Here is a 57,671-nt window from a genome sequence, read left to right on the forward strand (position 1 = left end):
CAGATCCGTTATTTCTTTTTTGGCCCTGATTACATCAATATCAATCAGCCGTTCACAAACTTCCGCACGGAAAACAATATTTGCCATAGCTTGTGCTGGTCCATCATGAATTTCTCGAGATACTCTACGTCGTTCTTCTTCCTGGGCCTTAATTATCTTGGCCCCAAAGACTTGGCTTTGTTGTAAAGATTCAATCTTCATTACAACATTACCCATCTCATCTCCCAAGTATCCGAGCACCGCTCCGACCTGGGTTGTTAATCCCTCTGCCTTCGCCACTGTATTTTTTAAAGAGCGTAATCTAACTTCCAGTTCATCTCGTTGACGCCGCAGATTTTGTTCTTGCGCTCTGGCTACAGCCAGCTGAATTTGATAGTTTTTAGCATCATCATATACCGCTTTAATATCTTCTTCAGTAAATACGCTAAAATTACGACTTACCTCCATTAACTTAAGTCTAGAACGCCGTTCCTTTTTTTCTAAATCATCGACTGTAAATATAATGCTAACTGTTTCTTGCTTGATACGTTCTACGTCCTTTTTTATATTTTCAACTTCATTGCGAGCAGCTTCGTAAATATCATAGATCTGCGTTTTTCCATTCTCGACAGCGGCAATTGTATTTTTAACAATTTTATCAAGAGTGTTCATGTCCATCTTTTCAATACATCCACCTTATCGATTCATTCCTATTTCCAAATTCGACATTTTTTTTAGTTTAACCTTTTATTACTAATTCTGCAATAAAAAAAATATAAAAGGGACGCCGAAGGCATCCCCGATTTTCATTTTGATTTACGCTTTATCCTGGATTTCTTCCCACACTAGAATAGGAGTTTTGGAAAAACCATTAAAAACGGTCGCTGATGCGGAGGTATATGCCCCACAATTGGGCACTAAAATCAAATCGTCAATGGCTAGCGGAGGCGTCATTTTGTCCTGGAACATAATGTCTAAAGAATCACAACTCGGTCCTGCAAAGGTAGCAGGTATATTCTCATCCTTTTTAAATGTCTCTAATTCAAAATCCCAATGATCAAAAATAACACCAGAAAATGTGCCATACAACCCATCATCTAAAAAGTACCACTGTTTACCATTACGTTTTTGTGTGCCAATAACACGAGTAATCAAATTAGCTACCGTACCACATATAAAACGCCCTGGCTCCGCCCATATTTCCGTATCAGGAAAATATTTCTCAAGTCCATCCCGTATGGCTTGTAGCATGGCAATAATATCAGTAGTCTCATTAATTGCTGGAATTGGGAATCCACCGCCAATATCCAGAATTCGCAGTGCAAAACCAGCTTCCTTCGCTTTATCGAACAGGTCACGGAAAATTTCTAAAGCTTCCATATAAGCATCAGCACTAGAAGATTGACTGCCTACATGAAAACACAAACCAGCAACATCAAGCCCTTGCTGACGAGCTAATTCTAAAAGTGGCAATACATCTTCAGGATGGGCACCAAATTTTTTATTTAAATCTACCAAGGCATTGGGATTGTCCACTCTAACTCTAAGTAATACAGTACCGCCAGGTATCGCCTTGGCCATTTTGCTAATTTCGCTTTCACTATCAAAAGTAAATTTATATACACCGGTATCTTTGGCTACCTTAAGCCCATTGGCTGTTTTCACAGGATTGGCATATACCATACGTTCTGACGTTATGCCCATCTCTGTTAGAAATTGCATCTCGCCATCTGAGGCCACATCAAAATAGGAGCCTAGTTCAGCCAGTTTCCGGATAATTGCTTCATGAGGATTGGCTTTTACCGCATAATGTAACTTAACCCCCGGTAAATAATTCGCCAAAAAAGAATAATTACGTTCTACTTGCTCTGATGATACTACCAATAAAGGAGTATCGTATTGCTGTGCCAATTTTTCTACAGCTACTTTTGTTAATTTGAATGAACTATTCATATCCCTCTCCCATCCTGTTTGTTATTTTTTGCATTTTTTTGCTCCTATTTAGATAGCAAAAAAAGCACCGATTTGATTGTATCATACACTAGCAAAAGTGCAATAAAAAATTTATTAAAAACAATAAAAAACTCCCACAAAACTGTGAAAGCTTCTTATTTACCAAACTTCACTCAATAGAAGGTATTTAGCCCGTAATTAAAGAAGTAGGGCTGAGCTAGCTTTTCTTTTATCTTGCGTCTTATTTGCTCAATCTATACCCTATGAAATAAGTATCTTGTGATATGATATATCTATACTATTTTTGAGGTGATACCGTGAATATACTGCAATGTAATAATGTCCAACTCATTCTAAATAAGCAAGTCATCTTACATAATATCTCCTTTTCGGTACAAAAAGGAGAGCGGGTTGGTCTTATTGGGCCGTCAGGATCAGGCAAATCTTCTCTCTTTCGCCTTTTAAACTTACTTTTTAGTCCAATACAAGGTGAGGTATTATATAAAAACAAAAATATTCAAGACTATGCCCCTACAGAGCTACGACGCAGCATTAGCTATATTTTACAAAAACCATATTTATTTGGTACATCTGTACAAGAAAATTTATTTTATCCTTATCAATTACTTAATCAAGAACCTAACCTAGATGAGATATTCAACTATTTATCGAAAGCAAATTTGCCCAAAAATATCCTAGAAAAAAAGAACACCGCCCTATCAGGCGGTGAGCAGCAACGTATTGCGTTGATTCGTTCCTTATTAATGAAACCGGAAATTATATTATTAGATGAAATAACAGCGGCCCTGGATGAGGAAAACACTCTGCTCATTGAAAAGCTACTCATTCATGAACAACAGGCTCACAATACAACCCTATTATTTATTACCCACAATATTTCGCAAGCAAAGCGTTTAGCACAAAAGATTCTCTATCTTGAAGCAGGTACTATTCGTTTTTTTGGTGCCAGTATTGATTTTTTTTCACAAAAAGGAGAAGCTTATGAATAATCTATCTCTTATTCTAACCTTTAGCTTAGTACTTCTATCTCTCGCTTTATCTTATAAAGAGAAACTTGGGTTAGAAAAGGACATGCTCATTGGCAGTCTACGTGCAGTAGTACAACTAACTCTTATCGGTTTTGTTTTAAAATTTATTTTTGCCCTTGATAATTTATTCTTTACAACTATTATTCTAGTGATCATGGTCTATAATGCTTCTACAGTTGCTGCGAAACGAGGCGCAGGTATTGAACAGGCCACGTTGATCTCCTTCGCCGCTATCTTTACTGGTCTGGTCATCACCCTGGGCGGATTAGTTAGTTTTAAGGCCATTCCCTACGAGCCTAGCCAAGTCATCCCCATTAGTGGCATGGTCGTAGGTAATTCAATGGTAGCCACTAGCCTATTATTTAAAAGTCTCCTGACGAATTTTCAAACGAAACGAGAAGAGGTGGAAGTCAAACTCTGCCTAGGGGCTCCACCGAAAGAAGCTTCCCTCTCCCTGATAAGAGACAGTATTAGAACCGCTATGTTGCCCACCTTTGATTCTATGAAAACCTTAGGAATTGTCCAGCTCCCAGGGATGATGACAGGTCTGATTTTAGCAGGAGTTGCTCCAGAAACAGCCATCAAATATCAAATTATGGTTGCCTTTATGCTTGCCGGTGCTGTAAGCATCTCTTCTTTTGTCGCCAGTTATTGGGCTTATCGCAGTTTTTTCAACAAACTTGCTCAACTGAAAGAAATCTAGCTTCTTATACTAATTTTTTGAACCACAAAGACACAATGCCCCTATCGTGGCACACAAAGAAGAACACAACAAACCCTTCACTGATGAAAATTCTTTGTGTCCTTTGTGTCTTTGTGGTTCAATTATCTTTGTCTATTATCTCTGGCGTTTGAAAAGAGCATTTCCCTATCTATGCCACAAAACTTCTGGCCCAATATCCTTGATGCTTTTACAGCCTGTCAAAATCATTGCGGCTTTTAACTCGCTGGTATATTTTTCAATAATAGTTTTAACGCCCTCTGTACCGCCGCCATAAGCACCAACAATCAGCGGACGACCAAGCAAGACTCCATCTGCACCTAGTGCCAAGAGTTTTAATACATCGGCTCCAGAACGTACACCACCATCAGCCAAAATGGTTATCTTTCCTTTTACGGCTTTAGCAATTTGAGGTAACACATCTGCTGCACCAGGGGTATGATCTAACACTCGACCTCCATGATTAGATACTACAATCGCCTTAGCTCCCACTTCTACGCATTTGATCGCTTCTTCTGCCGTCATGATGCCTTTAACAATGAAAGGCAATTTAGTAGACTGTATTAATTCAGTAAGTTCCTTTTTGGTTTTCGGTCCAACAGGTTGTCCTTTTAAAGCCATCGTGATGAGTCCAGCTCCATCGAGGTCTACTCCTAAAGCGATCGCTCCAGCATTCTCAGCTAGTTTGAAAAGTTCTTTAATTTCTTTTAGATCAAGACGTGGCTTGATAATTGCAACTCCTTGTCCTGCTAGACGAATTGATTCCAGACCGTCTTCGTACAGGCTAGGATTTGCAGGATCACCTATCCATCCTATACTTCCAGCCGAGTTACTACCTTCTACAATAGCAGAAACCATTTGCAGCTCATTTAATGCATCCCCGGCATTAATCACTGCTCCAGTAATTGGCGCACCCATGATTGGGGTTTTAAACTGCTGATTAAACATCTTCACGCTGGTATCAGGCTCTAATGCACTATGTATCGTTCGCATATTCAATTTCACCCTGGCAAGAGCCTTTACGTTCTCTGCGAAAGCCTCTCCTGTCCCAGCCCCCCCCATGCCAGGGACTTCTCCTGCGCAAACTTTTCCATTACAAATAGGACATACTCGGCATTTTCCAGCCATTTTTCCCTTTGCGGTTTCTTTGATTGTTTTTATATCCACAATATATCCCCCTATTAAGTAAAAATTTCACTTTTATTCCTAGTACTATAGTACATCAAAGTATCCATAAAATTCAATTAGTAAACTTTCAAAAAACTTTATAGAAACCTTTTCTTTTTTAAATAAAAAAACTTGATGCAAATGGGTTTTTAACCCACCTGCATCAAGTCTTATCTATTAAAGCAACCCTGTGCTTATACAAACCCCGTATGCAACAAACGCTGCAAGGAATGGACCAAAGATAGGCACCCAAACATATCCCCAATCAGAGCTGCCCTTTGTAGAAATCGGTAAAATTGCATGAATGATACGAGGACCAAGGTCACGAGCTGGATTCAAGGCATATCCACTGGGTCCGCCTAAACTTAAGCCTAAAGCCCAGATGCACATAGCAGCTAAATAATTGCCAAAACCAGGTGTCATGCCAGTTCCTGTTACTAATTTACTGCCAAAAGCAGTAAGACAAATAAATAAGAATGTAGTTGCTATTACTTCACATAGAAAAGCGGCCATATCATTTTTTATCATTGCTCCAGTAGCAAACGTCCCCAAAATAGCTCCTTTATCTTCCGTAACTTCCCAGTGAGGAAGATAGGCCAACCAAACCATAGCAGCACCAAGCATAGCACCAACTACTTCAGCAATCATAATAGGAATCGCCACTGGAACCGTATAGGCACCGGCAAGTACCTTAAATAAAACAAGCGCTGGATTTAATTCCCCCGCACCACCCAGCGCATTACTAACAAATGCGCCGAGCATTACCGCGAATGCCCATCCTGCTGTGATCGTAATCCATCCGCCACCTAATACGCTAACATTCGCTCTTGATCGATTTAAATTGACATTCGCACAAACACCGCATCCAAAGGTAGTCAGGACTGTCGTGCCCATAAATTCCGCTAATATGAGTGACATAAACTTAACTCCTCCTTATACTCATTTCTCTTATGCCTTTACCTAGATAGTAACAAATGCCTCCTTTCTCTTTAAGTTAATTTGTTACTAACAGTTACTACTATCAATTGCAAGTTATATGCCAAGGTTTAATAAAAAACTAAAACCCATGTGACTTTTCCTTCCCGCTAAGCTTGCCGCGCACTTTTTAAGGATTACACCGTATATTATTTCAATCGACAAATTAGGTACACTCAATTTTTCACAAGCATTTTAGGAATTAATTCCCCGCAACAGGGAATTTTGCTCCAATACTACGTAAAGATAAATCCCTCTATCAAATTTGTTAGAGGGATTTATCTTTATTATCCATTTTCAATATTCTTATCGATACCATATTTTTGTGCCTTCGCGGCAACCGTTTTATGTGTTATACCAAGGACTTTACCTGCTGCAGTATAACTACCATATTTTTGTAACGCGGCTTTAATAACTTGTTTTTCATATTCCTCTAGAAGGAATATATCCCCTTGCACTAGAGAAGTAAACATTGGTTCTACTTTATTATCAATTTTACTTTTTGTATTTTGGAGAATTGACGGATTTAAATCGCTTAATTCAATGTACTGATTATCTGCTAGAGCAACCACTCTTTCAATTGTATTTTTTAACTCCCTCACATTTCCTGGCCAGTCATAGCTTATTAACGCATCCATAGTAGTTTTTTTAATTCCTAATATTCCTCTACCAAAATCTTTATTAAATTTTTTCAGAAAGAAATCTACTAATAAAGGGATATCATCTTTTCGATCTTTTAAAGGTGGCAAAGATACAGGAATAACATTCAAACGATAATAAAGATCTTCCCTAAAACGCCCTTCCTTTACCATAACCTCTAAATTTTGGTTAGTGGCAGCTAGAATCCTAACGTTAACCATTATCGTTTCTTCTCCACCAACTCGTTCAAAACTACTGGTTTGTAAAATCCTTAGCAATTTCGTCTGCATACTCATTTCCATTTCACCAATTTCATCTAAAAACAAAGTTCCACCATCTGCCAACTCAAATTTTCCTAGCTTTCGCTTTATTGCTCCTGTAAAAGCACCCTTTTCATGCCCAAATAATTCACTTTCCAATAAAGCCCCTGGAATGGCAGCACAATTAATCTTTATAAAAGGTTGTTTTGCTCTTGGGCTAGCTAAATGAATCCCTTCAGCGACTACTTCCTTGCCCGTTCCACTTTTCCCAGTAATTAAAACCGTAGATTGAACTTTAGCTGCTTTAGCTGCCAGTGCTATGGCATTCAAAACTTGTTCATTCATACCAATAAATTTTTCAAATGCCGGATCCATTTTAATCTTTTTAATAAAATTTTTCTCCGAGGATTGCCCTATATACTGATAGGGATGCCAGTTTGCTTCTTTCTCTTTTGCTAGCTGCTTTTCCATATTTTCCGCTTTCAATTTGAGTATTTTATTTTTTTCTTTTAAACAATTCACTTCTCGATCATCTTTAATTAAGATAATATAACCTATCTCTACGTCGTCAGCAAGAATTGGTCTTATTACATATTGCAAGGGAACTATAGCAGGAGCGCTAGACTTTGATAGATCCCGATTTTCCCATACATTAGAAGCCACTTCACTTATGTGCTTCCCCTGTAAATCTTCGCTTAATCGCTGTACTAAACTTGAAAAAACAGCATTCACAAAAACTATGTATCCTTTTTTGTCTAGCAAACTAATTCCATCCGAAATTAGTCCTAAAATACTATTAAACCTTCTACTTAAATCACAAACCTGTTCCTCTTTATTTTCTAAAAATCTAACCATTTCTTGAACTGCATCACTAGAAAAATTTTCTTTACTGGAAATAAGGACCTCGTCATCTTTCCTTACTTGTAACCCAACAAGCAAACCAAAATCTGTGCTTGCTATTTCTTTATAATCCTTGTAATGTATCGATAATTTTGTTTTATATTTTAGCTGCAGCCGATATGCTTCCTGTACAACTAGGACAGTAAAATCGGCATTCAATCCATTTGTGTATCCTATAATTGCCCTTTGCATATAGTTCCTCCCACAAATCATATTCAACACCTACACTCCCATTATATGGATTATCATCTGCTATAATGTTCTCCATTGTCCTATTTTTTCCTGTTAATTATCTTTTTCCTCTCTAATATTGGATGCTATCTACCCAATAAAAAAAGCTGTCACCCTCAGATGACAGCAAGCCTAGTTATATCTTATTTACTGATTCCGATTTCCTCATCTGTTAAATAACAAGCTGGATCTGACTCCCAGAAATTACCAGTAGCAGCTTCAGCACGGGCGCGGAAATTACCATTACAAACCGTTAACCACTTACAGATACCGCAACGGCCTTGTAATAAAGACTTGCGCTCCTTTAAACCCGCTAATATCGGGTTTGACTCATCTTTCCATATATCCCCAATAGAACGATCACGAACATTGCCAAAAGTGTAATTTTGCGTAAATTGATCGGAATGAACATTACCCAATGGATCAACATTACCAAAGGCAATACCAGAACGATTGCCACCATTACGCATCATTAACTCCCATATTTTTTCCGCACGCACAGGATCTTTTTTTAGAGATTGTAAATACAAGTATACAATATCAGCATGATTATCAACTGTCAGGATTTCACAAGTTTTATCTAATTCTAATGCCTTACTCATGATGAGATCCATCGCCTGACGCGACTCCTCATGAGTAACATCATGTTCCATCATTTGCGAAGCTCTACCCGAATACACTAGGTGATAAAAACAGACTCGAGGAATCTTTTCTTCTTTAATAAGCCGAAAGATGTTCTCTAGATCATGGAAGTTATAGCGGTTAATGGTAAAACGCAATCCGACGCGCTGCCCAACTTCTAGGCAGTTTCGAATACCTTCTAACGCCTTATCAAAAGCTCCTGCCTTACCACGAAACTTATCATTAGCCTCACCTAATCCGTCAAGACTAATGCCAACATAGCCTACATTTAATGCTTTAATATCTTTTGCTAACTGTTTATCAATTAAAGTACCATTCGTAGAAAAAGTAACACGTATATTATGTTTATTCGCATGTTCTACTAATTCAAATACATCAGGACGGATTAAAGGTTCCCCTCCTGATAATAACAATACTGGCACCTTAAAATCAGCACAGTCATCAATAAATTTTTTGGCTTCTTTTGTTGTTAATTCGCCTTCATACTTTTTGCCGTCGGAATCAGAGTAGCAGTGTACGCACTTTAAATTACAGGTTCTAGTAATATTCCAAGAAAGCACAGGCCCCATACCATGAGCAGCACCATGCCGTTGTCCATGAACACCCGGAGCATAACGTAGTTTATCCCCAAAATTTTCTGTATCACAAAGCAATTTGCTTACACCTATCATATCTTCACTTCTTTTCTTAAATATTTTTATTATTAAATGATTTATACTATCTTATCATATTTGATCCTTGCATTATTGTAACAGTCTTATATAGCAAATGTCTACACCCAGTATTTTATAAAACTCTAACACTATATTACAAAAGTACTCAGTACCACTTTACAGCTAAAATTCCTACATACTCTTTTAGCGCTAAACTGATATCTAAAAGGGCACTTGCTGAAGGCCATAATTGATGAGGCTGAAATTTTCGTTCTACATTGGTCTGATAATCTGTTGGATAAGGCGTAACAGCTACATTAACTTTTCTAAACTGCAGTACGGACCTCTCCATATGAAACGCCGATGTCACGAGAATAGGCTGTCTAAAACCATACTGTTCTACTAATTCCTTCGTAAATTTGGCATTTTCTGTGGTATTTAAGCTTTTATTCTCTACAATTACTTTCTCCGCGGGAACACCGAGGCCGATTAAAATCACTTTAGAAATGTCGGCTTCACTACCCGTTGTCTCTAGTACCTTTCCCCCTGACACAATAATGGGAATATGAAGCTTTTGATAGAGCTGGGCGCAAGTTAAAAGACGGTTGGCAGCAAAGCCGGATAAATGACCTAAACCATATACATTCGGTGTATCTAGAGTTGCACCGCCCCCCAGCATGATAATCACATCCCCATTTATAATCCGAGGAGGTTGATATGCACTTTCTAAAGAACCGATAATTCGATCACTTACATAGGGAATGGTGCTTAAATAAAATAGGAAAGTCAGTAGCACAGCCCCTTTTGTAAATACAGATTTTTGACGATATAATAAAAGACAGAATAAGCAAAATCCGACAATAAAAATCCCTGGGGGGAACAAAAATGTACTATATAGAAATTTAATAAAATATATCAATTTTCTTTTCCTCCGTGTTTACTCAATTTTTACCCTCTAATTGCCATTATAACTCTCATTCTGTAACTTGCAAAAGGAGAACCATAAAATAAGTTTACTATTCTGCCTAATTTACTTTGGTAATTTCGGTTAAGCATGTATAATAATACATATACTTCAAAATTAGTCCCTAATATTACATTTTTAGACTTAAAATGATCGCTATAATTTTAGAGGAGTTGATTCCTATCGCTAACAAAATGATTTCAGTAAACGATTTAACACCAGGCTTAATTCTTAGTGATGCCGTCATTACTCCTAACGGAAAAACTCTGTTGGGCAAGGGAAGTACAATAAGCCAGCGGACAATCTCATTATTAAGTATGTGGGACGTAAATTACGTCTTCATTAATATAGAGGATGATCAAGATCCGCCAACGCAAGAGGCAGCCCAGCCGAAGGCAGCGCCTTCCTCATTTTTTGTTTCTCCAGAATGTATTCAGTTTTTACAAGAATACGACTCTATTACAACTTCAGCAGAAAATTCCTTTGATTTTGTACGTAGCAAAAATAAAGTACCAATTTTATCTCTTAAAGATACTTCTTTTGCTATTTATTCTTCAATCTTAACAACGGGACCTGCTCTTATGGATTATCTGTTAATTAATGACTTCCAACTTGCTACCAAAATATCCCATCATACCGTAATGGTATCCTATATTTGCGGCATAATTGGCCGACAATTGCATTTTAATGAAGAAGAAATGAAAGCGTTAACCTTAGCTGGATTGCTTCATGATATTGGCAGAATGGTAGTTAGCTCCGATAATCTCCCTGAGCCTCAATCTCATACGATTAATGGTGCAAAGCTACTCAGAAGTGTAAAAGGTATTCCCGATGAAATTATCCTCAGCGTACTACAACACCACGAATACTTAGATGGGACAGGAGCTCCTATGGGCGTTGACGGTTCCAAAATTCATAAATATGCTAAGATCATTGCCATTGCGAATATTTTTCATAATAACTCCTATCGGGAAGAGTATTGTAACCCATTTACTGCTCTTAACATCTTATCTAACGAAATGTTTGGCAAATTAGATCCTTCCATTTGTCAATTATTTACGCAGCAAGTTCGTGATTCTCTTGTCAATTGTAACGTTATGCTCAGTGATAACCGAGAGGCAACCATCATTTTCTTCCCTGCGTCTAACTCTAATACTCCAATTGTACGTACCACCGACGAAAAGCTTATTGATCTTTCCACAGAGAAGGATATTACTATCCTCCGCATGTGCACCCCAGATTATGTACCTATGATCTAAAACTATAACATATCTCTTTGAAGGGTATCTTTTATCCGATGACTAAACCGCTCTAAGACTCCCATCTTCATCTCGTTAACAGTCTGTAATTCCCTGCCCTTGACGGTCAGGGAAACAGGCTGTAAACTCGAAATAAGTTCGCTCTAAGGGTCTCCGGACCCAAGGCTCACTTATATAAGTGGGAGTTAAGAGCGGCTAAGTCCCTGGATAAGAAGGGCTAAGATTCAGATGGAGTTAAAACTCCATCTGAATCAAGTCTTCTTTATCCTAGAAGGGCAAAAAACAGGCATTGTGACAATGCCTGTTTTTTTGCTGCCCTCTAGGTCTAGGATTTTATCTTCTTAACTTTAAGGCAGCACATTCTTAATCATGTTTTTAACATTGTCTGGCATATCAATAGAAGTTGTAAAATTTACAAACCCTTTTTGCGGTGCTGCTTCCGTAATAATCATAGCGTCTAGTGGCTTATAACCTAGTATATCGACACCACCAAGTGAAGAATTATATAAGGCTTGATGAAAATCAAGGGTTACCTCGTTGCCAGTAATTTTCACTGCTAAGCCTTGTCCCGGATTTACATTACCTACTAGCTTAGTTACCATAGCCAAACTTACTTTAGAAAAAATCCAGGATACAATCGGCTTATCAGGCAGTTTTTTATCTAAAATTTTCAGCTTCATTACAGAATAATCCTTATTATGTTCAAACTGTTCCACACGGCATATAAAAATAATGTGCCCTGCTGTTTTTGTTAATGCTGTAATCTTTATCTTTTTATCGTCTAATGATGTAATCGACAATTCCTTTACCTGGTCATTACCCTCTAACGTGGCTGCCAGCGATTGATTTATTACATCATCAGGAACTGCGACCTTTCCCTGCTCTAAGTTGGTAAAGGTCTGTAGATCCCAAGTCTCTTTTAAAACAGCAATTACAGAAGACATATCCGGTATTTTTATATCAGTGCTCCATCCCTTTATATTATCGATTACAGTGTTTGAAATGATGGCTGGCATATCTATCATCTTATAACCCCCTATGAACCCACATGTTTCCAATTCATTATATATAAATCATATCATCTATGCAATCATGATTATAAATAAGAAAAACGCTACGCGTCCTTTTTGAACCACAAAGACACAAAGGTCACAAAGGGGTTCTATCCATTTCATTCCCATCTTCTTTGTGTGCCGCGATAGCGGCATTGTGTCTTTGTGGTTCAATCTTTTTAACTAGAAACTTATAAATTCTGATACCATAAGAAAAGACTTGGCTTGTGCCAAGTCCTCGGACGCAGGCAGAGAAAGTGTTATGCTTCTGATTCCGCAAAAAAGAAGCTCCAACTCGCGGAGCTTCTTTTCTTAACCTTTTTTAATTGACTCTAACTAAGAATTGTCTTAGGTTTTGCTGATTCGCTATAATCAGGTGGAATCGTTCGTGATAGCTTTACCCAGCGGATAACTGAGTCAACAAGAACAACGATTACCAAAACAAACATTACACCACTTACGCCAGCCAGAAGATAATTCTTCGCTGGCAAATATGTATTGAAAATGTTCATATAATCTGCAGTAAACGTGACAGTTGCCAAGAAAATCATTGGCATGATTGTGATCCAGGCGTATCGCCCGCGTCCCATACGAAAGAGCATTGTCGTACCAATTGCAAGAGTCAGAGTACCTAATAATTGATTTGAAACACCAAATAAGGGCCAAATCGTGGAAATATTACCTTGCAGTACTAGATAGCCCCAAGCAAAACAAATCAAGGCGCTTGTAAAGATAATGCCAGGCCACCAGTGAGTATTTTTGAGTGGTTTATAGATTACTCCGCCCATCTCCTGTAATAAATAACGACCAACGCGAGTACCGGCATCAATCAGTGTTAAAATAAACAATGCTTCAAACATGATGCAAAAGTGATACCAGAAGGACATTAACGATTCCATACCAGGTATTTTCGAGAAAATATGAGCCATACCAACCGCCAAAGAAACGGCACCACCCGGACGGCCTGTTATATTTTCACCAACCATTTCGGACAGGTGAGGCAATTGATCAACTACTAATCCCAATTTGGCAAAAGCCGCAGGAGTCGAGTTGATCGCAAAATAGTCAGCAGGATTTAGGCTGGTAGCAGCAATTAATGCCATTAAGGCAACAAAGCTTTCTACTAGCATAGCGCCATAACCGATAGGAAGAATTTCTCTTTCATTTGTCAGCATCTTAGGTGTTGTACCAGTACTGATTAAAGAGTGAAACCCGGATAACGCACCACAGGCAATGGTAATAAAAACGAAGGGCCAAGCTGGACCACCAATAACAGGTCCACCGCCATTCACAAATTGACTAAATGCAGGCATTTGGATGTCTGGTCTAACTACAATAATACCAATTGTCAAAGCTGCGATTGTACCAATTTTCATATAAGTACTCAGATAATCTCGAGGCGCTAACAACAGCCATACGGGCAACGCAGCAGCGAAAAATCCATAAAAGGCTAGCATAATAGATAATTGCCTTACATCAAATGTAAAATATGGTGCCAAGGAAGAATGTTGTATCCAAGGACCGATAAAAACGGCCGCCAAAACCAACAAAACGCCAATGACAGAAGCTTCTTGAATTTTACCAGGGCGCAACCAGCGCAAATAAATACCAATAAAAATTGCAATAGGAATCGTCGCAGCAACGGTAAATGTACCCCAAGGACTGTTGTACAAGGCATTCGCTACAACTACAGCCATACCAGCAAGAGTAATAATTAGCAAAAATAAGACCGCAATCGAAGTACAAAAACCGGATATATTACTTACTTCTTTTTTTGCGATTTGTGCTACTGATAGACCATTGTGGCGGACTGAGGCAAACAAAATAACCATATCATGGACAGCACCAGCGAAAACTGCACCAATTAATAACCATAAAGTTCCTGGCAGATAGCCAAATTGTGCAGCAATAACTGGACCGACCAAAGGTCCAGCACCTGCTATAGCCGCAAAATGATGACCAAAAGTAACCCATTTGTTTGTTGGAACATAATCCCGGCCATCGTCCATACGTACTGCCGGTGTAGCCCGCTCTGCGTCTAGAGTAAGTACTTTAGCGGCAATGAAAGAACCATAAATACGATAAGCTAATGTCAGCCAAAGTGCAGCAATAATGACAAGATAAATACCGTTCACAATAAACCTCCTCCTGTTTTTTCAAATATATATAAAATCTATTTCATATATAACATACCTTAACTATTACTGTGGGGAAACAAAAACACGCCCACTGGAATAATTCGGTTGATAATTGGAGGAAAATGAGGGTTAACTAGAAACGATATATTTATATCTAAGGCTGTATGAGATCTATCTTGTGACGAAAAGAAAATAGTAACAAACAGTTTTCTCCTGCCCGTTACTATTTATATTATTGCCGGGTAATAATACGTACTACTCGTTCGTAAACAAGATAATCCCACATCCATTTTACAAAGACAACTGCCCGATTACGGAAATCAATTAGGCGTAAAATATGAACAAAAGACCAAATTGCCCAAGCAATGAAACCATGAGTCTTAAATTTACCCATGTGTACGACAGCAGCATTACGACCAATCGTAGCCATATTACCCATCTCTTTATAGACAAATTTCTTAAGTTCTTTGCCTCTAATTATGTTTCTTATATTTTTAGCGGTAGCATCTGCTTGCTGCATAGCAACAGGAGCCACCATCGGCAATGGACGTTCACCTTGCATACAATGTGCTGCATCACCGATAATGAAGACTTCTGGACGAGTAGGTAGCTGCAAGTATTCATTAACAATCGCTCTGCGCATGCTAGCTTGTTCTACGTCTAGGGTATCTATTAAATTGTTAGCTTTTACCCCAGCAGCCCAAATCACAGTGTAAGTCGGAATGACTTCGCCGCCTTTTAGGCTCATACGTTCACCATCATACTCTGTAACTTGAACACACATCCGTACTTCTACATGTTTGCGGATTAAGGTTTCTACTGTAATGTCTCGTAATTCTTCTGGCATAGTTGCTAATAGCTTATCGGAAGCCTCGACTAACATAATACGTACTTCTTTGAAATTCATATTATGGTATTCCTTAACCATTACATGATAAATCAGCTCGGAAAGGGCACCCGCTGACTCTACACCAGTAGGACCGCCACCAACAATAACAAAAGTTAGTAAAGCACGACGTTTATCTGCATCTTTCTCATGAGCGGCTAATTCAAACATACGTAACACGTGATTACGAATCTCAACAGACTCATCAAGAGTTTTCATGCCAAAGCCATTTTTCTCCATCGAAGCCATACCAAAATAGTTTGTCATACCGCCTGCTGCTACCACTAGATAATCATAACTAATTTGGCCCGTGTTCATCGTAACAACTTTAGTTTCAAAATCTACATTTGATACTTCCGCTAGACGAAAATCTACATTCTTTTGATCTCTAAAAATAGCACGAACGGGATAAGCAATATCATCCACAGATAATCCAGCAGTAGCGACTTGATACAACAGGGGTTGAAATAAATGATAATTATACTTATCAATAAGAGTAATTTTTACATCATTTTTTGCTAAAGCCCTTGCTGTGCGGATTCCACCAAAACCAGCACCAACAATAACAACATGAGGCTTTTTTACCGCCGTTTCATTTTGCATATATATGCACCTCCATCTTCTTAGTATAACAATAACATATTCATAAATAAGATTCACTAGTACTCACGGTGAATCTTATTGCTATTTTGTCGTTTTTCCTCACCCAATCTCACTTTTACTCACTTTTTCACTATAGCAAAAAGCTATATTAGTTATAGTTTTTTGCAATGAAATCTGTTTATTTTTTCACATGTCAAATAAATTTTATTTATTTATTTATTTTTATAGGTATTTATATATAGGGGGACTTCCGTTGTTTTCTAAAAGGAATCCCCCCCCTCACTACTTGTTATGACCTTTTTTCCATTCTCTTTTTAATGATTCTAGCTACATATACACCACTGGCACTGGCTTGAGACAGCCCTCTCGTTACGCCAGCTCCGTCTCCAATACCAAACATATTGGGAATCTGTGTTTCTAGCTCCTCTGTTAATTTCAAACGAGAACTATAAAACTTCACTTCTACACCATAGAGTAGTGTATCATCGTTTGCCATACCTGGGGCAATTTTATCTAAGGCGTAAATCATTTCAATTAGATTATCCAAATGACGTTTAGGCAGAACTAAGCTTAAATCTCCAGGCGTTGCAGCAAGTGTCGGTTTAGTAAAACTCTGGGCCAGACGATGTTCATTCGTTCTACGCCCCTTTATCAAATCACCAAATCGTTGTACCAATACTCCGCCGCCTAACATGTTTGAAAAAGAGGCAATCCGCTTACCGTACTGATGAGGTTCATTAAAAGGCTCGGTAAAACGATTACTTACTAATAATGCAAAATTAGTATTTTTACTATGCAATTTTTCGTCCCGATAACTATGTCCATTCACAGTAATGATGCCATCTGTATTTTCTGCTACCACATATCCTTTGGGATTCATACAGAAAGTACGTACTAAATCCCCATATTGTTTCGTTCGATATACTAATTTGGCTTCATATACCTCATCAGTAACATGTTGAAACACTTCTGCTGGAATTTCAACTCTCACTCCAACATCTACTTGATTGCTAGAAATTGTCATCCCCATATCCTTACACTTTTTAGAAAACCATTCTGAACCGGCACGACCAGGAGCCGCGATCAAATAATCACATTCAATAACCTCATCACTATCTTGCAGGATAAGGATAAAGCTTTCCCCCTGCTGTTTAAACTCATCTACATGCTTATTAAATAATATGGTAATTTTATCCTTCAGTAATTCGTTAATGCATTTTAAGATTTCCAAATTATTCTCTGTACCTAAATGTCGAACTTTCGCTTGCAAAAGATGTAAATCATGAGCGATGGCTTTTTTACGAATGATACTATTCTTAGTCGTAAAAAACTCTGTTGGTGCTCCATATTTCAAATTAATAGAATCTACATAATCAATTAGTTCTTCCACTTGCGCATCCGAAATATATTCATTAAGCCAGCCTCCAAATTCGCTGGTAAAGTTATATTTCCCATCAGAAAAAGCACCTGCCCCACCAAATCCTCTCATTATATTACAAGGTTTACAACCGATACAATGGGTCACTTTCTTCTCTGAAATAGGGCACTTCCTTTGGTGAATATCATGACCTTCCTCAATCATAACTACACGAATTGAAGGATTATTACTTACTAACTCATAGGCTGCAAAAATTGCCGAAGGCCCTCCACCAATAATAGCTACATCATAGTTATTGTTCATTATTGACTCCTTCATATTATTATATTTAACTAGAATACATACATAAACCTGCTTTAAATTTTTCTTACAGAACTCTTTTTACCATTTTTATTGCTTGGAATCCAACAAATATTATAACTTATTTTTTCCGAATTTTATATATAAATATTTAGTTTTTGTTCGGATTTTTTATTTTCTTTTGTCTGCGCCCTTTAATACTTTTATTATCTTTTTCTATTGACACAATCTCTACGTACTGATATAATTCAGTTAATAAATTTTATATTAATAGGCAATGACGCCTTCGCATTTTTTTGCGGAGGTTTTTCTGTCTATTAGGACAAAGGCGTCCTAAAGGTGTTACTACCTTTAGGCGCTTTTTTTCTTTCCATTCGGAAATATAAAACAAATTATCTATAACAAAAATGGGAGGATTTTAACATGAAAAAGCTATTTACTATTATGAGTACTGCTATTCTTATGATGTTACTTAGTGTTGTAACAGTATTCGCTGAAGCAACAGAAACGGTTGCCGAAGTCGCTAAAATTGACACAGGTGATACTACTTTCGTTTTATTAAGCGCGGCTCTTGTTATGATCATGACACCTGGTTTAGCCTTATTTTACGGTGGTATGGTCAGAACTAAAAACGTACTCAGCACTCTTATGCAAAGCTTCTTTATTATTGGACTTATTTCTGTACAATGGGTACTTTGGGGTTATACACTTTCCTTTGGGCCTGATATTAATCACTTTATTGGCAGCTTTGCCTGGTTTGGCTTAAACGATGTGGGGCAAACAGCAAATGCTGATTACGCAGCTACTATCCCTCATTTAGCCTTCATGATCTTTCAGCTCATGTTTGCCGTTATCACACCAGCTTTAATTACTGGCGCCTTCGCAGAACGTATGAGATTCTCAGCTTTTGCTGTATTCATTCTTCTTTGGGCCACCTTTGTTTATGATCCTCTAGCTCACTGGGTGTGGGGCGTAGGTGGTTGGATGCGTGAAATGGGAGTTCTAGATTTTGCTGGCGGTACTGTAGTTCATATTTCTTCAGGTATCTCTGGTTTGGTAGTTGCTTTATTTATTGGCAAACGCAAAGGATACGGCACGGAAATTATGTTGCCACATCATCTGCCAATGACTCTTATCGGCGCTTCTCTTCTTTGGTTTGGTTGGTTCGGTTTTAATGCAGGCAGTGCATTATCCGCCAATGGTCTTGCAGCTAGTGCTTTTGTTGTTACTCATGTTGCAGCAGCTGCAGCCACGATTTCTTGGGTTCTAACAGAATGGAAAGTCAATGGCAAACCGACAATCTTAGGTGCAGCTAGCGGTTGTGTTGCAGGTCTTGTCGCCATAACTCCTGCTGCAGGCTTTGTTAGTACAGTACCTGCCATCATTATTGGTTTAGCGGGTGGCGCCATCTGTTTCAGTGCCGTTAGTATAGTTAAAGCAAAACTTGGTTATGATGATGCACTTGATGCTTTTGGTGTTCATGGCCTTGGTGGTACTTGGGGCGCCATAGCTACTGGCTTATTTGCTTCTAAGGAAATAAACCCAGCAGGTGCTGATGGATTATTCTTCGGCAACCCAGATTTAGTTGTTACTCAATTAATTGGTGTTGCTGTTACTTGGGTTTTTGCAGCTGGTATGACCTTAATTCTTTTAAAAGTAATTAGTATCTTTATGCAAGTTCGCTCTGATGAAACCCATGAAGATATTGGCCTTGATATCGCCGAACATGGCGAACGTGGTTATACCTATCAAGATTTAACCGCTGGTTCTTCTTTAGCCTTCTCTCTTGCTGTTGATCAATCAAAAGAATCACTAGCAAACCCTATTCTACAAGCGTCACATTCTAAATAATGAATCGGAAAGGTGGTAAAGTGACATGCAGAAAATAACCAAAATTGATGTTGTGACTCGTCCTGGAAAGCTTGAAGAGTTGAAAGAAGCTTTAGCAGCTATTGGCGTTACAGGTATGACAGTCAGCCAAGTGTTTGGTTGCGGATTACAAAAAGGCCATACGGAAGTGTATCGCGGCAAAGAATATAACATTAATCTTTTAGCTGGCATCAAAGTTGAAATAGTCGTATGCGAAGTACCTGTAACAACAGTAGTAGAAACGATCAAAAAAGTATGTCGTACAGGAAAAATCGGGGATGGCAAAATTTTTGTTTACCCAATCGAAAATGCCGTTCGAATTCGCACTGGCGAAGAAGGGGATATTGCGATCATCGATCCTCAAGAGATCAAATCCTAACATTGTTTTACTAGCATTTTCTATCATAACGATAATCCTCCTTTTGAACCTGACAGTTTTAGCTGTCAGGTTCTTTTTTACGGAATCAGAAAGTATAACACTTTCTTGATTCCAAGTAAGAACGACTAAGGCTTTTGCCTGCGTCCGAGGACTTGGCACAAGCCAAGTCTTTTCTTAAGTCAAAAATTAGATTCTCTCTATTAGGATTACATTAACCTTACAATATATTCTTTCTTCATCTAATTGACACGCTCTTAAAATCCTGCTATATTCTATTTATAACTTTTATAGTAAACAAGTAGACAACGTTTTGCGTACACCGCAGAATATTGTCTACTTATTGAGGACAAAGGTGTCCTAAGGAATACTCCTTAGGACACCTTTGTCCTTTTTTATTTAATTTTATCTTTACGTTACTACTATAAACCAGGAGGAATATGGCATGAAACAGCTAATTATTAGAATAGGTACCTATATTCTCTTTATGATGTTTACTACGACAACAGCCTTTGCAGAAGCCTCGGTATCTAGTGAATTTCCCAAAATCGACACGGGTGACACTGCTTTTTTATTAACATGCGCCGCACTAGTTATGTTGATGACGCCTGGCCTAGCATTATTTTATGGCGGTATGGTGAGGGCTAAAAATGTATTGAGTATCATTATGCAAAGTTTTTTTCTAATTGGCCTAATTTCAGTTCAATGGATATTATTTGGTTATACCTTAGCCTTTGGCCCTGATGTAAACCACTTAATTGGAAGTTTTTCCTGGCTAGGTCTCGCTACTGTCGGACAAGTGCCGAATACGGACTATGCAGCGACGGTCCCACATATGGCTTTTATGATTTTCCAGGCTATGTTTGCTATTATTACCCCAGCTGTAATCAGTGGTGCCTTTGCCGAAAGGATGAAATTCCCCGCTTTTATTCTTTTCACTCTCCTGTGGGCCACCTTTGTTTACGATCCTTTTGCTCATTGGGTATGGGGCACAGGTGGCTGGCTACGAGAAATGGGGCTCCTAGATTTCGCTGGTGGTACGGTGATCGAAATCTTATCAGGTATATCCGGACTTATCATTGCGATCTTTATCGGAAAACGTAAGGATTATAATACTGAGGTTATTCTCCCCCACCACCTTCCTATGACCGTTCTCGGCGCCTCCTTACTATGGTTTGGTTGGTTAGGTTTTAATGCAGGCAGTGCCTTCGGTGCCAATGGTTTGGCGGTACATGCTTTTGTTACTACCCACGCTGCAGGTGCAGCAGCCACCTTAACTTGGGTGATGACCGAATGGCTGTATCATGGTAAACCAACTGTTTTAGGTGCCGTCAGTGGTGGCGTCGCCGGGCTAGTATCTATTACACCTGCAGCAGGGTTCGTCGATGTGCTGCCCGCCGCTTTTATTGGAGGTATATCAGGCGTTTTATGTTTCTTATCCGTTAGCCGCTTAAAGGCAAAATTTAGTTACGACGACTCTCTTGACGTTTTTGGCGTCCATGGCATTGGCGGCATTTGGGGAACTTTTGCTACTGGCTTATTTGCTTCGAAAGCGATAAACCCAGCAGGAGCAGACGGCTTCTTTCTTGGCAACACTCATCAATTAACTATACAATTAATCGGCATTGGAGCGAGTTTACTCTTCGCAGCAGCCGCAACCTATATTATCCTCAAAATCGTCAGCGCTCTTGCCCTAATACGTGTTGATGCCGATCAGGAATCTGTAGGGCTTGATCTTACAGAACATGGTGAACGAGGCTACATTTATCAAGATCTAACAGCCGGATCTCCTCTTGCTTTCTCCGGCAATGAAGACCCTGCGCGAGAATTGACAAACCTAAATTGGGGAATCTGGCCACCAAAACCATAACTTATTATAAAAAGGTGGTAATAATGAATGAAAATGACCAAAATTGACATAGTCACTCGTCCTGGTAAATTGGAAGAATTAAAAGAGGCATTAAATACCATTGGCGTTACCGGTATGACTGTGAGTCAAGTCTTTGGCTGCGGTTTACAGAAAGGTCATACGGAAATATATCGGGGTAAGGAATATAATATTAACCTTTTAGCTGGCATCAAAATAGAAATCGTAGTATGTGAGGTCCCTGTCGAAAAGGTAGTCGCAACAGTAAAAAGAGTGTGTTCTACGGGTAAAATCGGAGATGGAAAAATCTTTATTTACCCTATTGAAAATGCCATTCGAATTCGTACTGGTGAAGAAGGAGCTATTGCAATCCTGGATCCAAAAGACATAAGATAAGACTTGGTTTAGGCCAAGTCCACAAACGCAGGCAGAAGCCTTAGTCGTTCTTACTTGGAATCAAGAAAGTGTTATACTTTCTGATTCCGTAAAAAATATTTGACGTGGCTAGAGCTTACTTCAGCTACATCCTTTACTTTATTCCCTTTTAGATTCGAATAATTATTGACGTTGGAGCATAAAAAATGTACAATAAATCGACAAAAATACTAATTTCCAGCTAATGTACAAGATTAAGACTTGATAAAGACAGGGTGGATCACATGAAAGAAGAAACATTAAACAAATTACTCACAACAATGGAGAACATTGACCGGCGTCTACACAATCTAGAAGAACTCACTTCAGGGGAACTAAAGAAGATACATGCAACCATTGACCTTCTTGCCACGGACAATCAAGATGATCTCATTATTACCCTACAGCATATTGACGCAAAAGTAACTGCTATATTGGAAACACAAAAACTTAATTTTGAAATTCTAAAGGTCTTCTCAGGAGATCCAATACAGCACTAACAATCTAATATAAAAAGAAACACACGGTTTTACCGTGTGTTTCTTTTATATTTTTTGATTTAAAACATCCCAAGCCTCTTTTAACCCTAATTTTAATTCTTCTGTAGCTTTTTGAAGCTGCTCAAAAACCATTTCAATTTCTGCTAGTTGTTTGTCATTTCCCATCTTCTCTAGCTGAGCAGCACAATCTACCACTGTCTGATTGCCAAAATAAGTTGCTGCGCCTTTTAATCGATGAGCACTCAATTTTAATTGTATTGCATCCTTTTCCGTTACTGCTTTTTCTATGTTTTCCATATATTGGGCGCCATTATCTAGAAAGCAACTAATAACAGCCCTAACTGTTTCTACGTCATCCATGCATAAAGTCATGAGTTGCTCCAGATAGCCACTATTCAAGACATCTTCGTCCTCAGTTGAGTTCGTTATATCATCCTTCACCCCGCTACCATACCTCTCTTGATCGATTTTTGTTAATATGGAAGTAAGTAAATCAAAATCTAGGGGTTTACTTACATATTCATCCAATCCTGCAGCTAGCATACGCTCCCGATCCCCTTTCATGGCATAAGCCGTCATAGCTACAATAGGAATATGTTTAGTACCACCGGCCCTTTTTTCTACTTCACGAATCGCTGCGGTTGCTTGGATTCCATCCATTTCCGGCATTTGTATATCCATAAAAATTACATCAAAGTGCTCTACAGAAAATAGTTCTACCCCTTGACGCCCATTACTCGCTAAGGTAACTATATGGCCTTGATTTGATAACATTTTTATAGCCACTTTTTGGTTAATAAATTCATCTTCAACTAATAGAATCTTCAGTGGTTCAATATTTTTATGTTCTTTATTGCTCTCCTGAGAACCCAGTTCTAAGAGGCTGTTATCAGGGATATTCTTAGAAACGGCAAAGTCAATAGTGAAATAAAAAGAACTGCCTTTTCCTAAGCTACTCTCTACCCATACCGCCCCATCCATACTTTCTACTAAATGTTTTACAATGCTAAGCCCTAAACCAGTACCACCATATTTACGTGTGGTCGATGAATCAACCTGTGTAAACTTATGAAAAATAACATTAATCTTGTCCTGAGGAATACCGATCCCCGTATCCCGTACAGTAAACAAGAGTTTTATCGTCCCATCAAGCCGTTGCTTTACATTAACAGTAATGGCAATTAATCCACTTTTCGTAAATTTGACTGCATTATCTGCTAGATTCATTAAAACTTGCTGTAAACGCCTAGGATCACCATACAATCCTGTTGGTACGTCATCCTCAATATGGATCATACACTGTAGACCCTTTTTTCGTGATTTTATCTTTATAAGCCTACCGAATTCATTCATCATATCCTGCAATGAAAAATAAATACATTCCAGTTCTAGCTTCCCATCTTTTATTTTCGCTAAATCCAATAAATCATTTAACAAACCTAATAGTTTTTCTCCCGAAACCAGTACCAATTCTAAACTTTCCCGCTGGTCAGGTTGTAATTTCGTTCCCAATACCAGTTTTGCCATACCTAAGATACCATTCATCGGAGTACGAAGTTCATGACTAATAATCGCCAAAAAATTATCCTTCGCCTGGTTTGCATTTTCTGCTTTTTCTTTGGCTTCTCGCAACGCTTTCTCCAATTGCAGTTTTTCCGTAATATCTTCCGAAATTGAAAAGGATAATATCATCTCGCCAACTACCTTTGTTGTCAGATGTACCGATAAATCTTTTACTTCACCGGATGCGAGCCTATGCCGTGTCGTAAACTGATACTCTCCAACCTTAGCATATTGTTCTACTTCCTGCTCTAGTACTTTGTTAGGTACCTCAAGCAATTCGGAGGTTAAGCGTCCAACTAAAGGAATTTGATAAAAGTTTTCTGCCGCTTTGTTAGCCTCCAGTATATGCCCTGTCTTACTTTCAATTATCATCATCAAAGCTTGATGATGATTAAACATCATATGAGCTAGCACTTCAGTCTGCAGTAGTTTTTCTTCTGATTGCAACAACTGTCCTAGGCGTTGTTCCGCCAAAATACGACTTGTAATATTCGATAATACAACAACCCTGCCAACTACCTTCCCCTCATGCTCTAATAACTTAGAATTAACCTCATAATAGACATCTCCAAGCTGCAGCGTAATAGAATAACGCACAGGGCCATCACCTTGAATAGCTTGTTTCAGCCATTCAGATGTTACCTTTTCCACTGGAATTCCCACTATATCACTTTTTTTAATGTTTACTATCTTTTCCAGCCTATGATTTATGTCGAGTATCCGATTTTTAGTATCAAGTACAACTACGCCCTCTCCCATATTTTCAAATATTATGTTTTTAGCTGTTGGTACTACGGCAACAAACTTAAAAGAAAGAACGCTAGTAACTACTATATATAGAAATGCTGCAACTATGCTTATCATTGCACTATCCCAGCCTTTATATATAAAAACTCCAATGACATCTAACATAAGCCCTAAGAAGGTTATACTCCAAAACAACCATAATCCATATACAAATTGGTTTCGCCAAATATAATATGAAATCGAAAAAGAGGCTCCCGACAGCAAAAATAGTAATGTAAGCTCTACATTCATACGTCTCTCCAAAATCATTTTTACTCTTAATATAGATTAATTATTTCAAAATTACATCATCCAAAGGATATAGATATCAAAATAAAAATGGGAACATCTTTATATAGATATCCCCCAAAACAAAATAACTTTCTTTTATATAATGCCAATTTTTTTTGCTCGGGCTACCGCTTTAATTCTGCTGTTAACCTCTAACTTACCAAAAATATGGTTTACATGTGTTTTAACAGTACCAATGGTAATTCCCATAGCCAAAGAAATCTCTCCGCTTGTAAAGCCGTTACCTAACATGATGAGAACCTCTCGTTCTCTCTCTGTCAACTGTTCGGTTAGTACTTCGTGTTCTAACGCCCCCCCAGTTATCTTCCAGTATTTATCAATCCCGTCCGATACCGCTAGCACCAAATCTTCCTTGCAACAAGGTTTCATTAAAAAACGAAAAACATTGCCCATATTTACTGCCTGCATTGCAACATCTAAATCTGCAAAGCCGGTAATCATAATACGAACCATAGCAGGTGCCATTGTGCGTACAACTTGTAATAGTTCAATCCCATTCATTTCAGGCATGTACTGATCAGATACAATTACAGCAATCGACGGATCCTTCTTTATCAATTCTAAGGCATCATTTGCATTCGTTGCTGTTATGACATGAGAATATCCCTCCAACATCTTCTTATGTACCAATAGGGCAATTCCATCATCATCAACCAATAGGACTTTAGCTTTTTTCATGATAACCTCCCTATACAGCTTTCAAAAGCTATATAGTAAAAGAATTTGTATTTTTATGCATTTAGCAACATTTACTATATTACTACAATTTAGAGTTAAAATCCTGCCTCTTTCGACAGCTTTTCATATTAATAGTTGCACATTTTGTAGGTAATAGAGAGGTGTTGCCTTTTCTTGAAGGCTATTATCCAAACTCAGGTTGCCCATCTTTGTCATTGCAAGTTCCTCGGCATTCTGGAAATCTAGTGCAACCCCAGAACGCTCCATTCTTACCATTACGTAATTTCAGCACACCTTTTTTGCATCGTGGACATAGTTTCGCATTACTATCGTAATTTTTTATTGGAATTTCCTTTGCTTTTTGGCACAAAGTTGTAATAAAATTCGTTTGTTGATCAATAAAACTATTTAGCTCAGCCTTACCGTCTACCATACGATTAAAAATGATCTCCCAGATCGCTGTGGAATCTGGATAGGTCAATTCCTCAGGCAAGGTATCAATCAGCAGATAGGCCGCCTCGGTAGGATACAGATACTTCTTCTTCTCCTCTATAAAGGACCGTACTGTTAATTCCTTTATAATGGAAGCACGAGTAGCTTCTGTCCCAATTCCAGAAACATCTTTAAGATGCTTTTTGAGTTCTGGATTTTTCACGTATTTGTGAATTTCCTTCATAGCTTGCAGTAGTGTACTAGAAGTAAATCGGATTGGCGGTTTGGTTGTCTTCTTCTCAGCAGTGACACCAATAAATTCTGCGGTATCACCTTTTTTCATTGCAGGTAACGTTTTATTATCCTCATCCTCATCTTCTTTACTTTCGCCACCATAGAGTTCCTTCCAGCCCATAGTTACAATAACCCTGCCGTTAGCAATAAATGTTTCATCTGCATGTTCGATTTCTGCTCTTGTTTGATTATAAACGTGGACAGGGTAAAACTGGGCTATGTAGGCTTGTGCAATAAGAAGATAGAGATTTCGCTCAACTTCTGGTAATGCATTGATCTTACAGGGTACTTCCGTAGGAATAATCGCATGATGGGCGGTAATTTTCTTATCATTCCAAGCACGACTTTTTATTGAGATATCCGCTTTTTCTGACCATTTAATCAGATCACTATGCTGACTACCACTCAAATTCGCGAGGATGACAGCGGCATCCGCTTGTTGTGATTCAGGTAAAAAATCACAATCAGAGCGAGGGTACGATGTTAATTTTTTTTCATATAGAGCTTGGGCACCGGTTAAGACTGCTTGTGGATCATACCCATGTTTTTTCCCTGCCATAACCTGAAGAGCAGATAAGGAAAAAGGCAGTCGCTGTGGTTCCTTCTTCTCATTTGTATCACAGGAAACAACCAAAGCTTGTTCTTTGGAATCTTCTAGTTTTTTAATTAACGCTTTGGCAATTAAAGGATCAATTAAACGTCCTTCAGAGTCTCGCCCCTGTTGTTCCTCTTGTGGTTTCCATAATGCCTTAAAAGAACCATTTTCATGCTTTATATCTGCTCGGATTAAATAATAATCTGCATTCTTAAACTCTTTTATTTCTCTTTCCCGCCGCACAACAAGGGCAAGGGTAGGAGTCTTAACTCGCCCAATGGGCAGTGTAACCTCATGCCCTGCGCTTTGGGCAGCTAGGGTAAAGGCACGAGAAAGATTCATACCAACAAGCCAATCCGCACGAGAACGGGCGAGTGCAGACTGGTTCAAATTATAAAAATCTTTATTATTTCTTAGATCGGACAGAGCCTTTTTTATACTTTTCTCATCTAATGCATTCACTAGGATTCGCATGACAGGTTTTTCATTTTGAGTATAGTGAAGTACTTCATCAACTAATAGCTGCCCTTCTCTATCAGGGTCACCTGCATGAACGATCTCAGATGCTTTAGCGATTAATGTTTTAATAATCATAAACTGCTTCATACAAGAATCTGCCACTAGCAGCTTCCATTCTGTGGGGATAATTGGCAAATCAGCAGCTCGCCACTTTTTATACTTCTCATCATATTCCCCTGGTTCAGCTTGGCGGAGAATGTGACCAAATACCCACGTAACTACCCCACCACCCGTTTCGATATATCCATCTTTACGAAATAACGGACCGGGTAGACATTTTGCAAGTTCTGCTGCCATACTCGGTTTTTCAGCAATAAATAATCTCATGCTACTCTCCTGCTATCTATTAGCCCATCTACTGATAGGCTTCCTTTTCATATAATTACCCCCCGTGCCTATGGTCGGGGGGTAATTATATGACTTTTGCTTTATCCTATATTGAAAAGTTTCTAATTGTTTTTTGTAATTCTTCTGCCATATTTGCTAACGCATGACTAGAAGAGGCAATCTCTTGCATGGAGGCAGATTGTTCTTCTGTTGCAGCAGATATGCTTTGGGTTTCTCTAGACGTAGTTTTCGTAATTTCATTCATATCTTGTACTGCATTCACTATCTTTTCGTTGCTTCCAGTCATTTGTTGAATAGAGGCAGTAATTTCATGAACTTGATTCGTTACTTGTTCCACTAGTAATTCTATTTGTTTGAAGGATTCTCCTGCCCGATTGACACATCACCGCCGATAATAACTTCTCTCGTGCCATGATTCAGTGCTAATACAGCTTTATCTGTATCTTTTTATAAGAAAAGACTTAGCTTGTGCCAAGTCCTCGGACGCAGGCAGAAGCCTTAGTCGTTCTTACTTGGAATCAAGAAAGTGTTATACTTTCTGATTCCGTAAAAAATGCCTTCGCACTAGGTGCGAAGGCATCATTGCCTAAGTCTATTTACTCTACGAACAAATTTTATCAGCGTTTTTAATTTATGTCAATATTAATGGAATTTAGCCACAATTTAGCTTATCACCCTGCATACTAAAAGAATTAAAAGGTGCCATGAAAATGAATTTGCTATTTAAAAAGATATAGTATATAATTACATATGTGATTTTTATTGGGGCGTCGCCAAGCTGGTAAGGCACGGGATTCTGATTCCCGCATCCGCAGGTTCGAGTCCTGCCGCCCTAGCCATTATGACTTTAATAGCTAACCATCTTTTGTTAATTAACCCCTATACTATTTGATAGTATAGGGGTTTTATATTTATCTCGTTTTAAACCATTTGACAAACTCTTCACTCGGCAAAGGCCTTGAAAAGTAATATCCCTGTATTTCATCACATTGCAGTTTACGCAAGAAATCCAATTCTTCCTTTGTTTCTACACCTTCTGCTATGGTTTTTATTTTTAAACTTTTCCCAAGAGCAACCACCGATTCAATAATTGCCTTATTCACCGAAGCTACCGCCAATCCCCGCACAAAAGATTGATCTATTTTCAGTCGATCTAAAGGAAAGTAACGCAAGTAGCTAAGGCTTGAAAAGCCTGTACCAAAATCATCTAGCGATAAGCTAATTCCCATGGCCTTAATACTTTCTAATTGCTTAATTACAACCTCCAGTTGCCTCATTACAACACTTTCCGTTACTTCTAAATCCAAATACTTTGGCTCTATACCACTTTTTCTTATAACATCTCCAAGCATATTTAAAAAGTCCGAATCATGAAATTGAATAGCAGATATATTTACTGACATTGGAATGGGAGGTAGCCCCATTTCAATCCATCGCCCGTGTTGCCTACAAGCCTCTAATAAGATCCACTCACCAACTGGGATGATAAGACCTGTTTCTTCTAAAATAGGGATAAACTCTGCTGGAGAAACGATTTCTCCATTAGAGAGCCTCCACCGAATTAACGCTTCTACCCCAATCACTTTTTCTGTTTTACTATCAAACTGTGGTTGATAAAATAAAACAAATTCTTCCCGATCTAAGGCTCGCCGCAGATTATTTTCGAGCATAAGACGCTCCGATGCATATTCATTCATATTGGCCTCAAAAAATTCATAACCATTGCGCCCATTGTCTTTTACCTTGTGCATTGCCGTGTCCGCATTTCGGATCAAAACCTCGGGGGTATCCCCATCATCGGGGAATATGCTAATACCAATGCTAGCTGTCATCATTAACTCTAAATCACCATGGATAAGGGGTTTTTCAATAACACGCACGATTTCACGGATCAGAGCAACAATTTCCTCTTTCCGCGAAATAATCGGCAAAATAATGATGAAAGCATCACCACCAAACCGCACTGTAATACTTGTCTTTTTAGAAAATGTCTGTAACCGAAGGGCTATTTGCTTTAAGAATTCATCACCAATTTGATGACCTAAAGAATCATTGATATTTTTAAATCGATCTAAATCCATTGAAATAACGCCTACACGTTTGTTGCTATGCTTAGCATGTTCAATGTCAGTTAGTAATTGTTTTTCTAACATTTTTCGATTCGGCAGCCCAGTTAAGGTATCATGCCTATCAAGATAATGTATCCGTTCCTCTGCCGCTTTTTTTTCGCTAATATCTGTAAATGTAGCTAAATAATTTATAAGATTACCCTTACTATCCTTTATTAGGTCAATTCTTAACCATTTTAAGTAGATTGCTCCATCTTTGCGTTTTTCCCATATCTCCCCTTGCCAGCAACTGGTTTGATTAATTGAAGCCCACATATTTTGATAGAAAATACTATCATGACGACCTGATTTTAAAATACTAGGTTGCTTTCCGATTATCTCTTCAGCGGCATAGCCCGTAATGTTAGAAAAAGCTTGGTTTACGGCAACAAAGCGATTTTCTCTGTCGGTAATAGAAATTGCTTCGCCACTGCCCTCAAATATTTTAGCCCAAATGGGAAGCTGATTTCTGATCTTATTGACATCATTAACATCAGCTGACATATTGGAATCCCTTTCTTGCACTAAAATCATAATAAATTCCGCTGCAAGTCTAGCTACTACATTAGCAATTTGACTTGGACCCTCAACGGCAATTTTACCGATTACCGTTTCCTCGATCCGAAGGATTATTCTCTCTATAGTCCTACTATTAGAACTATTAATTTGTTCCTTTTCACTATCTAGCGTATGGGATTTGCACCTTAAATTATTTTGAGACAGAGTGCTACAAGTTTCTGTCTTAGCGAGAATTCTATCTTTAGTATCCCAAATTGTTACAGGAAGGCCACTTATATCATAGAGTAACGTTGCAATTTTTTTGGCAACGCTATTGCTCAACTTCAGGTGCAAAATAATTCCCCCTCTTTATATCCGGCTCTATCTTTATATAAAAACTTTTGCTATACTCGTAATTACAAGATCTATACTTCGCCAAGATACTACATTATTCCTACATAAAGGAGTTTTATCTATGCAAACCCCAACTCCACCAACAAAACCTATCCCCCCCACTCCCCCTACTATGGAGGTAAAACCTTCATCAATTATTGGGGGTGATACAGCAACTTCTCCTGCTACTTCTACAAGCCCAGCGAAATCAGAAACTACGAAAGCAGCCCAGGATGCTAAAAAGGTAGATGGGATACCACAAAGTTCCCCAACGAAAGCATCTACTATGGAAAAAGCAGCCTCCCCTCCGAACCAAACTACAACTGCTCCACCACTTTTAGGCACTTATAATGAAACCACAACTGCAACTACTGCAGCATCGGATATTACACCAGCCCCTAAGAATAAACCAACATCGGTTTTTGGCTTTGGATTGGTTTTTACCCTTGTTCTACTTTTTGCTTTATCTTTTGTAGCTCTTCATTTGTGGAACAACAAGAAAAAGAAGGAACGCACTATCCTTGATTATTCAGAAAGTAACGAGAAAGAACTCTTAGACCTAATGAATTCTGCTGAGGATACTGCTACTCCCCCCTTATCTGTCGCTATGGTAAAAAATAAGAAAACAGCTTCCTCTTCTAAAATCAAAGGCAATTTTGAAGTTAGGATCTAATTCTTCAAGTTTTCTAATAAAAACACAAATATAAGAAAAGACTTGGCTTAGGCCAAGTCCTCAGACGCAGGTAGAAGCCTTAGTCGTTCTTACTTGGAATCAAGGAAGTGTTATACTTTCTGATTCCGCAAAAAAAGATAAACTTTCTTAGCAAATCCTTACTAAGAAAGTTTATCTTTTTTGTTAAAATTCTTTTACAAAAGAAACATCATTGTTGACTTCATCAAAACTTTTGATAATTTTGTCTGCATAAGACAAATCTTGCTTCCCTGAATTCGGATTATAAAAAGCAATACACTTCATACCAGCTGTTTTAGCTGCTAGAACTCCATTTCTAGAATCCTCAAAAACCAAACATTCCTCCGGGAGAACGCCTAATAATTCAGCTGCCCGCAAAAAGATGTCAGGAGCAGGTTTACCCTTTTCAACTTCTTGTCCGCTAACCTTTTCGGCAAAACAATCGCTTAATGAGAACATATCCAAAACAATATGAATTTGTTTCTTAGGTGAGGAAGAAGCCAAGGCTAATTTGATGTTTTCCTCGTAGAGCTTTTTCACTAAGATATCAACGCCAGAGATGGGCTTTTCATCTTTTTCCGACAGTAAAAATTCAACGCATTTATCTTCATACTCTTGAAGCAAAGTATTGATATCACCTTCAATTTTGTACTTTTCTTTAAGTTTGGAGAACATATGAAGATTTGTAGTACCTATGAAAGTATCATATTCTTCATCGGAAATGGTAAATCCAAATTTAGTTTTTGTATAATTCATAAAAATCTTATAGTGCAATGGCTCACTATCGATAATGACACCATCCATATCAAAAATAACGGCTTTGATCATAACGATTCCTCCTCTATATAAGAAAATCGGGAAGGCTACCTTCACCTATTAGCCTAAGCTCAGTATCTATTTTATTATAAGCATAGGTTAAATGAAATGGCGGAGCGTTAATAATATAGATACTGTGCGGACTACCTAAAAAACATCTACTCTCTGATTCTACAAAGAGACTTGGCATTTACCAAGTCTCTTTGTAATCAGAACCCTCATCCTGATGATTGACTATTTAATTACATCAACGCCCATATAAGAACGCAGTACTTCAGGTACAATAACAGAGCCATCAGGTTGTTGGTTGTTTTCCAAAATAGCGGCTACAGTGCGGCCAATCGCTAGGCCTGAGCCATTTAACGTATGTACAAATTCTGGTTTTCCTTTAGCCTCACGGCGGAATTTTATATCAGCGCGACGGCCTTGGAAATCCTCAAAATTCGAACAGGATGAAATTTCTCGGTAGGTATTAAAACTAGGCAACCATACTTCAATATCGTAGGTTTTCGCAGAAGAGAAACCCATATCACCACTACATAAGGCGACTGTACGATAAGGCAATCCTAGCAATTCCAAGATACGTTCTGCATTACGAGTCAACTTTTCTAGCTCATCATAAGAGTTCTCCGGTAAAGTCAACTTCACCATCTCTACTTTATTAAACTGATGCTGACGAATTAAACCACGAGTATCCCGGCCAGCAGCTCCTGCTTCGGCACGGAAACAGGCACTATAAGCCGTATAATATAAAGGTAAATCTTTGACATCTAAGATTTCTCCTCGATGATAATTAGTGATTGGTACTTCTGCAGTAGGAATCAAATAATAATCGAGTCCCTCCAACTTAAACATATCTTCACTAAACTTAGGCAATTGCCCGGTTCCTGTCATACTCTCTTTATTTGCAATAAATGGAGGGAAAAATTCCGTATAGCCGTGCTCACCAGTGTGAATATCAAGCATAAAATTAATCAGAGAACGTTCTAACCGAGCTCCTAGTCCCCGATAAAAAGTGAATCGTGTTCCAGTGACTTTGCCACCCCGTTCAAAATCAAGAATATTGAGTTTCTCGCCAATTTCCCAGTGAGCCAGTGGCGGTTTTTCAAACGTAGTAGGAGTTCCCCAATTACGCACCTCGATATTGTCCTGCTCATCCTTTCCAATAGGTACTGAATGATGAGGTATATTAGGGATGTTCATAATAATAGCTTGCAGTTTTCCCTCTACTTCCTTAACCTTACCATCGAATTCACCGATCTGATCGCCGACTAAACGCATTTGGGATACTAAACTTTCCGCATCTTCCTTGGCCTTTTTAAGACGACTAATTTCAAGAGATACAGTGTTTCGTTTATTTTTAAGTGCCTCTACCTGACCTAACAATTCACGACGCTCTTTTTCCAAAACTAAGAACTCATCTAAACTGAGATTCATGCCGCGCTTTACTAAGGCTTGTTGTACTTCTTCTGTATTGTCCCTGACAAATTTAATATCAAGCATGCTTTAAACCCTCCTATTTATACTAAGAAAACTCTATCGTTTTTTAACATAGATTGTTTGGAATGTACATTTCCCTTTTGGGATGATACATAAATAATAACAAAAAACTCCCGCCTGCTATTCAGGAACGAGAGTATCTTTCCCGCATAAGCGCTGTTATACGGTACATAACGGCATAAATCTGCTCTTATACATAAATAGCTTATACCATTATATTCTACAATATTCACCATTTATTGTAAAGCATCTCTAATGAATAATGGTTAGGTGCTTATAACAGCGTTCAACCCTAGATCGCCATTGCACTCTCTAATAAAATCAATGAAAACATTACTAATACTAGGATCAAATTGCTTACCTGCACAACTTTCAATCTCGATTAGAGCTTCTTCCACACTATGAGGTTCACAATAACATCGTAAGCTAGTCATAGCATCATATGCATCACAAATGGTCAGCATACGGCTAATCCATGGAATGTTTTCCCCCTGTAGGCCACTCGGATACCCTTTTCCATCGTATCGTTCGTGATGATGACGCACAATCTCTGCCAAGGTGGCAAATTCCTCTACTTCCTTCAAAATATCTGCGCCTTTACTTGGATGGCGCTTAATTACTTCATATTCTACATCCGTTAGGCGACTTGGCTTATTTAGAATCTCTTCTGAAATTCCAATTTTACCTACATCATGTACTATGCCTGCTAAATATGCCATAGTGACTTCACTTGCAGGAAGCTTCATATATTCTGTTAATCCAACAATGAGAGCAGCAACATTTTCACTATGCTGCATAGTATACAGATCTCTTACGCCAATGGCTTTACAAAATGCCTTTATAATATTCATATTCACGACATTTAATTTATTTTCAAACATTTTAAATTTGTCTATCATAATATAATTTCCTACAGCAAACTCAGGCAGACCATTCTCATCTCGCAATAAAAAGGTACTTACTAAAAACCATTTCCCCTCTTGGCTAGGCATATTTAAATACACCTCGCAAGCACTAAATTGCTCTCCAGTATCCATTGTCTCAATTAAAGGCCCTTGGTAGCTACCACAACTCTTTTTCTTATTACCATTATAAAAAATGTCTAGTATTGATTTATTGATAAACTCTTCTTCACTGATATGCCACATATTGCACAATGCATCATTTATAAATACAGATTTAAATTCATTATTAATGACTAAAACGCCGTGCAGTAACCCCTTATCTATTATCTCTGCTACACGATAGCGAACGTCTTTTTTCATCTGTGGCAAACTCCTCTTACAGCATTTTTCACTACTCACCTACACAAACAGCTCACTATTATAAGATAGACCCCTACAACATAACTTTTCTTCATCTACATATTGAAATTCCATGCTTTTTTTATATTTCCTGCATAATATCCCACTTTTTTACATATGAAAAAGTAAAACGGTATTGGAACTGAAGGAGTGATGCAATGTCCTCTCATCAACTCATGCGGATCGCTAGGATTTCGGCTACCTATGCTGGTACTATCATGGGTGCTGGCTTTGCCTCTGGGCAAGAGCTCACCCAGTTTTTTGTTGTTTATGGCAATATGGGATTAGTAGGTTTATTAGTAACATGCTGTTTGTTCGCGTTGCTGGGCAGTACACTTTTGGAAATCAGTTACTCAATCAGAGCTACAAGTTATCATCATATATTATATTATGTCTGCGGCAAGAAAATTGGTACCGCATTAGATCTTTTCGTAACAGTTTTTCTCTTCGGTGTACTTACCATTATGCTAGCAGCGGCTGGCACCTTATTCCGAGATACTCTGACTATATCTTATAGCCTCGGAGCAAGTCTTATGGCCCTTTGTCTCGCCATTACAACCCTATACGGACTTACTGGAATAACGAATGCTAATCTTATTATCACTCCACTACTAGCCATTATCACAATCTACATTGGAATTTACTCACTCTCTTATCACGAATGGGATATAGCACTCGCCCAAGCACCACCTGGAGTAGCAAATTTGCCTGCTTCAAACTGGCTGATTTCTAGCCTACTTTATCTTTCCTATAACCTGGTGATGAGTGCCACTCTATTAGCACCTTTAGGATCCCGCATTTCTGAGCGTTCTATCCGTATTGCTGGCAGCATTGCTGGCAGTATCTTATTATTGTCACTAGCAGGTCTGATTACAGTAGTCGTTCTCGTTCACTATCCCTTATCCTTAGATTATGAAATACCGATGCTCTATATCGCTGAGTCTCAGCATACACTACACCATATGGCTTATATTTTTATCTTCGCGGCTGCTATGTATACCACGGGTCTGGCAAGCCTATATGGCTGTATAACTAAACTGACTGCTGCCACCAGACTATCTACAACAGTCAGCTTACTACTTATAATTTTACTTGCTCTACTGCTCAGTCATATTGGTTTTACTGCCCTTATTGCTATTATTTTCCCTCTTTTTGGTTATACAACCTTATGGTTTACTTGTCGATTGCTTTATTTATCTTTCTTTCCCAAATAAGAAATGGCACTTAATACCGCTACCAAGCCCTCACCAGTAGCCTTAGCAATTTGCCATGGTTTTCCCGTGCAGTCCCCTGCTGCAAAAACTCCTGGTATGCTTGTTGACATATCACGATTCACTTTAATCACTTCACCTTCTAATGCAAGGCCTGGCAGTACATTTTCTACAGGGTCAGACATCCGAATAATAAATACGCCATGAACAGATAATTCTTCTTTATTCACTTGTAGTTTTTGTACTACTACATCTCCTATAATTGCCTCCGGCTTTTCATTCACTAATTTGATCCCTGAACGCAAAGTAGGTGCTTCCTTATATTGAGGTAAGTAGTATACAGTGCGACATAATTCGCTTAAATATTCTGCCTCATGTTCCCCCTCTGCCGTATAAGATATCACAGCTACATCTTTCCCCTTATACATCATGCCATCACAAGTAGCACAATAACTTACACCCTTCCCTAAAAATTCTTTTTCACCTTGGAATATAGTAGTGGCAACTACCCCGGTAGCAATAATTACACTTCGCGCTTGATAAGTTGCCTTTGGTGATACCAAGGTAAACCTACCTTCTCCAGGGAAAATATTAACGACTTTTTCTTTAATAATCGTTGGGTTATGAGCGGAACAATGAGCCAGAAATTGCTGCATCATCCCTTGTCCAGTAATTTGGGGTACTCCTAAATAATTATCTACAATATGGGCTTTTTGTAGTTTTAGACTGAAATCCATATGCTCAAATATGGCAACACTTTTATTGCGAATTCTTCCAGTAAGCGCAGCGGATAATCCCGCCGGACCTCCGCCAATTATGGCAATATCAAAAATTTCACTAGACATTTGCTATTCCTCCTGCATTTTTTTAAAATTCCCCTCTTAAATCCTTATAGAAATCTAGATGAAAGGTTGTGATAGTATGTATAATTATAAACTTATGCGCCTTGAATACAGACCTTTGTTCTACTTAATGTTTATTGGTGGAATATGTACAGGAAGCCTTGTTGGTCTAACCTTTGGCCTGCTAGATAGAAGTTCCTTTGGCATATTATGTGGTGCTTTCATTACATTACTAGCTGGTCTAGCTTCCGGCATACTTGGTCTCATCTATACGGCTGTTTTTAATACACTAGCGCCTGCTATTGGTGGCATCTCTATTCATATAACGCCTTCACCCGCCCCTGAAACTAAACCCAAAATAGATATGCCAACTTAACATTCTTATATTATTTGGCCAAATTGTATATAGATGAAAAGCGGGATACAGGTTACCCTGTACTCCCGCTTTTTTGTTTTTCTTTTTATAGTCTACCCATTTTTTTGTTGAAAATTCAACATAAATTGTTCTAATGCACGGCAGCCTTCTACTGTCATTGCATTGTATATGGATGCTCGTAATCCACCAACTGAACGGTGCCCTTTAAGGCCTATGAGGCCAGCCTTTTCTGCTTGGCTTGCAAAGTTTTTTTCCAGTTCTTCACTGGGCAGACGGAAGGTAATATTCATTAAAGAGCGACTGTCTTTTTGCGCATGACCTCGGTAATAACCGCCACTTTGATCTATGGCATTATAGATCAGACTGGCTTTTTCTACATTGCGTTTCTCAATTCCTGCTAAGCCGCCTTGTCCTTTTAGCCATTGCAATACTAAATTGAGTATGTATACAGAAAAAGCAGGTGGTGTATTATACAAGGAATCATTCTTAGCGTGTGTTTCATAACGCATCATCGTAGGGATATCCTTTGGATTATTCTCCAACAACTCCTTGTGCGCAATAACAACTGTTACCCCTGAAGGCCCTAAATTCTTTTGGGCTCCGGCATAAATCAGCGAAAATTTTTCCGCATCAAAAGGTCTATTTAAGATATCAGAGGACATATCGGCAATCAGAGGTACTTTCCCAAAGGAAGGAAACTCCTGCCACTGGGTACCAAAAATCGTATTGTTTGAGGTAATATGAACATAGGCTGGGTTTTCACTTAATTGAATTTCGCCCTTTTGGGGGATACGTTTATAATTGTCTTCCGCAGTAGTCGCCGCTATGTGTGTGCTACCAAACAGTTTGGCTTCTTTAAGAGCCTTTTCGGACCAAGCTCCTGTTAAGATATAGTCTGCAGTGCGCCCTGCTGGCAAAAAATTCATCGGTATCATCGCAAATTGAGTACTAGCTCCTCCTTGGAGGAATAGAACTCGGTAATTATCACCGAGTCCTAATAGTTCTTTTAGCGTTGCTTCCGCTTCCCGATTGACCGCTTCATAGGCTTTGGAACGATGACTCGTCTCGAGCATAGACATACCAGTTTCCTGATAGTTTAAAAATTCGGCTTGAGCTTGTTTTAATACTTCTATCGGCAATGCCGCTGGACCCGCATTAAAATTAAAAACACGATGAGTCAATTTAATTCCTCCCATTTAATAAATGTACTACAATAGCATCCCTAAGTTTTGGTTCAAACCAAGTGGACTTAGGTGGCATAATTTGTCCTGAATCCGCAATTGCCATTAATTCTTTGGTAGACGTTGGGAACATAGAGAAAGCAACCGCATACTCACCACTGTCTACTAACCGTTCTAATTCCGCCATACCGCGAATACCACCTACAAAATCAATACGTTTATCCGTCCGAAGATTGCCAATTCCAAGAATAGGTGCTAAAAGATTGTTTTGTAAGATGCTTACATCTAACTTATCTACAGGATCATTCTCATCATAGGTACCTGGATTGGCTACTAATTTATACCAGGCCTTGTTAATGTACATGCCAAAGTAATGAGGGTACTCTGCCTTACACGATATTCGAGTGCATGGGTTAATGGTAAACTTTTCTTGAATTTTTTCTAATAGCTCCTGCTCGGTTAAGCCGTTTAAATCTTTTACCACTCGATTGTAATCCATAATCTTCGTCATTGTATGAGGAATGATTACAGCAAGGAATTTAGCATATTCCTCTTCGCCTGTATGCTCCGGATTTTTTTCTTTATAGGTATCATATACCCTTGCTGCAGCAGCCGAACGATGATGGCCATCAGCAATGTATAAAGTCCCAATGCGAGCAAAGGCTTGCTCAATGGCTTTAATCTTAGTTGCATCATCCACAACATATAAGGTATGACGAATTTCATCCTCTGTCTGGAAATCATAAACTGGCTGTTTCGTCATACATTGAGCTAGTACAGCATTAATATGATCATCTGCTTTGTAAGTAACAAATACCGCTCCTGTTTGAGCCTCTGTCGCCATTATATTATTCACTCGATCTTGCTCTTTATCTGGGCGAGTTAATTCATGTTTCTTAATAATGTTATTTTTATATTCTTCTACCGATAAAGCAGCCACTAATCCTACCTGATTGTGAGAGCCCATCTGTTGTTTGTAAATGTAAAAACACGGTTTTTCATCTTGCACCAAAACACCTTTTGCAATAAAATCTTTAAGATTTTCAGCCGCCTTTTCATATACGACTTCCGAATATGGACTAACGTCAGGCGCAAGATCTACCTCGGATTTTGTAACACGCAAAAAACTATATTCATTTTTTGTGGTAATCGCTCTTGCCTCATTCGAATCCATTACATCATAGGGCAAAGAAACAACTTTATCTGCCAGTTCTGGTACCGGTCTTAGTCCACAAAAAGGTTTTACAATTGCCATAATTTTTTTCCTCCTATACTACACAAAAATTAATCATTTTCGCCCCCAATATTCCATCCACTGCTTTTATCTTTAACATAACGGCTGCTGGAACATCGGAGTCTACACCCATAACCATAATATTTGTTCCTTTTTCCTCAGTACGCCCCACTTGCATACTATGAATATTAATTCCATCGCTTCCCAAAATCGTGCCAACATGTCCGATGATGCCTGGACGATTCAAATGAAGACCGACAATTAACCATCCTTGTGGATCCACATCGACTCGGTATCCATCGATCATAACAATACGTCCTTCTTGATGACCGAATAAAGTCCCCGCCACAACATGAGTTTTTTTGTCTGTATGAACTCTTACCGTAATCAAATTGGCAAAATTAGCTGTCTCTTTGCTTTTTACTTCCCGTACCTTAATACCGCGAGATTTAGCAACACCTGGAGCATTCACATAATTAATATGTTCCGTCAAAATGGAGTTTAGCAAGCCTTTTATCATTGCTGTTGTCAGCATTTTCGTGTCTACTTCGCTAATCTCTCCATTGTATTCTACATCGACTGCTGTAATACGGCCTTCTGCTAAATTAATAGCCAAGCAACCCATCTTTTCCGCCAAATTAAAATAAGGGCGAATGACTTCCAACACATGCGACTGAATTGGTGCCATATTAACTGCTGTTGCGATAGGTTCCCCTTTTAATGCAGCGATAATACCTTTTGCTACGTCTACAGCTACACCAACTTGGGCTTCTGCAGTAGACGCTCCTAAATGGGGTGTTACAATCACCTTGTCTAGTTTAAGCAATGGATTTTCTGGATCAACGGGCTCTTTTTCAAACACATCAATTGCCGCCCCTGCTACAATACCTTCTTCCACAGCTTTAGCTAAATCTCCTTCATGGATAACGCCGCCACGAGCACAGTTTACAATCCGTACTCCAGGTTTCATTTTGGCAAAACTTTCCTTATTTAAAAGATACTTTGTTTCTGATGTAAAGGGTAAATGTAGGGTAATAAAATCAGCAACTGGGAAAATTTCTTCCAACTCCAATAACTGAATACCCATGGCAGTCGCCTGATTTGCACTGACGAATGGATCATAGGCTACAACATTCATCTCCATAGCCAAAGCTCTTTTGGCTACACCCGTACCTATACGTCCTAAGCCAAGAATACCCAGTGTTTTGCCACGCATTTCAACACCCATTAATTTGCTGCGCATCCATTGTCCGTCCTTCATGCTAGCGTGAGCTTGGGGGACATTGCGGGCTAGGGCGAGCATCATAGCCATTGTATGCTCTGTTGCTGCTACCGTATTGCCTTCAGGAGCGTTGAGTACTACAATGCCTTTCTGAGTTGCTGCTTCTACATCTATGTTGTCAACACCTACTCCAGCACGACCAATCACTTTCAAGTTAGCAGCTGCCTCAATCACTGCTTTAGTAACCTTGGTCTCACTGCGTACAACTAAAGCATCATATTCGGGAATAATGCGAATTAATTCCTCTATCGGTAGTTTTATTTTAACATCTACCTCATATTCCTTTTGTAATAACTCTACACCTTGGGCTGAAACTGGATCACTCACTAATATTTTCATTCTATACCCCTCCATAATTTATGAATTTAAATTTAACTATTTTCAACGTTGAAACAGAAAGCATTTCGTCTTAAAAAGAAATAAAAAAATCCCTCATCCCATAACAGGGACGAGAGATATTCCCGCGTTGCCACCCAAATTGCCATAACAGCCAACTCTAATCGCTATATCGGGCGACACCCGTCACAATTCATCATTAGCCACTCCAGGGCGGAACCATTTGCCAAAATGACCGACTTCCACCACCCGTCGGTTCTCTGTACATTCTGCACACTTAGCTTCCCTTTCATCATGTTCAACTATCAATTTAAACATATTATATTTTATCACTCGATTAAAGTCAAGTGTATTTTTACAGAAAACATTTCTTTCAAATAGTATCTTTTTTCTTGTTTTACACAAGCTAACTGTTAAGCAAAAAGACGAAACCAAATCAAAAAGTTAATTGGTCTTTATTGACAGGGCAATGGGTTTTAAGTCAGAATAGAAGAACATAGTATTTATCATTTAGTAAAAATCCGTGGGAGGTTTATTCATGATTACAGAAATATCCTATAACGAGCACGCTAAGGAAGTTACCGAAATACTAAGCAAAGGAGCCTTTTTAACTACTATAGTCGACGGAAAGGTTAATACTATGACAATCGCATGGGGTAGTATTGGCTTCATGTGGGGCAAACCTGTTTTTACGGCAATGGTAAGGCCGTCTCGCTATACCTATGATTGTCTCGAAAAAAGCCAGGAATTTACCGTCAGCATCCCTTTTAGAGATATGAGCGCAGCATTAGGAGTCGCAGGTTCTAAGTCCGGCAGAGATCTAGATAAGTTAGCATCTGCTAATTTAAAGACTATTCCTGGCAAAAAAATATCTACTCCTGTAATTGCAAATTGCGGTTTACACTACGAATGCAAAGTAGTGTATAAACAAGAAATGTTACAGGATCAACTAGCCGCTGACTTAAACGAAAAATGGTATCCTACTGGCAACTACCATACCCTTTATTTCGGTGAAATTTTGGCTACCTACTTAGACGAAAAGTAAATCGCTAAAAATTTTTCTGACCTTGAAAGTAAATATACATCAAAAGTAGGCTTGGCGAGTGCTCGTCAAGCCTACTTTTTTTTACGTAACTCTTATCCTTGTTGTTTTGCAGGTATTTTTGCTTTCGCTGCTGCTCGCATATCCTGCCAAACGTCACGAGCTAAATCGGCAATCCGTTTTTCCTCTCTAGCTTGTGGGCTACTCACAACCTTACTAAGATATAATAATGCCTTCTCATTTGCTCCCGCTCGCCTTAACAATTCCGCCGCAAGATACGTAATCGTTAACTCCGACATAGGGCCAACTGGCATACTTTCCTGTGCCAAGGTTTTCTCATAATATTCAGCAGCCTTTGCCAAGATGACTCTTTCTTCCTCTTCTTGCCCAGCTTCTCGGTACAGCCACCCTAATCTTAAATGCAGACCAGCCAATCGACTAGCAGGACTTGCAGCCAATTCTGCACACAGAATCGCTAATTGATAACTAACAACTGCCTGTTCTCTAGTTCTAGTACCACTTAAATCAATGCTTACATTTCTTTCTGAAAAAAATTTTTGGATTCGTTCTGCTGCCGCAGGTACAATCTCATCAAAATAAGTGTCTTGTGCCGCATAGCTACAATGAGGACAAAACCAAACTGCATAATAATAAGGATTTACATTCTTATACTGACAGCAAAAGTCAGTGTCTTGTTTAATCATATCTAATCGTGAGCGTACACGTGTTACTTTGATTTTTTTTTCGCAAATAGGGCAGTCCTTTTCTACTGTAAATAAAGCATCTAACAAGATTTTTCACTCCATATTCTGTCATAATTACCTATTATTTTCCTATACTATTATAACACATCCTGTTGTAAACGCCACAACTGATAAAAAAGACCCTGTTTTTCTAATAACTCAACCTGACTACCTTGTTCAATAATGCGGCCAGACTCTAGCACGATAATATCCCCTACTCTATCTAATCCAGTCAAACGGTGGGTAATTAAAATGGTAGTCCGCCCTTGCATTAAACGGGAAATGGTCTCCATAATCGCCTCTTCCGTTAAAGCGTCTAGGCCTACCGTAGGCTCGTCTAAAATTAATAGAGGAGCATCCTTTAAAAGCGCCCTAGCAATGGCAATCCGCTGTCTTTGCCCCCCTGATAAAGCATGTCCATTTTGCCCTACCATAGTATCTAAGCCCTGCGGCAAGCTCTTAATGAATTCACTAAGCTCGGCATTTTTAATGACCTCCATAAGGGTATCCTCACTAGCATCTGGTCTTGCCAGCAAAATATTATCCTTAATACTAGCATTAAATAAATGACTTCGCTGCGCGACTACACCAAACTGCTTACGCACTTCCTGAGAATCATAATTCTTTATTTCATTCCCGCCAAACCGAATAGAACCTTGTTGATAATCCCAAAACCGTAACAACAAATGCAGCAAAGTGCTCTTTCCCGCCCCGCTAGGCCCTACGATAGCCAAACTCTGTCCCGGTGCAACGGAAAAGGAGACATTATCTAATATGGTTGTTCCTTCCCGGTAAGAAAAGCTTAGTTTATCAACCTCAATACTTACATCCTTATTTAAAAATACATCTTCACCATTATCAAGTACAGCAAGCTGCTGATCCACTATAGCAAATAGACGTTTGGCAGCTGACAAACTTTCAGCCAAATAGTGCATTGCTATCGGCAAGGGCAATACCCCTTCAAAACTACTTTGCACTGTTAAAGCCACTACTGCTAGATAAATACCCTCTAGTTGACCGCTATATACCAAAGGAATCGCTAACCACAAAACGAGCCACATCGTACCATTAACTATTAACATGCCAAGCGCATCTATCATCCCAGTCATATTTGCTACTTTTCCCTGAAGCTTTGCTAAGCGTTGATCAATAACCTCAATATGCTGAGCTTGCCGTTGCGTTTGACCAAAGGCGGCAAGTTCAACAATACCTGTTATGCTATCCACTAATTGGGCCTTCATTTCAGTTCTAGTTTGGACCAATTCATTGGCAATCGGCCGCTGTAACCTTAGAACCAAAAAAGGCAACAGGATACCTAATGTGAAAAACCCGCCTAACAGGACATATACAAATTGCATACTATACTGTGCTAAAAAGATGCACGTACCAATCAGTACTAAAAGTGCAATAAAAGGAGGCGCCAGAACTCTAAGATAAAACTCCTTTAAGGTTTCCACATCACCAACAATTGCGCCAAATAATTCCCCACTCTGCCATTTTAATAATCCTGCAGGTGCTAATCTTTCTAATTTAGTATAAAACCATACCCGTATTATCCCTAATAAACGAAAGGTAGCATCATGAGAAATATAGCGTTCTAAATAACGAAAAACAGCCCTAGATATACCAAAAAAGCGCACTCCCACAATAGCAACTGATAGCTCTACGATTGAGGGATGCAGGGCCGCACTAGAAATAAGATAGGCGGAAGCAGCCATTAACCCTATATTACTGCCAATGGTCAAACAACCAAAGACACCAGCCACAAGCATCGTCATCCAAGAGGGGCCAATAATTCTTAATAATCGTAACAATGTATTCATTTTTCACCTCGAAAGGCCATTACAAGTTGAGAATACAAGCCACGATCTTTCATTAATGTATCGTGGCGGCCAGATTCTACATCCTGCCCCTCATTTAGCACTACAATCCAATCTGCTTGGTACACTGTCGTCAAACGGTGGGCGATAATTAAGACGGTGCGCCTCTTCATGAGACGTGCCAAAGCCTCCTCAATCACAGCTTCATTTTGAGGATCTAAGCCTGCTGTAGCCTCATCTAATAGCAAGAAGGGGGCATCCTGCAGAAAAGCTCGAGCAATGGCTAGTCGTTTGCCTTGTCCACCGCTCAAACCATGTCCACCCTCTCCCACTAAGGTTTCATATCCTTCCGGTAAACTGAGGATAAATTCATGGGCGCCCGCATTCTTTGCCGCCCTTATGACTTCCTCCATTGTTGCATCTTCCCGCCCTAAACGTATATTATCAGCCACCGAACGGTAAAACAAATGGGGTTCTTGAGGCACGAAGGCAACTTGAGCCAACCAGTCATCAACCCGTATATCGGATAAACTTATTCCATTAACAAAAATATTTCCTTTATCTGGCTGCATAAATGCGAGCAATAGACTAGCCACCGTACTTTTTCCCGAACCGCTAGCCCCAACTAAGGCAACAGTCTCTCCTGGCTTCATCTCAAAGGTCAGCCCTCGCAAAGCTGGGCGTTCTCCCCCTTGATAAGCATAATGTACATTTTCAAAAGCAATTTCCACTTGTTCTTGCTGAGGAAAGGGATTTTTATGTCTTGCCTTATCTTGCCTCTGTGGTAAGGATAAAATGGCAAAAATTCGATCCGCTGCCGCAGTTCCAGCCATTCCAGCATGAAAATGAGCCCCTAACTGGCGCAGGGGCAAATAAAATTCTGGAGCTAGCAGCAGTAAGAAAAAAGCCTGGGAAAAATCCATCTTAAAATATAACAATTTGAGTCCGATAGTTACCGCCACTAACGCCGTACTAATTGTTGCCACCAACTCTAATACTAAGGCTGATAAAAAAGCTACTTTTAATACATTCAGCGTCTTATCTCGAAATTGATTACTCATACGATCAATTACTTGTATTTGCTCAATACTGCGCCCAAATACTTTCAGCACGGTTAAGCCTTGTAACACATCTAAAAAATGCGCACTTAGGCGCGACAAAGTCTCCCACTGCCTTTTATTCACTTGTTCTGCTGAACGTCCGATTAATATCATAAAAATCGGAATTAACGGCGCTGTGAATAGTAAAATAAGCGTTGTAGTTCCATCTAGAGGGACTACAGAAGTCAAAACAACCAATGGCACTATTACTGCTGTAAATAACTGAGGCAGGAATTTTGCAAAATAAGGTTCTAGATTTTCTACCCCTTCTACCAATACATTAACCAATTCTCCTGTTTGTTGCCCACGAATATAGAGGGGGCCTAAGGCCAAAAGGGAGGATAATATACGTTGCCTAACGTTAATTTTTACATAGGAAGCCAGGCGATGAGCCTTAACCTCGATTAGCCACGTGAATAGGCTACGCACAATCATAACCCCAAACAAGGCACCCATCCACTGCCACACCTCAGGCAAATCCAGCTTATCCAAAAATACCCCGGTTATCACTTTAGTTAAGTAGTTAGCTTGTAGTACCGCTAAAATACCACCACCCAGCCCCAATCCAACTAGCAAAAAGAATTCTTCTCTATGTTGTTTTAGCTGCTCTATCAGACGTTTATCAATCATAACCATGCTCCTGTTCTATTCTATAGGGAGACTCTTATTATAACCGTAAAAAAAAGAAAGCATGTCACCATGCACCCTAGCAGTATCCCTTCCTTGACACTAGTAAAAAAACTATTTTTTATTGATAAAGAAGACTTGATTCAGATGGAGTTTTAACTCCATCTGAATCTTAGTCGCACTTATCCAGGGACTTAGCCGCTCTTAACTCCCACTTATAGAAGATGGGAGTCTTAGAGCGGTTTAGTCATCGGATAATTATTATTTTACTCTATAATCATAACGAGGATTTAACAAACTTGCAATATTTTTATTTGCCATAAGAAAAACGCTTGTGTCCTTCAAAACATACACAAAATATTTAAACCACAAAGACACAAAGGACACAAAGAGATATTCACAAAAAGTTCTACTCATAGTTTATCCTTTGTGTGCCGTGTTAGCGGCATTGTGTCTTTGTGGTTTGTAAACCTTTTCAGTATAAGAAAAGACTACGCCCCCTATTTTCATAGGAGGCATAGCTAGTAAACATCAGATTATTTTGCCGTAGTACAGCGATCTACCAAGTATACTATGGATTGGTAGCTAAGACCACTACGATGAGATAAACCCATTTCACAAGTACGGCTATTGGAATAGCCTGCACTGCAATCAGCTGGTAAACAATCCTTTAGTTCGGCTAATGCTGATTCATTTAATTCAGGGACTTCGAAACCCTTATCACCAGCAAAACCACAACATCTTACCTTCTCCGGCATAACAACGGTAGTAGCACAAGCCTCTGCTACTTTTTTGAATTTTTCTTTAAGTCCTAATTTGGTAGAACTACAAGTAACATGAACTGCTATAGTTTCTTGCTCTTTATTAAAGTTTAGTAATTCGAGTAGATAATCATGAATAAATTCTAATGGTTCAAACATTTTAAGCTTTTTATCCATCATTTTTCTCATACGATAAATACATGGACTGGTATCACATACAATTGGATACTCTCCATTATTACTAACAACAAGTAATTCTTTTTCTAACTCACTACTCATTTTATCTGCGGATTCGAATAATCCTTTACTTTCAAAAGGCATGCCACAACATAATTTATCCATCTCACGGGGGAAAATTACCTCATAGCCAGCTTTCTCCATCAGTTGGATCATTACTTGACTGAGTTGCCGTTTGTCTTTATCAACAGCAGAAGCACCGCCCATGGTCCGGCTAACGCAACTTGGGAAGTACACTACCTTCCGTCCCGCTACGCCCTTTTTCGATTGGGATGGATCTGGAGTTTTTCCGGCGCCAGGCATACATGGATTCCATAAAGGCACTTTATGACCACTCAAAGAATGTAAGCCCTGAGTAAGTCCTCCCATTAAAGATGTACCCAGTATCGAGTGGGCTAAGCCGGCACTAGTAAGACCAAGGCGGGCCATCGTAGTAACTCCTGCAAAGTTTTGGGTAATAAATCGGCCAATGGATTTACCGCGATCCCCCATTAAGTTAGCTCTATAATGCTTGGTATGCTCGCCAGTATTAATCCCTACAGGACAAGTAGTGGAACACAGTCCATCCGTCGCACAGGTTTCGTCACCAAAATAAGCATAATCTTCTTCCAAACGACGCAGCCGAGTATTATCCTCCCCCGTTTGCCTTAATCTAGCAATCTCACGTTGTACTACAATACGCTGTCTAGGCGTTGCCGTAAGATTTTTAGAAGGACAGTTAATTTCACAGAAACCACACTCTATACATTTATCAATAATTTCGTGCGCCTGAGCCATTGGCTTTAGATTTTGAATATAAAGCAGTTGATTATCCGTAATAATAACATCAGGGTTTAAGGTATTATCTTTATCAAACACATTTTTCAATTTACGCATAAAGCGGTAAGCTGTTTGGCCCCACTCCATTTCTACAAAAGGTGCCATATTACGTCCTGTACCATGTTCTGCTTTTAAAGAACCACCATACTCATTCACTACCATGTTGCAGACATCCTGGATTAATGATTGATAGCGTTCAATTTCTTCTTGCGTCTTAAATGTCTGCGTTACAACAAAATGTACATTACCATCTAAAGCGTGTCCATAAATAATACCATCTTCATAATGGTATTTATCCATGATGTTTCTAAGTTCTGGCACTGCTTCTGCCATTTTCTCTTTTGGAAAAGCAACATCCTCAATAATTACGGAAGTACCCGGTTTTCTCATACCGCCAACCGCTGGGAAAATTCCTTTGCGAATATGCCATAATACTTCATATTCTGCTTTTACATCTGTAAATTCAATAGGAAGCACAGTCGGAATATCTGCTAACCTTGCTTTGACGCCCTCAATTAATTCATCTAAGGCAGCCTTGCTTTCGGCACGCACTTCTACTAGTAAAGAAGCGGCATCGGGTGATAAAGTTTTCAAATATGCTGGCATGCCTGCTTCATCTTCTACCGACCGAAGAGATGCACGGTCCATCATTTCTGCAGCTGCGACTAGATCTCTATCAAGCTTCATAACCGCTAAGCAAGTTGTATTCATATCTTTGAAAATCATTAACGCGGATGCTTTATATTCATGATCGACTACTGTTTTATAGGTAATTTCCGTTATGAAAGCTAAAGTACCCTCTGAACCAATCATCAAATGGTTCATAATATCAAAAGGATCAAAATAATCTACAAAAGAATTTAATCCGTAACCTGTCGTATTTTTAATTTTATATTTATGCTTAATAAGTTTTGTCAACTCTTCATCAGCAGTAATTTCATCACGTATCTTTTCAATGTCTTGTATGATTGATGGATGAGTTTTTCTAAATTCTTCACGTGATGCTGCATCACCAGTATCTAACATAGAGCCGTCAGCAAAAATAAGTTTCATGCTAGCTACTGTTTTATAGCTATTATCCGCTGTACCACAGCACATACCACTGGCATTATTAGCAGCAATCCCACCAATCATCGCATTGTTAATGGTAGCTGGATCAGGTCCGATTTTCCGGGAATATGATTTTAAATAAGCATTGGCTTCAGCCCCAATAATCCCTGGCTCTAGGGCAATGGATTCGCCACCTGGGCCAATTGAGTACTTATGCCAACCTTCCGTTGCTACTAAAAGCACAGAATCTGTAATGGACTGTCCGGACAAACTTGTGCCTGCTGCTCTAAAAGTTACAGGAATGTTCACCTTATTGGCTTCTTTTAAAATGTTCGCCATTTCTTCAGGAGATTTTACTTTTACCACCAATTTCGGCAGCATACTATAAAAACTAGCATCAGCACCATAAGCTAATGTCCGAATCGGATCCACAAAAACCCTCTCTTTAGGTATGAAAGTTATAATAACATGATAAAAATTCCGATAAACTTCAGGAAGATTGGCAATATCACTCTCAACAAATTTTAAACTCACTGTTATAGGCCCCCTTTTCGAATTAGAATAATATACCAATAACTATATCATAAATCGACAAAATATACATAATTTTTTGATAAAACAATAAATATGACTCGATTATTGAATAAGGGCAGCTCGAAAGCCGCCCTTATTTTTAATATTCTAAGTCTTTAGCAGTAACGCGTTTTCGAAATACCCAGTAGGTCCAGCCCTGGTAAGCTAGCACTATGGGCACTAAGATTAGCGCCGCAAATGTCATTATTTTTAAAGTGTAGGCACTAGAGGATGCATTGTGGATCGTTAAACTCCATGACGGATTTAAACTAGAGACCATAATCCGAGGGAATAAACCACTGAAAAAGGCGATTGTTGTGAAAACAATGGCCAACCCGCTCATAGCAAAGGCCCATCCGTATTTTTTTATCCATGCTAAAGCATATCCCAGAACAAAAACTACAACTGCTCCCCACAAGGTAATACTAGCTAATCCACTTTTGAATAAATCTGTGTTCGTATACGTTAACCCTACGAGGCTTAAGAAGGCTACGGCAGCAAGAATTCCAATCGTTACAGCTGCTTTTCGTGCACGTTCAATGATTGGCCCTTCAATCTTAAGGGTTAAGAACAAAGCCCCATGGAATAAAAACACGAGTAAAAAGGCAACCCCACCTACTAAAGTGTAAGGGCTTAATAAATCAAAGAAGGTTCCAGCATACTGCATCTTAGCATTAATAGGAACGCCTTGAATCAGGTTGGTAACAGCTACGCCCCAAAGCAGTGCTGGTAGAGCACTACCAATAAAGATCATCCAATCCCAAGTGCTACGCCATTGAGGGTTTTCGTCTTTGCTCCGAAATTCAAAAGCCACTCCCCGCACAATCAAAGCCATAAGCATTACAAACAATGCCATGTAAAAACCGCTAAACATAGTTGCATATACATGTGGGAACGCCGCAAACATGGCCCCCCCTGCAGTAATCATCCAAACCTCATTTCCGTCCCAAACCGGCCCAATGGTATTTATAATCATCCGTCGTTCTACATCATCCTTGCCTAAGAAAGGCAATAACATTCCAACACCATAATCAAATCCTTCTAAGAAAAAGAAACCGGTAAATAAAACACCAACCAAAATAAACCATAATACATTTAGTTCCATAATGTCGCCTCCTTATTCTTAGTCAGCACACCTAGAACCGGCTTATGCTCCACAGGTCCCTCTAAAATAAACTTCCGCACTAAATAAATAGCTGCTATCGCCAGTACACCGTATATTACCGTAAAACCAATCAAAGAAATCCAAACTTCCGTGCTTGTTACGTTGGTAGAGACAGCCTGACTAACCTTCTGTAAACCTACAACGATCCAGGGCTGACGTCCCCCTTCTGTTAATATCCACCCAGTTGAGTTTGCAATATAAGGCACGGGTAAGCTCCAGAGTAACAACTTAAGAACGGTCCCATTCTCCTCTAATCGCTCTTTATACAATAAGAATATACTGATAACCGCTAATAACATCATCCATAAACCCGACAAAACCATGATTCTAAAGGTCCAAAAGGACTGTGTAATGGATGGAGTATAATTGCCTGGCCCATATTTCATTTCTGCTGCAGCTTGTAGTTCATTAATGCCCTTTATTTCTCCCTCTGGCTTATCATAGGCCAATAAAGATAGCACCTTGGGAATACCGATTTCAAAGGAATTCTTTTTATTTGCTTCATCCACCACTACTGCAATGGCAAAAGGAGCAGGATCTGCCGATTCCCATAGGGCTTCCATGGCAGCCATTTTCATTGGTTGTTTTTTAGCTAAGTATTGAGCTTGCAAATGTCCTGTACCCATTACCAATAAAGTGCTTACTAACATGCATGCTAAACCCACTTTAATCGACATACGAAAGATGGGTAAATGACGTTGTTTTAATAAATAATAAGCACTAATCGCTGTCACAAATACACCCGCTGTCACAAGTCCGCCTAAAACAGTATGTGGAAATTGCCCCCAGACATAAGGATTCGTAATTACCGCTAAAAAGTCAGTCATTTCTGCCCGTCCATTTTGTAAGGCATATCCTACAGGAGACTGCATAAAGGAATTGGCGACTAAAATCCAAAAAGCAGATAAATTGCTAGCAAATGCGACTAACCAAATACAAGCTAAATGCACTCTCTTCGATAATCGCTCCCAGCCAAAAATCCATAATCCGAGAAAAGTTGATTCTATGAAAAAGGCTGTCAAGGCTTCTAATGCTAAAGGCGCTCCAAAAATATCCCCCATAAAACGAGAGTATTCGGCCCAGTTCATACCAAAGTGAAATTCCTGAACAATCCCAGTTACCACACCCATGGAAAAGTTAACTAAAAACAACTTCCCCCAAAACATGGTCATCTTTTTATACATTTCATTTCCTGTCTGAACATACAAGGTTTCCATGACCGCTACTAGAACTGACAAGCCTAATGTCAGCGGTACAAATAAAAAGTGGTATACCGTTGTCATTGCAAATTGCCATCGTGCTAAAAGCAAAGCATCCATACTATCCCTACCCTTCTCTATTATTTTTTTCTACTAACCGATCAAACTTAACCCTTTCTAGGGACTTCACAAAATCCTGTTGAATAACAGCCAACGATGTATGTACTAGGCATTTCGATTCACAGCCTTTAGTACAGGAAGCATCTTCCTTCAAACATCGTTGTAAATCAATCGGGCCTTCCATCGCCTGAATCACATCTAACAGACTAATCTCTTTTGCAGGCTTTGCCAGCACAAAACCACCATCTACCCCCCGATAGGATTTTACCAACCCTCCCCTACTTAAGGATCGCATGATTTTCTGCAAAAATCCTAGAGGTATATTCTGCTGCTCAGCAATGGTCTGACCGTTTGCTAGCTTTCCTTCTGGTAATTCCGTTAGATGTATAATGACCCGAAATGCGTAATCCGTCGCTTGGTTAAACTGCACATATACACCTCCTCTTTAAAACAATACTATACTGGTTCGGTATTAATTATAATTTTACTCTGTGACATATCCTTCGTCAAGATTTTTTTTGAAGAAAATGGGTTCCTCTGAATTACTACCGATTATACTGATCAACAAGTGTTGCCAATTTATCAGTTATCTTTTTTGTTAGCATCTCTTTATGATATCGCCAGGCCCAATTACTGCCCCCCATTGTACCGGGGAAATTCATTCTAGCTTGGCCAGGAAGGCCCATAATGTCTTGTAGTGGCACAATAACTGTATTGGCATTACCCCGATAAACAAACTCGATACACTTCCAGTGAATTTCATTTTCCTCTAACCCCTGAATGCCAACCTGCTCTTGTACACAAGTAGCTAGCTTAGGATCTTCCACCAAGAGATTCCTATACCAGCTTACCGTTGTATCATTATCATGTGTTCCTGTATATACAGCCGTATTTTTCTTGCAACTGTAAGTTATACATTTTCCCTTTTTATCAAACGAAAAAGAAAAGTGCAATACCTTGATTCCGGGGAATCCAAGCTCATTTCTCAACGCTTCTACTTCGGATGTAATAATGCCCAAATCTTCGACAATAATTGGCAGCTTACCTAGCTTTTTTTCCAAAACATAAAAGAAACGTGCTCCAGGCCCTTTACGCCACTGTCCTTTTTCCGCCGTCTCCTCCTCAGCCGAAACCTCCCAAAAAGATTCAAAACCACGAAAATGATCTACCCTGACTATATCAACTAAGGTGAGGAGTACTTTTATCCTCTGCTGCCACCAATAATAATCATCCTTAGCCATTTCCTCCCATCGATAATGAGGATTTCCCCATAACTGACCTGTCTTACTAAAATAATCAGGGGGAACGCCAGCTACAGTTTTTGGTTTTCCACTTTCGTCTAGATCAAAAAGCTTCTGATTTGCCCAAATGTCACTGCTATCATGAGCAACAAAAATAGGTATATCTCCGATAATTTTCACATTTTTTACAGCTGCATATTGTTTTAAAGCTTGCCACTGACTAAAGAAAATAAACTGCAGAAAACTATGATAGGCAATTTCGTCTGCCAATAACTCTTTATATTCTAATACTGCTATTGGTTCTCTTGATGCAATAGCAGTAGGCCACATATGCCAGGGTTTCTCATTAAAATGATTTTTCAATGCCATAAATAGAGCATAGTCAGTAAGCCACGTAGTCTGTAGCCTAGTAAACTTTTCATAAGCTAAAGGCTGCCCCTGCTGTCTAAAGTTCCCAAAAGCCTTACGTAACTTTTGTTCCTTATATGTTTTTACTTTTTCAAATTCTACTTGCTCCTTATCAAATATAGGGCAGTCTTTCAAATCATGGGTAGAAAGCAGCCCATTTTCGATCAATTTTTCTAAAGAAATAAGTAGTGGATTTCCCGCAAAAGCAGAGGGGCATTGGTAAGGGGAATGGCTATCCCCAACTGGATTAAGCGGTAGTATTTGCCACAATGATTGCTTGCTTTCATGCAAAAAATCAATAAAGTCGTAAGCGTCATTCCCTAAATCCCCTATACCGTAGTTAGAAGGCAAAGAGGTTGGGTGGAGCAGCACCCCCGCCTGCCGTGGAAAACAATTTTGCTCAGCTTGTAGTAACACTTTGCCTTCAAGAGGTTGTAAACAAATTCTTACCGTTCCATCTACAATTGGGACCTCTTGGTTTTCGTTTAAAAGATCTATCATGCTTCCATGACACCACTGCTGAATTGGAATTTCTATATGAGCCGTTTGATCAACACTTCCATTCAATAACACAAGCGCCGTATTGTCTTGCCCTTCTTTGCCAAAAACATTCTTACCATTACTAATTCTCCGAATATAACCATACGATTTCTTCCCTAAGGGTAAAGAAATCCACTCTCCTAATTTGAAAATATCATAGCGATTGCGAAGAGCAATGATTCTTTTGTACCAATCAAGAATTTCCGTATTTTCTTGCCCCCAAGGATACGTCCTGCGATTAAAGGGATCTTTATGGCCTTCTACACCAACCTCATCACCGTAATAAATACAAGGTACGCCAGGAAATGTAATTTGCCATAAAACGAGAAGTTTTAATCTAGCGATTGCCAAGGGCTGCTTTTCAAGAGGCAAACGGTATTTAGCCTGTTCAGCAATGGTTAGGCTGTTTGAAGGAGGGGCTTCTCCCAGTAAGGTCAATATGCGAGGTACATCATGGCTACCAATTAAGTTCATCATGGCATAAAAGTTATGGCTAGGATAGTTTTCTGCCAAGCTCATAAATAAGTGATGAACTGCAAAAGCATCAATAACTCCTAGCATAAAGTCCAATACAATTGCACGAAAAGGATAGTTCATTACAGAATCCAATTCCTCACCTTGTAAGTATTCTCTAAGCTTGCCATAACTTTGTTTGTGAGAGGCATCTTCCCAAACCTCTCCAATCAATACACTTTCTTTATCCAACTCTTTCATTGTTTTGTATATCTTTTTGATAAATTCATCTGGCAGTTCATCCGCTACATCCAGCCGCCAGCCTTTTGCCCCAAGTTGTAACCAATGTTTGATTACACTATCTTGTCCTTCAATAATGAAGTCAATATAGGAAGGTTCATGCTCTTCCACATTGGGCATTGTGTCAATTCCCCACCAAGCTTCATACTGATTGGGATATTTAGTAAAACGATACCAATTATAATAGGGAGATTCCTTTGACTGATAAGCACCTAGTCCCGGATAGTTTCCTTCTCGATTGAAATAAACACTATCACTGCCTGTATGACTGAAGACGCCATCTAAGATAATCTCAATTCCATATTCTTTTGCCTTGCTGCACAACTGGGAAAAAATTTTGTTATCGCCAAGCATCGGATCTACTTTTTTATAATCACCTGTATCATAGCGATGATTACTCCCGGATGAAAAGATAGGATTAAAATAGATTACACTGATACCTAATTCCTTTAAATATGACAGTTTTGCAATGACTCCCTGTAAGTTTCCACCAAAAAAATCGTAAGATACAATTCTTCCTGTATCTGCATCGCGAATGTAATAAGGATTATTATCCCAATGGGCATGGATCACGCTACCCTTAGGAGCAGACAAAACCATTCCAGCTTCTAATTCCTGATAAAAGCGATCAGGAAAAATCTGATACATTACCGATTCTTTAAACCAATCAGGTGTAACAGATCCTGTCTTGTATATTGTAATTTGATAAGCGGGGGGCTCTCCTTCGTATATCTGTCCTAAGCCCCCTAGTCCCTCTGGATTGTTTCCATAATAATATAGTTGGCCTTGTAGGGTAACTATAAAATAGTACCACAAAATACAAGGGAATGAAGGTGCACTCATTTCTACATGATAGTGCCTACCTAGATCTGTCCTTTCCCGTGGCTCCATAATTATTTTTTTTTCGCCAAGACCCTCTTGCCATAAGCGAAACACAACGTTATCTGGCTCAACATCTTCCTTCACTATTAAATGCAGAAATATTTTCTCATTACAACAAACAGCCCCAAAGGGACTGCGAAAACTTTCTAATTGAGAGTCATGACTCATAGAGTCTTGTTTCATAGCGTTTCCTCACTTTCAATTAGGAAATCCATTGTTACCGTCTTGCCAATAACAACTGCTTGTGGAGATACAAAACACCTTACTGAATTTCCGTATTGTATCTCCAGGCCAAAGAGAACCCCATCTGATCAGACTTGCCCAATTAGTTTTTTATAAGTATTTACATATTGAATGGCGGATTGCTGCCAACTGTAATCGCTTTGCATTGCATTTTTCACTACTTGATTCCAGACTTTTTTATCTTGGAATGTTTTCAAAGCCCAATTAATCGTGTCAAGCATATCATGAGCATTATAATTCACAAAGGTAAAGCCATTCCCTTCACCGGTTTGCT

At 39.0% G+C, this 57,671-nt stretch carries 45 protein-coding genes and 1 tRNA gene (2 of these 46 only partly in view); 13 read left to right on the forward strand and 33 right to left on the reverse strand.

The window, feature by feature from the left end:
- Both UFO1_RS21525 and UFO1_RS21530 read right to left on the reverse strand, forming a co-directional pair.
- A protein-coding gene (locus UFO1_RS21525) for a sensor histidine kinase (RefSeq protein WP_071842045.1) crosses the window boundary here: on the reverse strand, positions 1–657 show its 5' portion. Its footprint begins 465 nt before the window's first position; the window shows 657 of its 1,122 coding nt (coding positions 1–657); its start codon is at positions 655–657; its stop codon lies off the left edge, out of view.
- Between the two features lie 138 nt (positions 658–795).
- Entirely contained in the window at positions 796–1,932 is a 1,137-nt protein-coding gene (locus UFO1_RS21530) for a type III PLP-dependent enzyme (RefSeq protein WP_038674114.1), read from the reverse strand.
- 317 nt (positions 1,933–2,249) lie between these two features.
- Here UFO1_RS21530 and UFO1_RS21535 point away from each other — a divergent pair, with 317 nt between their 5' ends.
- Together UFO1_RS21535 and fetB are read left to right on the forward strand one after the other, a co-directional pair.
- The gene (locus UFO1_RS21535) at positions 2,250–2,942 is read left to right on the forward strand and encodes an ATP-binding cassette domain-containing protein (protein ID WP_038674115.1); all 693 of its coding nucleotides are present in this window, start codon (positions 2,250–2,252) and stop codon (positions 2,940–2,942) included.
- Positions 2,935–3,684 (forward strand): iron export ABC transporter permease subunit FetB, encoded by a 750-nt coding sequence (fetB, locus tag UFO1_RS21540; protein WP_038674116.1) that lies wholly within the window; start codon positions 2,935–2,937, stop codon positions 3,682–3,684. The genes UFO1_RS21535 and fetB overlap by 8 nt, the downstream gene beginning before the upstream one ends.
- 165 nt (positions 3,685–3,849) lie before the next feature.
- Here the strand turns inward: fetB and UFO1_RS21545 are convergent, their stop codons facing one another.
- The 5 genes from UFO1_RS21545 to UFO1_RS21565 form a co-directional block, all read right to left on the reverse strand.
- Positions 3,850–4,869, reverse strand: coding sequence for an alpha-hydroxy-acid oxidizing protein (locus UFO1_RS21545; protein WP_038674117.1), 1,020 nt, complete (start codon positions 4,867–4,869; stop codon positions 3,850–3,852).
- Between the two features lie 177 nt (positions 4,870–5,046).
- Entirely contained in the window at positions 5,047–5,787 is a 741-nt protein-coding gene (locus UFO1_RS21550; protein ID WP_038674118.1) for an MIP/aquaporin family protein, read from the reverse strand.
- Positions 5,788–6,131: 344 nt separating this feature from the next.
- On the reverse strand, positions 6,132–7,835 hold the full coding sequence (locus UFO1_RS21555) for a sigma-54-dependent Fis family transcriptional regulator (protein WP_051789046.1): 1,704 nt from the start codon (positions 7,833–7,835) through the stop codon (positions 6,132–6,134).
- Positions 7,836–8,017: 182 nt separating this feature from the next.
- A complete protein-coding gene (nirJ1, locus tag UFO1_RS21560) occupies positions 8,018–9,187 on the reverse strand; it encodes a putative heme d1 biosynthesis radical SAM protein NirJ1 (protein WP_038674120.1) in 1,170 nt (389 codons plus the stop codon).
- A gap of 148 nt (positions 9,188–9,335) precedes the next feature.
- On the reverse strand, positions 9,336–10,088 hold the full coding sequence (locus UFO1_RS21565; RefSeq protein WP_038674122.1) for a YdcF family protein: 753 nt from the start codon (positions 10,086–10,088) through the stop codon (positions 9,336–9,338).
- Between the two features lie 194 nt (positions 10,089–10,282).
- On the opposite strand from UFO1_RS21565, the gene UFO1_RS21570 reads away from it, so the two are divergent.
- Positions 10,283–11,392: an HD-GYP domain-containing protein gene (locus UFO1_RS21570; protein WP_236639277.1), complete on the forward strand. Its 1,110-nt coding sequence runs from the start codon at positions 10,283–10,285 to the stop codon at positions 11,390–11,392.
- Between the two features lie 347 nt (positions 11,393–11,739).
- On the opposite strand, the gene UFO1_RS21575 is transcribed toward UFO1_RS21570, so the two are convergent.
- The 4 genes from UFO1_RS21575 to UFO1_RS21595 form a co-directional block, all read right to left on the reverse strand.
- Positions 11,740–12,417 carry a hypothetical protein gene (locus UFO1_RS21575; protein WP_038674126.1) on the reverse strand — a complete coding sequence of 226 codons (678 nt, stop codon included), beginning with the start codon at positions 12,415–12,417 and terminating at the stop codon, positions 11,740–11,742.
- 359 nt (positions 12,418–12,776) lie between these two features.
- Complete coding sequence (locus UFO1_RS21585) at positions 12,777–14,579, reverse strand: carbon starvation protein A (protein ID WP_038674129.1); 1,803 nt, start codon at positions 14,577–14,579, stop codon at positions 12,777–12,779.
- 235 nt (positions 14,580–14,814) lie between these two features.
- The gene (locus UFO1_RS21590; RefSeq protein ID WP_038674131.1) at positions 14,815–16,071 is read right to left on the reverse strand and encodes an NAD(P)/FAD-dependent oxidoreductase; all 1,257 of its coding nucleotides are present in this window, start codon (positions 16,069–16,071) and stop codon (positions 14,815–14,817) included.
- Between the two features lie 289 nt (positions 16,072–16,360).
- Positions 16,361–17,752, reverse strand: coding sequence for an NAD(P)/FAD-dependent oxidoreductase (locus UFO1_RS21595; protein ID WP_038674133.1), 1,392 nt, complete (start codon positions 17,750–17,752; stop codon positions 16,361–16,363).
- 420 nt (positions 17,753–18,172) lie between these two features.
- Between UFO1_RS21595 and UFO1_RS21600 the strand changes: the two genes are divergently transcribed.
- The 5 genes from UFO1_RS21600 to UFO1_RS21620 all read left to right on the forward strand — a co-directional run bounded on the left by UFO1_RS21600 (position 18,173) and on the right by UFO1_RS21620 (position 22,775).
- Positions 18,173–19,600 carry an ammonium transporter gene (locus tag UFO1_RS21600; protein WP_038674135.1) on the forward strand — a complete coding sequence of 476 codons (1,428 nt, stop codon included), beginning with the start codon at positions 18,173–18,175 and terminating at the stop codon, positions 19,598–19,600.
- Between the two features lie 25 nt (positions 19,601–19,625).
- Positions 19,626–19,997: a P-II family nitrogen regulator gene (locus UFO1_RS21605; protein ID WP_038674137.1), complete on the forward strand. Its 372-nt coding sequence runs from the start codon at positions 19,626–19,628 to the stop codon at positions 19,995–19,997.
- 442 nt (positions 19,998–20,439) lie between these two features.
- A complete protein-coding gene (locus UFO1_RS21610) occupies positions 20,440–21,864 on the forward strand; it encodes an ammonium transporter (protein ID WP_051789047.1) in 1,425 nt (474 codons plus the stop codon).
- Positions 21,865–21,891: 27 nt separating this feature from the next.
- Positions 21,892–22,257 carry a P-II family nitrogen regulator gene (locus tag UFO1_RS21615; protein ID WP_038674139.1) on the forward strand — a complete coding sequence of 122 codons (366 nt, stop codon included), beginning with the start codon at positions 21,892–21,894 and terminating at the stop codon, positions 22,255–22,257.
- A 263-nt stretch (positions 22,258–22,520) separates the two neighbouring features.
- Positions 22,521–22,775 carry a hypothetical protein gene (locus tag UFO1_RS21620; RefSeq protein WP_038674140.1) on the forward strand — a complete coding sequence of 85 codons (255 nt, stop codon included), beginning with the start codon at positions 22,521–22,523 and terminating at the stop codon, positions 22,773–22,775.
- A 45-nt stretch (positions 22,776–22,820) separates the two neighbouring features.
- Here UFO1_RS21620 and UFO1_RS21625 read toward each other — a convergent pair whose 3' ends face one another.
- The 4 genes from UFO1_RS21625 to UFO1_RS21640 all read right to left on the reverse strand — a co-directional run bounded on the left by UFO1_RS21625 (position 22,821) and on the right by UFO1_RS21640 (position 28,639).
- Complete coding sequence (locus tag UFO1_RS21625) at positions 22,821–25,376, reverse strand: PAS domain-containing hybrid sensor histidine kinase/response regulator (protein WP_038674142.1); 2,556 nt, start codon at positions 25,374–25,376, stop codon at positions 22,821–22,823.
- Positions 25,377–25,511: 135 nt separating this feature from the next.
- The gene (locus UFO1_RS21630; protein ID WP_038674144.1) at positions 25,512–26,114 is read right to left on the reverse strand and encodes a DNA-binding response regulator; all 603 of its coding nucleotides are present in this window, start codon (positions 26,112–26,114) and stop codon (positions 25,512–25,514) included.
- Positions 26,115–26,298: 184 nt separating this feature from the next.
- Positions 26,299–28,281: a DNA topoisomerase 3 gene (locus UFO1_RS21635; protein ID WP_038674145.1), complete on the reverse strand. Its 1,983-nt coding sequence runs from the start codon at positions 28,279–28,281 to the stop codon at positions 26,299–26,301.
- Positions 28,282–28,387: 106 nt separating this feature from the next.
- Complete coding sequence (locus UFO1_RS21640) at positions 28,388–28,639, reverse strand: methyl-accepting chemotaxis protein (protein ID WP_038674146.1); 252 nt, start codon at positions 28,637–28,639, stop codon at positions 28,388–28,390.
- Between the two features lie 426 nt (positions 28,640–29,065).
- Between UFO1_RS21640 and UFO1_RS21645 the strand changes: the two genes are divergently transcribed.
- Positions 29,066–29,141 (forward strand) — tRNA-Gln (locus UFO1_RS21645).
- 72 nt (positions 29,142–29,213) lie between these two features.
- Here UFO1_RS21645 and UFO1_RS21650 read toward each other — a convergent pair.
- Positions 29,214–31,262 carry a bifunctional diguanylate cyclase/phosphodiesterase gene (locus UFO1_RS21650; RefSeq protein ID WP_038674147.1) on the reverse strand — a complete coding sequence of 683 codons (2,049 nt, stop codon included), beginning with the start codon at positions 31,260–31,262 and terminating at the stop codon, positions 29,214–29,216.
- A 121-nt stretch (positions 31,263–31,383) separates the two neighbouring features.
- Here UFO1_RS21650 and UFO1_RS21655 point away from each other — a divergent pair, with 121 nt between their 5' ends.
- The gene (locus UFO1_RS21655; protein WP_038674149.1) at positions 31,384–31,974 is read left to right on the forward strand and encodes a hypothetical protein; all 591 of its coding nucleotides are present in this window, start codon (positions 31,384–31,386) and stop codon (positions 31,972–31,974) included.
- Positions 31,975–32,157: 183 nt separating this feature from the next.
- Here UFO1_RS21655 and UFO1_RS21660 read toward each other — a convergent pair whose 3' ends face one another.
- The 3 genes from UFO1_RS21660 to UFO1_RS21670 all read right to left on the reverse strand — a co-directional run bounded on the left by UFO1_RS21660 (position 32,158) and on the right by UFO1_RS21670 (position 35,573).
- Positions 32,158–32,820: an HAD family phosphatase gene (locus UFO1_RS21660; RefSeq protein WP_038674151.1), complete on the reverse strand. Its 663-nt coding sequence runs from the start codon at positions 32,818–32,820 to the stop codon at positions 32,158–32,160.
- A gap of 222 nt (positions 32,821–33,042) precedes the next feature.
- Complete coding sequence (gene serS / locus UFO1_RS21665; protein ID WP_038674152.1) at positions 33,043–34,311, reverse strand: serine--tRNA ligase; 1,269 nt, start codon at positions 34,309–34,311, stop codon at positions 33,043–33,045.
- 263 nt (positions 34,312–34,574) lie between these two features.
- Positions 34,575–35,573, reverse strand: a complete 999-nt coding sequence (locus UFO1_RS21670; RefSeq protein ID WP_038674153.1) for an HD-GYP domain-containing protein — start codon at positions 35,571–35,573, stop codon at positions 34,575–34,577.
- Positions 35,574–35,770: 197 nt separating this feature from the next.
- On the opposite strand from UFO1_RS21670, the gene UFO1_RS21675 reads away from it, so the two are divergent.
- Positions 35,771–36,826: a hypothetical protein gene (locus tag UFO1_RS21675; protein WP_038674155.1), complete on the forward strand. Its 1,056-nt coding sequence runs from the start codon at positions 35,771–35,773 to the stop codon at positions 36,824–36,826.
- Here the strand turns inward: UFO1_RS21675 and UFO1_RS21680 are convergent.
- Positions 36,802–37,668, reverse strand: a complete 867-nt coding sequence (locus UFO1_RS21680) for an NAD(P)/FAD-dependent oxidoreductase (protein WP_038674156.1) — start codon at positions 37,666–37,668, stop codon at positions 36,802–36,804. The genes UFO1_RS21675 and UFO1_RS21680 overlap by 25 nt on opposite strands.
- A gap of 76 nt (positions 37,669–37,744) precedes the next feature.
- Between UFO1_RS21680 and UFO1_RS21685 the strand changes: the two genes are divergently transcribed.
- Positions 37,745–38,041, forward strand: coding sequence for a hypothetical protein (locus tag UFO1_RS21685; protein WP_038674157.1), 297 nt, complete (start codon positions 37,745–37,747; stop codon positions 38,039–38,041).
- Between the two features lie 92 nt (positions 38,042–38,133).
- Here UFO1_RS21685 and serC read toward each other — a convergent pair whose 3' ends face one another.
- From serC to UFO1_RS26085, 4 genes are all read right to left on the reverse strand, one after another.
- Entirely contained in the window at positions 38,134–39,222 is a 1,089-nt protein-coding gene (gene serC, locus UFO1_RS21690; RefSeq protein ID WP_144390911.1) for a 3-phosphoserine/phosphohydroxythreonine transaminase, read from the reverse strand.
- 1 nt (position 39,223) lies between these two features.
- Positions 39,224–40,477 carry a DUF1015 domain-containing protein gene (locus tag UFO1_RS21695; RefSeq protein ID WP_038674159.1) on the reverse strand — a complete coding sequence of 418 codons (1,254 nt, stop codon included), beginning with the start codon at positions 40,475–40,477 and terminating at the stop codon, positions 39,224–39,226.
- A 13-nt stretch (positions 40,478–40,490) separates the two neighbouring features.
- On the reverse strand, positions 40,491–42,077 hold the full coding sequence (gene serA / locus UFO1_RS21700; RefSeq protein ID WP_038674161.1) for a phosphoglycerate dehydrogenase: 1,587 nt from the start codon (positions 42,075–42,077) through the stop codon (positions 40,491–40,493).
- Between the two features lie 183 nt (positions 42,078–42,260).
- Positions 42,261–42,392 (reverse strand): hypothetical protein, encoded by a 132-nt coding sequence (locus UFO1_RS26085; protein ID WP_256380529.1) that lies wholly within the window; start codon positions 42,390–42,392, stop codon positions 42,261–42,263.
- A 220-nt stretch (positions 42,393–42,612) separates the two neighbouring features.
- Between UFO1_RS26085 and UFO1_RS21705 the strand changes: the two genes are divergently transcribed.
- Positions 42,613–43,119: a flavin reductase family protein gene (locus UFO1_RS21705; RefSeq protein ID WP_038674162.1), complete on the forward strand. Its 507-nt coding sequence runs from the start codon at positions 42,613–42,615 to the stop codon at positions 43,117–43,119.
- A gap of 92 nt (positions 43,120–43,211) precedes the next feature.
- Here the strand turns inward: UFO1_RS21705 and UFO1_RS21710 are convergent, their stop codons facing one another.
- The 9 genes from UFO1_RS21710 to glgA form a co-directional block, all read right to left on the reverse strand.
- Complete coding sequence (locus tag UFO1_RS21710; RefSeq protein ID WP_038674163.1) at positions 43,212–43,907, reverse strand: DUF2225 domain-containing protein; 696 nt, start codon at positions 43,905–43,907, stop codon at positions 43,212–43,214.
- A gap of 50 nt (positions 43,908–43,957) precedes the next feature.
- Complete coding sequence (cydC, locus tag UFO1_RS21715) at positions 43,958–45,682, reverse strand: thiol reductant ABC exporter subunit CydC (RefSeq protein WP_038674164.1); 1,725 nt, start codon at positions 45,680–45,682, stop codon at positions 43,958–43,960.
- The gene (gene cydD / locus UFO1_RS21720; protein WP_038674166.1) at positions 45,679–47,409 is read right to left on the reverse strand and encodes a thiol reductant ABC exporter subunit CydD; all 1,731 of its coding nucleotides are present in this window, start codon (positions 47,407–47,409) and stop codon (positions 45,679–45,681) included. Before cydD ends, cydC begins: the two co-directional genes overlap by 4 nt.
- 533 nt (positions 47,410–47,942) lie before the next feature.
- On the reverse strand, positions 47,943–50,807 hold the full coding sequence (locus UFO1_RS21725; protein ID WP_038674168.1) for an FAD-binding and (Fe-S)-binding domain-containing protein: 2,865 nt from the start codon (positions 50,805–50,807) through the stop codon (positions 47,943–47,945).
- Positions 50,808–50,946: 139 nt separating this feature from the next.
- On the reverse strand, positions 50,947–51,951 hold the full coding sequence (cydB, locus tag UFO1_RS21730) for a cytochrome d ubiquinol oxidase subunit II (RefSeq protein ID WP_038674169.1): 1,005 nt from the start codon (positions 51,949–51,951) through the stop codon (positions 50,947–50,949).
- Entirely contained in the window at positions 51,942–53,330 is a 1,389-nt protein-coding gene (locus UFO1_RS21735) for a cytochrome ubiquinol oxidase subunit I (RefSeq protein WP_038674171.1), read from the reverse strand. Before UFO1_RS21735 ends, cydB begins: the two co-directional genes overlap by 10 nt.
- A gap of 7 nt (positions 53,331–53,337) precedes the next feature.
- On the reverse strand, positions 53,338–53,760 hold the full coding sequence (locus tag UFO1_RS21740) for an Rrf2 family transcriptional regulator (protein ID WP_038674173.1): 423 nt from the start codon (positions 53,758–53,760) through the stop codon (positions 53,338–53,340).
- Between the two features lie 115 nt (positions 53,761–53,875).
- Entirely contained in the window at positions 53,876–57,337 is a 3,462-nt protein-coding gene (locus tag UFO1_RS21745) for a bifunctional glycogen debranching protein GlgX/4-alpha-glucanotransferase (RefSeq protein WP_038674175.1), read from the reverse strand.
- Positions 57,338–57,465: 128 nt separating this feature from the next.
- On the reverse strand, positions 57,466–57,671 hold the 3' end of the coding sequence (gene glgA / locus UFO1_RS21750) for a glycogen synthase GlgA (RefSeq protein WP_038674177.1). 1,261 nt of this gene lie beyond the right edge of the window; the window shows 206 of its 1,467 coding nt (coding positions 1,262–1,467); its start codon lies off the right edge, out of view; it ends in the stop codon at positions 57,466–57,468.

Origin of the sequence: Pelosinus sp. UFO1 (genome assembly GCF_000725345.1) — a bacterium.
Lineage (GTDB): Bacteria > Bacillota > Negativicutes > DSM-13327 > DSM-13327 > Pelosinus.

Bases quoted from the DNA above. Each gene is read 5' to 3' on its own strand.
- UFO1_RS21530 (WP_038674114.1), bottom strand. From the start codon at position 1,932: ATGAATAGTTCATTCAAATTAACAAAAGTAGCTGTAGAAAAATTGGCA.
- UFO1_RS21595 (WP_038674133.1), bottom strand. From the start codon at position 17,752: ATGAACAATAACTATGATGTAGCTATTATTGGTGGAGGGCCTTCGGCA.
- UFO1_RS21610 (WP_051789047.1), top strand. From the start codon at position 20,440: ATGAAACAGCTAATTATTAGAATAGGTACCTATATTCTCTTTATGATG.
- UFO1_RS21635 (WP_038674145.1), bottom strand. From the start codon at position 28,281: ATGAGATTATTTATTGCTGAAAAACCGAGTATGGCAGCAGAACTTGCA.
- UFO1_RS21705 (WP_038674162.1), top strand. From the start codon at position 42,613: ATGATTACAGAAATATCCTATAACGAGCACGCTAAGGAAGTTACCGAA.
- nirJ1 (WP_038674120.1), bottom strand. From the start codon at position 9,187: ATGATAGGTGTAAGCAAATTGCTTTGTGATACAGAAAATTTTGGGGAT.
- UFO1_RS21615 (WP_038674139.1), top strand. From the start codon at position 21,892: ATGAAAATGACCAAAATTGACATAGTCACTCGTCCTGGTAAATTGGAA.
- UFO1_RS21675 (WP_038674155.1), top strand. From the start codon at position 35,771: ATGTCCTCTCATCAACTCATGCGGATCGCTAGGATTTCGGCTACCTAT.
- UFO1_RS21600 (WP_038674135.1), top strand. From the start codon at position 18,173: ATGAAAAAGCTATTTACTATTATGAGTACTGCTATTCTTATGATGTTA.
- cydB (WP_038674169.1), bottom strand. From the start codon at position 51,951: ATGGAACTAAATGTATTATGGTTTATTTTGGTTGGTGTTTTATTTACC.
- UFO1_RS21555 (WP_051789046.1), bottom strand. From the start codon at position 7,835: ATGCAAAGGGCAATTATAGGATACACAAATGGATTGAATGCCGATTTT.
- UFO1_RS21670 (WP_038674153.1), bottom strand. From the start codon at position 35,573: ATGAAAAAAGACGTTCGCTATCGTGTAGCAGAGATAATAGATAAGGGG.
- UFO1_RS21745 (WP_038674175.1), bottom strand. From the start codon at position 57,337: ATGAAACAAGACTCTATGAGTCATGACTCTCAATTAGAAAGTTTTCGC.
- serA (WP_038674161.1), bottom strand. From the start codon at position 42,077: ATGAAAATATTAGTGAGTGATCCAGTTTCAGCCCAAGGTGTAGAGTTA.
- UFO1_RS21620 (WP_038674140.1), top strand. From the start codon at position 22,521: ATGAAAGAAGAAACATTAAACAAATTACTCACAACAATGGAGAACATT.
- fetB (WP_038674116.1), top strand. From the start codon at position 2,935: ATGAATAATCTATCTCTTATTCTAACCTTTAGCTTAGTACTTCTATCT.
- UFO1_RS21655 (WP_038674149.1), top strand. From the start codon at position 31,384: ATGCAAACCCCAACTCCACCAACAAAACCTATCCCCCCCACTCCCCCT.
- UFO1_RS21625 (WP_038674142.1), bottom strand. From the start codon at position 25,376: ATGAATGTAGAGCTTACATTACTATTTTTGCTGTCGGGAGCCTCTTTT.
- UFO1_RS21685 (WP_038674157.1), top strand. From the start codon at position 37,745: ATGTATAATTATAAACTTATGCGCCTTGAATACAGACCTTTGTTCTAC.
- UFO1_RS21605 (WP_038674137.1), top strand. From the start codon at position 19,626: ATGCAGAAAATAACCAAAATTGATGTTGTGACTCGTCCTGGAAAGCTT.
- UFO1_RS21735 (WP_038674171.1), bottom strand. From the start codon at position 53,330: ATGGATGCTTTGCTTTTAGCACGATGGCAATTTGCAATGACAACGGTA.
- cydD (WP_038674166.1), bottom strand. From the start codon at position 47,409: ATGATTGATAAACGTCTGATAGAGCAGCTAAAACAACATAGAGAAGAA.
- UFO1_RS21575 (WP_038674126.1), bottom strand. From the start codon at position 12,417: ATGATAGATATGCCAGCCATCATTTCAAACACTGTAATCGATAATATA.
- serS (WP_038674152.1), bottom strand. From the start codon at position 34,311: ATGCTTGATATTAAATTTGTCAGGGACAATACAGAAGAAGTACAACAA.
- UFO1_RS26085 (WP_256380529.1), bottom strand. From the start codon at position 42,392: ATGTTTAAATTGATAGTTGAACATGATGAAAGGGAAGCTAAGTGTGCA.
- UFO1_RS21570 (WP_236639277.1), top strand. From the start codon at position 10,283: ATGATCGCTATAATTTTAGAGGAGTTGATTCCTATCGCTAACAAAATG.
- UFO1_RS21550 (WP_038674118.1), bottom strand. From the start codon at position 5,787: ATGTCACTCATATTAGCGGAATTTATGGGCACGACAGTCCTGACTACC.
- UFO1_RS21660 (WP_038674151.1), bottom strand. From the start codon at position 32,820: ATGATCAAAGCCGTTATTTTTGATATGGATGGTGTCATTATCGATAGT.
- UFO1_RS21695 (WP_038674159.1), bottom strand. From the start codon at position 40,477: ATGGCAATTGTAAAACCTTTTTGTGGACTAAGACCGGTACCAGAACTG.
- UFO1_RS21680 (WP_038674156.1), bottom strand. From the start codon at position 37,668: ATGTCTAGTGAAATTTTTGATATTGCCATAATTGGCGGAGGTCCGGCG.
- UFO1_RS21630 (WP_038674144.1), bottom strand. From the start codon at position 26,114: ATGAAAAAAGCTAAAGTCCTATTGGTTGATGATGATGGAATTGCCCTA.
- UFO1_RS21590 (WP_038674131.1), bottom strand. From the start codon at position 16,071: ATGCAAAATGAAACGGCGGTAAAAAAGCCTCATGTTGTTATTGTTGGT.
- cydC (WP_038674164.1), bottom strand. From the start codon at position 45,682: ATGAATACATTGTTACGATTATTAAGAATTATTGGCCCCTCTTGGATG.